Below are 50,988 nucleotides of genomic sequence, written 5' to 3' on the forward strand. Positions count from 1 at the left end.
TCTTCTTCGTTTTCGTCATCGTCGTCCTCGTCATCGTCGTTTTCGTCTTCTTCGTCCTCGTCTTCTTCGTTTTCGTCTTCGTCTTCTTCGTCCTCGTCTTCTTCGTTTTCGTCTTCGTCTTCTTCGTCCTCGTCTTCGTCGTCCGTAAAAGTAACTTCTGTTTCATCAAAATATTGAATTTCAACCTCTACACCATTATGCGTGCCTGATTGTATTACTTCAGCTAGAGCTTTTAGAACTTCTTGTAAATCATCGCCAGGATTAACACTAAAGCCATTCTCAACATCTAGTTTTATTTTTGCTCTTTTCACATCAGCCATTTACCTAACTCCTTTCATATAGATTTATATATACTATGTTGAAAGAGTATAAAAAGATTAATATATTTGCGGAAGTTTCATTAATCGTTCTCCCTAGCTTTATTTACCCATTTTGATACCCATGGACCTTTTAATGGATGATCCGGAGTAATAATAGTGACTTTTATTTTTGGCTTTTCTATTTGCGTTAAAACGACTTCATTTAATTCCTCACTTTGTTCTTCCAGCTCTATTACATCTTGAATCTCTTTATCTTGTATTTTATCAATCATTGTAGTTTTTGGTGGTGACTTCTCTTCTAAATCTAGCAATCCGATTTTCGGTAACTCCTCTAATTCCACTTCCTTAATAATCGCTAAGCTCTCTAGCACAGAGGACTCATTTAGTACAATATTTTTTTGCTGCTCATACTCTGCCAATTCCCATCCCATTGGCCCTGGTGGAGAAAACACAAATTTCTCTAAATCTAAAATAGGGATTACTATTTCTTCTTGTTCTGAACTCATTTTATTTCCCCCCACTATTGCACTTGATTTCGTGATAAATATCAGAGAAATTTTGTAAAAATTCTTCCTTAGAGTCTTCAAGTGCAATGATATTTTGCAGTGCCCAAATATACTTTTCGTCAGACCAAGAACGCTTTTGTCCTAAATAGTATTTATGTGCAATTGAACAGAATAAGTGAGGAAACGATAAATCAGTCCAAAGAACACGAAATTGTTTTTCTGAAAAAGAATTTTCTGAATTATATGCACTCAACATATGAATAGCTAAATTAGTATCCCAAACTGACATTTTTTTCATTACTTTATTTAAGATAATACGTAGGTCCCTCACTGGTAAATCACTTGTAATAGAATGTAACTCTTTCATAAACATAGCATCATCTATTTCTGTAAATCTCGCTAAGGTAAAATCTTGCTGACAAAAACTATTAGATGCAATAACTTCTTTTGTCCATTGGTCATAATATGGATCATTTAGTTCTTGTAATGCTCTCTTTCCACGTTCTAACATTTTATCAACATACTCTAAAAACATAGTTGAAAATACATCATTTGGAAAGGAAAGCGCAATTCTTTTGTTCCCTTCTAATTCTTGTAATTTCCATCTGTATAATTTATGCCACTTCCCTAATCGACTCCGAATTTTACTTTCTTCCATAGGAATATATCCTTCCGATGCTCGATGGAATTTACCTGCATATATTAGTACCTTCTCTAATTGTTCTTTATTATAATAAATGACTTCTTTCCCTTGATGCTTATCATATAGTACATACGCATACTCATTAGATCCAATACAAAAACCCCCTCTTTTTGTTTTATGAATTTTTGTAATTGGCAACCCATTTTGAAGAAGATGTAAATGTGCTCCAGCAATAAATAGCATCCTTTTTGGGTGCATTTGTGCTTGTTTTAATATTTTTAATCCTTCTTCTGTTTCAACTTCCCACATTGTTCTCCCACTTCTGCTTGATTGTAAATAAATATTACTTATTTCAAATGGATAAAAGCTAAGGACCTTTTTTAAATGTTCACTCTCTAATCGAGTTGTTTCTTCCACCTTTAATCGCCCCCTCCTTAAAATTTATAAAATTTCCCCATACACTTTCATTAAATCCTTAGCAACTCGGTTCCAATTAAATTCTTTTTCTACCTTAGTACGTCCATATTTCCCTAACTGTTTTCTTTTATTTTCGTTATTTAAAAGATTAATTATTTTTTCTGCATATGCATCAGGGTTTTCAAAATCATTGACAATATATCCATTTTTCCCTTCTTCAATTACTTCAGGATTGCCACCTCGATTACTCGTAATTATTGGTAAACCTGCTGCCATTGCTTCGTAATGTACCCTAGCAAGAGGCTCTTGCCACTGTGAAGAGCAAACAAAAATATCTGACATAGCATAAAGTGTTGAAATATCCTTTGGCTTAACAAATTTAATAAAGACTACATGTTCTGGAAACATCGCACCCAAGGTATATAAGTGTTTTACATAATTATTTACATTGTTATCCCCAAACCATTTTGAACCAATAAAAACCATTACAATGTCTGGATTCTCCTCAATTATTTTAGGAAGAGCTTGTAGCAAAATATGAGGACCTTTTACTTTACTTAAGCGTCCAACAAATAAAACTATTTTTTTATTTTGTAAATTCAACTGTTTTTGCACATGATTTTTAACTTTTGTACCGTTCACGGTCCACGAAGGATAATACTCGTTTACATCTACACCAGAATATACTGTTCTTGTCTTTGCCTTTGCAGCTTGAAATCGCGAGGTAATTGTTCTTCCTATATAATCACTAACTGTTACAATTTTTGAAACAGCTGCAATACATGCTTTTCCCTCTTTATCACTTATCTTTTCATATGCAAACATTTCATTATGCACACTTAACACGAATTTCGTCTGTGGTGCTGCCTTACGTAAAATGGTAATCCAATTTGGACGATTGCATAAATGAACCACATCATATTTTTCCTGTTTCAGATGTTTAATAACATAATCGAGATATTCCTCTTCTGGAAACCTTATATACCTTACACCTTTGTTTTTTTCTTCTGGTTTCAAATTTGGATCTGTTATAGAAATAACTGTCACATTTTTCCCATTTGAAGCAATAATGGAAGCAACAGAATCTATATAAATTTGAATAGCTCCACCTCGTACAGCTGGTACAGGTAGCTTTTCAGTCGAAATTATTGCTATTTTCATTAAAACGCCTCCCTGTTTCATAAAAATACAACTTCTTCATATGTTACGAAAAAAACTTTGTGTTTGTGATTTTTAAGCCATTTTTTCATCCTTTATTATGAAATTTAGTCAATAGTACTTTTTCTTCTTAAAGGCAAATGGCTAGAACAAAAATGGTCATGTACCATACAGTAATAAGAAAGCATAAAAGGATGGTGATATATGTGGAGAATAACAATGAAGAAGCGGTATATACATTATCGCCCGAAGAGGAACAAAAATTGGTTGAATTGGCAGGGACAATGATTCAACATTGGGATATTCAAGCGACTACAATCGAATTAATACAAGGTGGACAACTGGCCTTAGTATGGAAAATTCATACTGCAGATGGACCATTTTGTTTAAAGAGGATTCATCGCCCCGAAAAAAAAGCTCTATTTTCCATTCACGCGCAAGATTATCTAGCCAACAAAGGCATGCGTGTTCCGAGCATAATCCCAAGCAAAATGAATCAGTTGTATACAAAGCACGGTCCATTTTTATTTGTTGTTTATGATTGGATTGAGGGAAGACCATTTGAACTTACAATGCAAGAAGATCTTGAAATGATTATGAAAGGGTTAGCAGATTTCCATGTAGCCTCTATTGGCTATAAGCCTCCTCCAGGCATACCTATATTTACAAAACTAGGACGTTGGCCCAATCATTACATTAAAAGGTTTCAACAGATGGAGATTTGGAAAACTTTAGCCGCAACTATGCCAGATGACTCATTTTCACAGCTATACTTGGCTGAAAGTGATGCGTTTATTTTAGAAGCAAAACAAACGCACCAAAGACTATTGGAATCTGAATATACTAAATGGACTGAAGAATTACAAACATCCCCCAATTTATGTCATCAAGATTATGGAACAGGAAATTCCTTATTAGATCTAAGTAATCAAATTTGGGTAATTGATTTAGATACAGTTTCTTACGATCTACCTATTCGAGACTTGCGTAAAATGATTATTCCTCTATTAGATACAACTGGTGTTTGGAATGAAAACCAATTTCAAATTATGATTAACGCATATGAGTCAGTTTCTCCTTTAACACCTGAGCAGAAGAAAATTATGTTCATTGATATGTTATTTCCATACGAATTGTATGATGTAATTCGCGAAAGATATGTTAGAAAGTCGCCTTTACTTGCTGATGAACTTGCTGGAGCTATGGAATATGAAAGAATTAAGTCAAAAGCTTTAAATATATTAATAGAGGAATTTTAATACGCAATACTAAAATTCCTAGTTTAAAAATTACCATTATTATTAATAAATATAATAGTTTTATTTTTATAGTAACATAGAACTTATATAGATGATTCTGGTACAAAAAGAGAATAAAACGCATAGATTCTTAACGGAATTGTATCTTATACTGCAAGTCCAAATAATTAATGGATAAATTCTTTCTGATTTTGGACAGACTGATTCCATAATTCACCTGTTCTTTTTAACCATATGTATGGCTTCTACTCTATAAAGAATGAATATAGATGTGTCAAAATATTTTAACCCTAGCATAAAGTGCTAATCTTGTTCTACTATTTTAATCAAGTGCTTTTGTTGTCTAATTCGCATACCACTAGGTATGCTTTTTTCTTTTTTCAACCATTCAATTGCAATAGATCAAGATGGAATTGATGATCAGTTTAGTTATTAGTTATATGGCCATTGAATCAGAATCAACGAAAGAATTAAAAGAACTTCAGGAAGAAATTATTCATGCTCAAACATATATTCAAAAACGAAAATTTGAAGAAACACAGAGATAAAACCTTGTGTTTTTGCTTGATCGTCTATGTCGCCAATCTGTTATAAATTAAATTAGATTTAATTTGTTCATTTTTTAGCATAACCCACACAATGAACAAATGATCTGGCTTCACATCCTATAACCTTCCCCGTACATTACCTCTTACAATTTCAATAACCATATATTTACCAGTTGATGGTTGTAATATCTATAAGGGGACACGTCACACGTCCATCAAGCTAAGGTTTCGAAGTACACCTAAACGGAAATTTTCTTTCTCTACAGGTATTTACTTTGAAAAGTCACCTCTTTTTTTCGTTTTAGAGCGTTTATTTTTCTTAAGTTAATGGGCATGTGCGGTATCCCAAAGATAAAATTAAGAATAGCAATTAAATAGGTTGGTTATAGTATTGATTGTGGAGGTGAGAAAGATGAACAAAAAACAACAAGGTTATAATAAGGCAACTTCTGGGGCGAGCATCCAAAGCACAAATGCTAGCTATGATACAGAATTCGCAACTGAAACTAATGTACAAGCAGTAAAACAAGAGAATGCACAATCAGAGGCAAAGAAAGCACAAGCTTCAGGTGCACAAAGTGCAAATGCTAGTTATGGTACAGAATTTGCAACTGAAACGGACGTGCATGCAGTTAAAAAACAAAATGCACAATCAGCTGCAAAAAAATCACAATCTTTTAGTTCTAAACAATAATGAATGAAGGAAAACACTTCTCTATCTTAAGAGAAGTGTTTTCTAGGGCTGTGGAGAAAGTCTTCTCCACAGCCTATTTTTGTGTCTGAACAAATACATAATATATCACTAGCAACTTTAGATGATGAGTTTGCCACAGTTTTAAAAACTGAAGAATTCATTAAAAAATTGTAGTTAGTTGAAACAATACAATCTTAAGGTGTTTGTTTTAATTTTATATGATATACACAGTTAGAAATACTCTCTTACGCCCATCAAAATAAAACGAAAAAAAGCTATTTTTGTGGAATATACAGAAAAAATAGCTTTTTTCATTTTAGGGGAATTTTGTTTTTTAGCTTAATAGGATTCATGTTTTTTCAACTCTAAGGTCACCGTAGATGCTAAACGTTGCCTTCGAAATTCTTCACATATTCTAATAATGTTTGATATTGTTGATCAAGGGCATACTCATCTGTTCCAATTGGTGATTTAAAAAAGAGTGAAAGATGTTCCATTATTCCTACTTTCCTCTCTCTAAGTGCATGATCCATAAAACGGGACAAATCAATTATTAGAGGCGCAGCTAAAATCGAATCAATACCTAGCCAATTAATTTTCATTGTCATTCGTTCTCCTAACCAACCTTCAAAGTCAATCGTATCCCAGGCCTCTTTCCTATCTCCTCGGACAAGAAAGTAATCAATTCTTACTTTATGATCAAAATGACTGTACCCCAATATTTGTTCTAGCCCAATGGATTTCGAATCAATTTTTGTTGAAGAATGTGTTGGGTGTTCCAAAACTGCACCATCTTGATTTCCTAAGATGTTCGTACTATACCACCCGACAATATTCAATCCACGTTGTTTAAACATTTTTCCTAAAACATGTTTATATAAAGTCTGACCTGTTCTTCCATCTTTTCCTGCCGTCGGAACATCCTGCAGTTCTGCTAATTCCTGTAATGCTGGTATCTCAGTCGTCACACTCGGCGTAAAATTTACATATGCACATTTTGATTTCATTGCCGCATATGCATACAGCATACCTGGTCGAATATCAGGTGAATTTTCCCTTAACCCAGTCTCAAATGCTTTTAATGACTGGTATAAAGAATGACTTTTTGTCTTTTCTTCTGTTGAAGCCGTATTTACCACAACAATTCTCTCAAGATTATATTTTTTTCTAAATTCTTCAATGTCTTCCTGAATTTGATTCACTGCGCTCATTAAATTCTCAGGCTCTCCTGTCAGACTATAGACCCCTTTTACAAAATCATTTACATTAGCCAGTGGAGCTTGCCAAATAGGAACATCATTGAGTTGCATTTCAATTTTCTTTAAAATAGATACTTGAATGATACCATATTTTTGTATTACTTCTATCAATGAATCCTTTTGTATATCCCACCCACCAAAAGCAATCTGATCGAGTGGAGTTAGCTGTAGCGTCTCAAATTCCTTCTCTGAAGAAATAACGCCCCTTAGTGGAGCAAGATTTTGATTTACGGCAAAAAGTCCGGAAATCGTTGTTGTTGCAACTGCGCCTAGTACTCCAACAAATAACACACCCATCTGATATGTCATTTTTTCACCACTCCTCATTTCCCACAAGTTTTAGCAACAAGTCATGGACTTCGGTCGCTTCTAATGTATCTGGAAGTTCAAAATCTCTCCCTGTTACTACAAGTGACACATAATCTCCTTTGTCCTTTGCTGGTAAACCGTGAGATCCTTTGATTCGCTCCGGTTCTAGTGGTATTTGGAATGTTTTTGGGTTTACAAACAGCTCAACCGGATCATAGCCAGGCTTCCTATGAATATCTACATTGTATGCAAATTCTGGTGCCTGTTCATCGTTCAACCACCAGTAATAAACAAACCAACTGTCAGGTTCTGCAATTGCAATTAACTGCCCCGAAAGCTCGTGATTAATCTTATGAATCCGTTTCTCTTCTTCTCCCCATACCTCGGCTATACCTGGTGTTCTTTCGAGAATTTCTTTAACTACCCCAATATCACGTGAGTCCTGAATATACACATGAGCCAATTGATGATCTGCTAAAGCAAAGGCTTTCGACATCTCCAAATCGAGAAAATCCATATTTTCGACATGCTTGATAGCCACGTATCCCTCTTTATTCAACGTTTGATTGATAAATATAGGTCTATTAACTGTCTTAAAGTTGTATTCTGATAAAATAACTAGCCGTGTTTGCTCCTTCAAGTTGCGCTCTTCCAATTGCTCGACAAAGTTTCCAATTAAACTGTCAATTTCTTTAATGGATTTCTTCGCAGCTTCACTTTCAGGCCCAAACCTTTGTGCGTTATAATCTATATTGGGTAGATATACAAGTGATAATCTTGGTTTATATTCTTCTAAAACATCTATTGCTGCATCTAATATCCATTCACTGGATTTAACTGAAGAGAGCGGACCCCAGAAGCTCTTCAAATCGAACTCCCCATATTTCCCCCTCAATTTTTCATATAGCCTCCTCGGCTTTGAATCACACCACATGATTGTTTTTTTATCGAGATGAATTGGGGCAGGAGTAACTACATAGTCTGCCGTGCTCAACTTACTGAACTGCCAAAACAACACTGCTGTTTCAGCTGTCAAAATTACAGTAAATTGAAAAAATGTTAATTTTTTATCTAGATAAATACTTTCTCAATATTATCCAATAAAACAAGATTGAGAAGGGTAGTTCTTCAGAGAACTAATGATTTTCTACCTAAAATTTGTCTTAACGTAACATTCATTTTTTTTGATATGGTGATTCCATCGCAATTAGACTAAGGTTTTAAACTATCGCAAAAGAAAAACCAATGATTAAATTTTAAACCTAGTCATTACCTCATCCATTGCATCTTGATTTACACCTATATAACGTAACGTGACCTTCTCTGACAAGTGATTAAATATCTCCATGAGCAATGCTATGTTTTTCGTTTGCATGTACATGTGATACCCGTACGTTTTTCTCAACGTATGTGTTCCTATTTCATCTAATCCAAACTCCGCCGCTGCTCCGCTTAATATCTTATATGCCATACTACGACCAATTGGACGATTCCTACCTTGTCTACTTTGTAATAAATACTCATTATCTTCCCCTTCTTCGATAAACCATTTAAGCTCTCTTTTCAGTGCTGTAGTAATTTGTATTCGTTTCTGTTTCCCTGTTTTCTTTTCTCTCATAGATATATGACTACCTTTGACATCTCCTACTTTCAATTTCAAAATGTCCGAGATTCTCAGTCCTGTATTGATTCCCATAATGAAGAGAATGTAATTACGTAAGCTCTTTTCCTTAAAATAATCTTTTAGCTGCTGTATTTGATCTGGATCACGTATTGGCTGAACAAAATTCATTATTCATTACCTCCAGTTTCTTCAGTTTCATAAACTTCTAATCTAAGAGCAAAAGCAAGTTTATAAAATACTCTAGCCTTAACACGTCGATAAGTACGCTCGCTCATGCCGATTTCGTTATATACCATATAATCACATACATCTTCATCTTCTAAATAACGCTTAATGATGATGTCTCTTTGATCCCTTCCTACACGCCCATTACCCAAACAACTAAGAAACTGGTCAATACGAAATGATGTTTGCTTAATCCATTCTTCTCTTTTACTTTGTTGAATATTAGCCATCGCTACATCTTCTAATGGCTTTCCTACATCATTTGTAGGTCCGTGATATTTAATTTCATAAGAAGGAGTAACTTTCATTTCTTCACGCATCATTCCAAACTGTCTATATAAACGTACATTTTCGAGAACACCTTCTAATTTTTCTGCGTTGCTACTCTATCGATTTTTGGTAAGAAAGATAATTGTTTAGTCATGTAAGACCACTTCTTATTATTTTTAAATTACTTTTGTCTTAATGCTCCACGTCTTCGTTCATAACAAGGTCTATGTATCCCCATTAAATCCTCAATTTCACGAGTCCTTAATTTCTCTTTTTGTTTTGTCTTATTTTTCTTCTTTCCTTGATTTGATTGCTTTTTCCATTCACGTAGCTGATCCTTTAACACCTTCATTCCCCCATCTCCCTTTTCAAAATAAAAAGGACACCTATTCCTAAAACAGCTTTCATTGCTGCTTTAATGAATTGGTGTCCTCTAGTTTTCTAGCCGGACGATATTCAAATGTTATTTTAAATATCCCAATAGTCACTATTAACATCATTAGCATATTTGCTGATTCCTCCTTGAATAAATCCCTAAACCTTGTCCATACTATAAATACACTTGAGTTCTGAACTTCCTTCTTAATGCTTTTCTGGAGAGCAGTTAGCTTTTGCTAGCTGCTCTTTTTACGTTTTAAGTGAATAAAATTCTAAACATTGTCTAACACTGTAGACAAGACTTTAAAAAGTCGATTTCTCCCATTCTAGCTTTCTTGGTCGAGAGCCGAGCGGTTAGCAAAAGCTAACTGCTCTTTTTTTAATTAAAGGTTTTCTATAACATAATTTATCTGTTTTATGATTAAACTTTCATGATTCTATCTATACTAAACTTGGGCATTATAGCTCAAAAAATCTTTCATTCACTTGGCGGACAGTTTATTTAATAAATTGTCTGCCTAAGCCATTTAATAATTCTGCTTTATATTAAAATGAAAGTTTTATTAAGATCATTGTTATTTCCACATAATACTTTTAATTCTGCTTATACTATAGCTGTAACTTAAAGTTACATATCATTTACTTGTAGGGCCTAGTTTCTTTTGTACAACAGGTAGTTAGCTCATTAAGCTAGCTACTTTGTTGTGAAAAAGAAAGTTTTTATTTAGTTTACTTTCCTGCATAACATTTTCAAATCTGTTTATACTATAATTGTAACTTGTGGTTACAATTTGCGTATCCATGTGGAATAGTATTTACAGCAGGCAGTTAGCTACTTTAGCTAGCTGCTTTGTTGTGCCAAATAGCGTTTTTTTTTCAAATTAACGACCATATAATTGGACACATTTACCAGTATTTTTACCAAAAAATTCATGATATGGTTAATTAGTCGAATACGTCATTACTTGGCACTTACCCTTAGAAGCCCCGTCGACAATCGGGGTTTCTTTTATTAATATATATTTGTCAAAATAGTTAGTTGAGTGTTAAAATATGATGAATTCTCCTTAGGGAGTTTTCATGTAATTAAACAAGAGTTTACAAGTTCTCGAATCTTAGCCCCTTGGAGCGCCCTTCAAGGGGCTGAACTAATTAAAATAACGATTTTACAAAAAACGCACTTATATTAAAAACCTACATAAAATAATCATGACCTACTCAGAATTAGTCATTGAGCACCTTTTATGGTGTTCTTTCTTTGTTACTTAATAAGAATTTTATTAAATAACTGAATAAAATTAAACATTCCGTCAATAATAACCACAATACAATCTGCTTCTTACCCAGGTTGTATCAAATGGAGCAGTTAATGCAAATGACTGCTCTATTTTATTTTCATTACATAAACTTGATATTTTTGTCCATACTATACAAAACTCACGAAATATTTATGCTCCTTAAATTCGTGGATATAATGTTCTTATAGCAGTTAGCCTGTGCTAGCTGCTCTTTTGTATTTAGTTAAAAATAAGTTTTAGGTCTTATTCCTGTTCTACATCATATACTTTTAACCTAAACATCCAGCTCAAAGTGTTACCTCCTATCTTAAAGAGCACTTATGCATGGTGCTCTTTTTTATTTTCTTTCATTTCCGCATAACATTTTCAACCCTGTTCATACTATTTTTGTAACTTAAAGTTACAAACTATTTCTGTAAGCGCAACGTTTCTTTTGTACAACAAGCAGTTAGTTTTATTAACTAGCTGCTTTGTTGTGCAAAAGAAAGATCTGCACATGTATTAAGAACATGCATAAAATATCATGTGGTATTCTTTTTCAATTTTAGTTTTGGTCATGGAGCGCCTTAAAAAGCGCTCTTTATATTTGCAAATAACCATTTCGTTCAAACATACACACGATTTATATAAACTAAGCATATATTTACATAGACAAGACATAGCTTTTACTTTACATGCACAATTTTTGTGCATGTATTTTGTTTAATACAATAACTATACCAACCTAAACATGGTAAAATTCAAATAAGGTAGGTGAATATAATGAGTGGATTTGTAGTTTGCACACTTGTTGGTCTAATCATTGTAATAATAGGTTATCTGATTCATATTAAAAAACAATTATTTCTTATTGCTGGATACCAAGATGCTACTTTTATTGGTGATAAAAATAAACTAGCTAAATTATTCGGCATATTTGCTTACATAGTAGGAATTGCTACTTTTTTACTACCTTTCGGACTTGAATTTTTCGGTGACATAAGTGGCAAAATCTATGCAGCCTGTGTTGTTGCAGGTACAGTTTTTGTTTTGGTTAGAAAACAAATGATTAATAAACCTTTTTAAAAAGAGTCTTAATATGGCTCTTTTTTTATTGATAAAACTAATTCAAATAACTATTTTATTATGTTTCCTAACTCACAGTAATGACCTAAAAAAAACATTCATATATATTTATCAGATGCACTTTGAAATCCCAGAGTATCTAATACTTTTAAGAGTTAACTGAACAATAATATTCGACCTCTCTTTAAAAAATTATTAAAAATAACTTAGATACAAAAAAGCTACGTTTTATATAGGATAAAAAATCATCTTACGTAAAGGAGCTTGATTATTTGTGAATTACCAAAATGATAACAACTCCAAACCTTGCAATTGTCCATCCCCCACGTCTAACAGTTTAAATGTTGTTCAAACTACTCCAACAATAGTTTCTGTAAATTCTGCGATTCCACTAGATACCGTGGTAAATTCTAATGGAACGGCAATCTCATTCACACCACCAACAACTGTTTTACTTGAAGGTGGAAGAACCTATTTAGCAATCTATGAAGTGCAAGTTATTATTCAACCAGGGGGTAGTTCGGCAGGTATCACTATGTATCTGAATAATAATGCACTCATTGGCTCAGGTACTTCTCTAGGGTATACTGCAGGATTTACTTCTGTATCAGCACCCGCAATTTTCACTACCCCTCCAGGTTTACCAAGTACACTTACTGTTAATGTAGGACCGTATTCTAGTCCATTAAATACGTTGGGCTTAACTCTTGCTGTTGTAGCATTAACATAGTAAAATCTAATACTTTCCAAAATAAATTTCTTTGTCCTTTAACTGCCGTTTGGAGTTAACCTCTAAGAACTCACTATAACTACATATAGAAAAAGAATATTATCTCGATCGATAGTACTGGGTGACTCGGCTAACACAATTCCTGAGTCACCTATTTTTCTAAAATAATGCTTTTATGAAATTTCATTGTCAAATTCCTCACTTGTCCATTTCTCCGACCTCCTTTTTTAATAAAATAGCGTTTTTATTTAACATCAATGTATCTAATTTAATAATTGCACTTAAATCCTAATATATAAGCCGTTTCTAGTATTTAAATACGTCATAGAATACAATATAGGACAAGCTTTCTCCTAATCTAGTCCTAATAAAATTGAGAAGGAGGTGAATACCAATAGCTATCATACCTCCATTTATGGCTTCCAGAAGATTTACTTCTACACTAGGTGCGGGTAAGCTACAGGTGCCGCTTTTGCAATTGCTGCTACAGCTTGCTTAAATGATGCTGGTGTTGCTGCTACAGCATTCCCAAAATTTACGTATTATAATTTCTACCTAAACGGTGTACTTCAGCCAGGCGGAGAATCAAGTGTTACTACTGGCCCAACTGGAGCGATTACAATTCCAGGTGGCGATACATTTGATCCTGCAATCCCAGTTACTATTGAATTTATCGTAACTTAGTTATATTCAATTATTTCACAATTAATTACTGTAACCATATACTAGTATAGAATGATAGAAATTTATACTCACGCTTGAAAAGGACACTGTTTTATCCTTAGTTATCCTTGTTACCCACTTATTTATCGGTCAATATCAATGGTTAATTAAAGAGATGACTTCACTAATTATAAATTTTTAATAAACTAGTAAAAAAATAATAAAATATAACAAGAATATGTTAAATAGCTCTTAATCTACTTGTAATGGATTATTTTTAATTTTGCCCCTATTGTATTACCTTGTTGAATAAAAACTCTTATAAAGGAATCTGAAAGGTCGTTTTTAAGCTATAAAAATTAATTTTTGGATTACATGCAAATAAAAAGAAAAAAGTTCCATTTTATGGACCCTTTTTCCTTTTGTTTTTTAATCTTAGTGTATTCTGTATTGTCCTGTTAATTGCTCTTCAGCCATTCGAACTAAACGCTTTGTAATTTCTCCACCGACAGAGCCATTTGCACGTGATGATGTATCAGGTCCTAGTGTGACTCCTAATTCACGGGCAATTTCATACTTCATTTGCTCAATAGCACTTGCTGCAGCAGAAATAAGAATTTCATTTGTATTACTTTCTTGTCTTTGAATATTCATAATTGCACCTCCACTATATTTGTATATAACATGTGCTTAAATATTATATTTATACGTAAGTAGACTATTTTTTTCTAGTATTTTTAGGAGAATTCTTTTTCGTTCTCTCTTTCCCGTATTCAACTAACTGAATTGGAAAAACATCTGAATCCTGGATTCCTAACACATTCATTTCTTCTCTAAATGAACGCCAGGACTCTACCTTTATTGATTTTTCTTAGCCATTTCTTAATGTGTATGTGTAGATTATTATTATCCCTCCTGAAATGTTAAATAATCTACATTGCACTTCAGTATAACAATAAAACCGCCTGTAAAGACGGTTTCTCTTTGCGTTATTTTTTTATGGATCTACGTTTTCTTATTTTCTCTTTAATATATTTTATGTTACGTATGCCTAGACGGATTGAAGCGAAGAAAAGGTAAATCATTATAACGATGTAGATTACTAACCAACTCGTATAAATAAAGGTACCTTGAAATCCATTTTCGGTAAGCCAGTGAGTCACCCATATTCCACCAAAGTAAGCTGGGATTGTCAGCAAGCTTACATCTTTAGGATCCGCAAGATAAATCATTAAAAATAAAAAAGCAAGTGCCCCTATTGTACTAACATTTTCAAGAATCATTTTCAAAAACCACCTGCTCTATAATTTATATTATATCAATAATTCGCTATCTTACTCCCATATTGTCCTTGTATTATTGATTACTGCTTCTTCTTTCTGCTGTCATATAACGACTTCCCTACCAAGATGAGAAATATAATAAAAATAGTTATATAAGGATTATCAAAAACTAGGAAATATACGCTAACTGCAAATATAAATGCTAAAATTAAATATCCCAATTCCCCCACCTCTTCACCCAAAAATATACTCATACTTTTAATTCTTATTTAAGCTTTTAAAGCCTGTTTTCCTACTTTAAACAGGCTCTTTTATTTTCATAAACCTCCAAATTAAACAGTAAGACTCCCATCCCCAAAATAGGCAGGAGCAAAGAAATTAGGTGGGAGAACACCTAATTTTAAAAGTTCAATTTAATCATTGGGGGAGGAGCCCCTCTCACTGACAGAGCCAATTGCATGTGCTGATATATCTATTCCAAGTGTAACTCCTAATTTTCTTACTGTCACTAAATTTAACTACATAATTACTAAACCCTCTTCCTCATTATTTTTTATGTGAATCATAACCATATTAATTATATAAAAAATATATAATTAAATAGGATTTTTATATCGAAATTTCACACTAGCATATCCGCAAATGAAGTCCCCACATTATTCTTTCGTTTCATATGCTTCTCTAAATAGATTTTTGTTGTTTGGATATTTTCGTGACCTAGTGTTTGCATTAAATGATATAGATCCGCATTTCCTTGTTCAACCGCCATGATTGCAAATGCATGACGAAATGTATGTGCCGTTACAGGATTTTCACGATACTTTAGAAAATCTAAATTTGTCTTTTTTATCATATCTGTTACCTGATTTGATAACGTTTTTGGATTATAAAAATTTCCTCTTTGATTTACGAATAAAGGAAATTCATCTCCTTGATCCAATATAGTTTGGAATCCTCTTCTCCGTCTCATTTCGCTTATACATTGGAATAAATGCTCAGGAATGAAAAGTTCACGTGCTTTATCTCCTTTTCCTGTGACTTTTAACCAATACTTTCCGTCATAATGTAAGTCTTTTACTCTCGCGGTGCACAATTCTTGAATTCTTGCACCAGTACTTGCTAGAGCTAGTAAAATTGTATAGTTCACTAAATGCCCTTGTTCTTTATAAAACCCTAAAATTTTCATTACTTCATCATAGGATAGGTCCCGATTTGGTCGATCCTGTTCATTTACATTAGCGCGCTGTAGTTCCTCATGAAGAGGCTTCTCGATATATGAAAAAACATGAAGATGTTTTAGAAAAGAACGAATGAGCACTGTTTTCTTCGCAAGAGTTGCGACCGCGTACGTGTCCCCGTTCCTACCGTTCTCTACCTGCTTCAACCAAGCATTATATTTACGAATATGCCAAGGCTGTAATGTTTTTAATAAAGATTCATTTTGCTGTACCTCTTCCCCTTTCAATTCGAATGCTTCTGCATGCTGCACCATGCACTGACAAAACGATAAGATTTCAGAAACATAACTCTTTTTCGTATCCTCTTTTCTATTCTTCTTCTCATCCATATCTTTTTGTAAATGTATGAAATGATAAATGACTTCTAAATCACTTAAATACGTATATTTATTCTTTCCCTCTTTTTCTGCAACCTCCATCTTCTCTTCCATCTTATCTACATAACGACTATCATGCAGGAATGGAACCATATCTCTTATATTTTCTATATATGTATCTATATCTTCACTTTGATTCATTGTTATAGGTAAGTTCTCTTTTTCATTTTGTTTATCCATATTTCGAATCCACCTCTTCTATTGAAGATTATGAATGTAACTCTCTTTATAATCCTTACTTACCATTTTATTTTACTTCTATTCATTATACAAATGATAATTCATTTTCTTTCTGTAAGAATACTATATTCTTCTCTATTTACTTATACTTATATTTTTTTATAATTTATTAGAAAGTAGATATCTTTTAATCATTTGCTATTTAACAGTAAAATTATTTTTATAATAAAATAAAATATAAAAACCCATTAAAATATAAAAAGAATTATAAGTATTTTTAAATCATAAATATGTATAAGGACTTTAATGAATTCTAGTTCTTGTTTTAAATATATATCATATTCTGATATGATATATACATATCTAAAATACTAGCAAACGATAGTTAAGGAGGTGTCCTTTCATGACACAAGATTTATTGTTCATTACAAAACCTACTGTAACGACAAAAGAGGCAGCCGGCTTATTAGGAGTAACGGTACAAACAATTTTACAAAAAGAAAAAGATGGATTAATAGAATGTGTATATAAAGATAACTGGAAGCAATTCGGTAGTAAGATTTTTTATTTAGAGGATATTGAACGTTTAAAAAATATTGAAGAGGTTCAAGGATATAGTACAAGAGAAGCAGCTGAAATTCTCAATGTAGCACCATCTACAGTTTTTACCTATATCAAATCTGGTAAATTACCTGCTTCAAAGATTGAAAAACGTGGAAAAGAAGTATATATCATTGATAAAGATGATCTTGAAACTTTTCAACTTACTTATGAAAAAACTACATCAAAAGAGCGAAAAACATTCATTACTAAGATTCAAGAAGAAGAAATTTATCTTTATCAATTATTAACACACCAACATACCGGAAAAACAGCTAGGGTAATAGAGATCAATGGAGCAGACGGCAAGATTCTTACAGAAGACGAAGAAATATTCTCTCTATCCACTTATAAGGAACGTGATTACGCCTTTGAGCCTTTCCATAAACAAGCGGTAATTACGAAACGAGGGTATTTATCTTTTTCATTTAAAAAACCTCAGCTATTCCATTCCATAACCTATAATCTAATAAATTTATTTTATAAAGAACTAGGTGTCACAAATATGCGATTGAGTATTTCATCTGATACTATCAAATTAGAAATTAAACCTTTCGTATTACAAGTTGATCCATTGCAGTTTCAAGAGGAGATTAAATACTTACATTCTCATATGAAATCCGGCACGATCCTTCCACATGTAGAAGGTATTTACTTTAAAAGTAATGTAGAGTCATTAACTTTTCATGCAAATCATGAATTCAAGCAAAAAATAGTGCAAATGGCAGCGGACGCAAGTATGGGGCAGGAAGAATTCTTATTGCAAGCTGTAAAATCTTATATAAGAAATTTAGAACAACAGTAAATATTTATAAATAATAAGAAGGGTAGAAAATAAATCTTTCTACCTTTTTTAGATTTATAAATTTTAACTTAATATCAATGTGTTATGCTCCCCCTAGTAGAGATAGAATTTCAGCATTCAAGAGTTCGTTAAATCTAAGTTTAACGAAATGTTAAGTGGTGTGGTGTAAGTAAACTCCCCTCCTATTGTACAAGTGTACAAAGACATGAAAATGGATACTTTTTAGACAAGAAAGTGGATACTTTTTTATAAAGGAATTGCTTTAGTTATATATACGTACATTTTTACCATGATTTTCAATAGCAAATCTATTAATTAAAAGAGACCTTTATTTCTGTACAGCTGCGTATAACAATACTTTCTAAAATAAAAATACAACACCATTTAATAGTGATGTATTTTTATTAATGATAAGAGACTAGTGTTTTGTAATCTAATTTTACTAGTAAATATTGATTCAAAGCTTGCCCCTTTTAATTTTTAAAAAGCTGGTTAGTCTATTATCTATTTCTTTTATAAGATTCTCCATATAATTAAAACGATCATTTAGAATATAAAATTCAATATTGGCTCCTCCTTTTAATAAATGGATGATATTTATTTTTTCTATTGCTAAGTTATTCACATTACATTATCTTAATTAACCATTAAAATATGTAAGCCTCGTTAAAAAAGAGACCTTTATATACAAGGCTAGTTTCTTCATAAATTAATGTGCTTTGATAATTTATTTATATAAAATGAACGGAGTAAGAAAAAGAAAATCATTTCAACTATACCGAAAAAACAGAGTACAATGCCTAACTCTTTTAATAAAGGGAAATCTGATTGACTTTGCAAAAATTTAATAGCAAATATAGTATGGATTGCTGCAATAACGTAAGGCACAAAAAATAAAATAGCCAATTGAATCGTTGCAGAACGAAACATTTCTGAATCTGTTAATCCAATTTTTATAATTGTAATATATTTCATTTCCTCATGTGTTAAATCAGTATACATTCTGAAATACAAAACACTAGCTGCCCCTATAAAGAAAATAACTCCTAAAAATGTGCCGATAAAGAAAGCGGAAGTTTTATCTTGTTTACTTACATGCAATGCATCACTAGCTGTATATATACTAAATGGGATATTCTGATTTCCTTCCCTAGATTGTAAAAACTTCTCACTATCTTGATTAATTACTTTTAACATCTTTGTTGTAGGAATAAGGCTAGATTCCCAATTATCAACAAAATAATTATAAATCGTTGCTGTCTCTAGATGAGGAATCATCGTATCAAATATAATATCTTTCATGACCACAACTTCTTGGAATGGTTCTATTGCTTTTGGTAAAAAAGACTTTATAGAAAATCTTGTATTGTTGGAATCCAAGGTAATAAAATCTTGTTTTACAAAAGGATTTGTCAATACATTCGACAAAAATGACGACGTAATAATAACTTCTGTATTAGCTAGTTTGATCTCCTGTCTATGCAATAACTTAGACAAAGCATTGTAATTACTTTCTTTCATAATTGTGATTTCTCTATCAAAAATTTTATCCTTTAAAACCATAGACTTGTACTTTTTATATTGAAATTGGTGATGCTTTAGCTCTTTTTCAATAGTAGTAATATGTTTATTCTCTATGGGATTGTTTTCATAAGATATATACGTAAAAGGTATTGGATAATCTTTTATAATACCTGACTTTGTGTAATTATTCATTGCAAACAATGCCGTAATAATGGTAAATGCACATGCGGTTAACATGGTAACAATAAAAAGCATATTAATATTACCTCTTGTTCGAGTTGCTAAGTCAGAAATCCACAACATATTGCTTCGTTTCATATAAAATTTACGACTCTTTTTTAGTAATCGAATACACCAAAAAGCAACTTGCGAAAATAGTAGGTAAGTTCCAATTGCTACAAGAGGAATTATTGAAATAATAATATAAACCGTATACGTATTTGCGATACTATCTTGTTTCATGTACCAATCCGTGTTTCCAGCAATATAATAACTGCCCCCTAAACATGCTAAACAACAAAACAATAAAAGAACGGAAGGTTTTTTCTCTTCTTTTTTTAGGTGATTTCCTTCCATAAGACGTTTTGTCTTACGATTGCGAATAAATATAGGTGTCAGCGTAGAAACGATGATAAATAAAATGATAAATATTACTGTCGTTACTAGGCATGCTTTTATTGGCCAATATAAATAAAGATCTTTCGCACCTGTTAATTTTGAGGTTATTAATAGAAAAAAATAAAAAAAGACCAATCCTACTTGAATGCCTGTGAAAATAGATAATATACCAATAAACATATTCTCAATAAACAAAAGCTGCTTTAATTGCTTATTTGAAATACCAAGTATAGATAATATACCAAACTGTTTTTTACGAACTTTAAAAAACGTATTGATGGAATACAGTAAAAATAAAAAGGAAAAAACGATAATAATAATTTGAGCACTTTTACTCATATTTATAAGAGCCTGATGTTCTTCTAATTCTTTTACCTTTTGCAGTTGTGGATGGAATACATATACAGCAAATGAAAAAAAGACTGCAATGGAAAATGTGCTACTCAAAAAATAAGCAAAATAAGCGTGAGAATTACGTACAACATTTTTTAAAGCAAATTGCCAAAATTTCATCATTCTTCCCTCCTTCTTTCGTTAGCTTTGTATATTTAGTCATATCTATTCATTCCAACTTACTTTCAAACGATAGCCTAATCCATTTATTGCTTCAATTGCATTTTGAATACCAATTGCACTAAATTTCTTACGAAGACGTGTAATATTTACATTGAGCGTATTTTCTTCAATAAAGCTTTTTTCATCCCAAATTGCTGATAATAATTCTTCACGTCTAGTTGTTCTGGGATACTTAGATAATAGTATCTCTGCCAAAATCGCTTCTTTCTTTGTCAAATGAACCTGTTCTTGTTCAAAATGAAGTTCTGGTCTTTCGGTATAAACCTTTAAACCATAGACTTCTACAACCCGCTCTGTAACATTTGACGCATATTCTCCATAATTACGACGTAATTGCCCTTTTAGTTTTGCCATTACCACATCATAATGAAATGGTTTTGTCATATAATCATCCGCACCGCTTTCAAACGCCATAATTTGTTCCATTTCACCTGCGCGAGCAGAAATAAAAATAACGGGACATGTAGACTCATGACGAATTTGACGACACCAGTGGAATCCATCGAATTTAGGTAAATTTACATCCAATAAAACAATGTGTGGTCTCACTTCATAAAATGACTCCATTACATTATCTAAATCATCTACTACCACTACTTCATAACCGTATTTTTGAATATGAGATTGCAATAAAGATGCGATATTTGAATCATCTTCTATAATTAAAACTTTATACATGTAAAGCATCCTCCATTTTTCTTTCTGTTTTAGAATTATTAGACAAAATAAGAGAACATAAAATAATATTATGTTCCCTGATTTCTTATTCATAACGTAAACATTCAATAGGTTCTAGCTTTGCTGCTTTATTCGCTGGAAGTAAACCAAATATAATTCCTATTAACATAGAAAAACCTACCGTAGTAAGACCTAAGCTTACTGAAATAATAAGTGGCCACTCTGCAAAAATTGCAATCAGCCATGCAAAGAAAACACCAAGTATAAACCCAATAAATCCACCTAAAGATGTTAAGATACAAGACTCAATTAAAAATTGAATTAATATTTTCCCTCTTGTTGCACCAAGTGCTTTACGAATACCAATTTCACGCGTACGTTCTGTTACGGATACGAGCATAATATTCATCACACCGATACCGCCTACTATTAAGGAGATTCCAGCAACACCAGCGAGAACCATAATTATCATATTTGTTCCATCATCTACATCTTCCATATAGTCATCCTTACCACCGGTTGTAAATCCGTGTTCAAATTTAGGTGATTTAATTTCATTTAAACGTGATACTGCTTGTTTCCCCACAGTTTCTCGCTCATCTGCAGAAGTTAATTTTACTTTTACTCGATCATATTCGCTTACTCCTGTAATAAAAGAAATATTTTCAAGGGATGTATATCCTGCAGGATCTGAAGGTACATATTTATCCTCACCTTTATAAACCCCAACAACTTTATATGGTTTTCCTTTTAAATCAACGTATAAACCCTCTTCCCAGTCATCAAATATTTTTGTAAAAGCTTTTTCATTTAAGATAACAGAAGGAGTTGCTTGACTTAGTTCATGAGTATTTAACTGACGACCATAAAGGATTGTGAGTTTATTATCTTCCATAAAATTACCTGTTCCACCATTTAAATTAAGAGAAGTATCTTTTTTTCCAGAATAGGCCTTTATTTCTGTACTTGCCTGTGGATACACATCTTTTACTCCTTGTATGGATTGTAATTGCTTAATCATCTCAGGTGAGATCTTTGCGTTATCTGTACCAAAATCAGGATTTTCATAAAAAATTGTGATTTCATCCTCTTTTGCTTTTTCTAACTGAGATTTAAACTTAACAGTTGATCCATCTCCCATTGAAATAATTGTGATAATAGCACTAATTCCAATAATAATTCCGAGCATAGTTAAAATGGAGCGCATTTTATGCGCAAAAATAGAAGATATGGCCATACGTATATTTTCCCTCGTATTCAAAATCAACCTCTCCAATCTTGGACGATATTTCCATCACGAATCACTATCTGGCGCGCTGCTGCTTCTCCAATTTCACGATCATGAGTAATCACAATTATTGTTGCGCCTTGTTTATTTAATTCGTAAAAGAGATCCATAATTTGTTTACTTGTTTTTGTATCAAGTGCACCAGTTGGCTCATCCGCCAAAATAAATTTCGGATTATTTACAATTGCTCGAGCGACAGCGACACGTTGCTTTTGTCCACCTGATAGTTCATTTGGAAGGTGGTTTGAACGTTCAGCAAGACCTACTTTCGTAAGTGCTGCTAATGCACGTTCACGTCGGTCCCTCTTATCTATTCCAGCATAAATAAGCGGTAATTCTACATTTTGTAATGCTGTTAAACGAGGAAGTAGCATGAAATTTTGGAAGACGAATCCAATTTCTTTATTCCGAATATATGCAAGTTTCGTATCAGACATGCTTGAAATATTTTGACCAGCTAATGAATAGGTGCCCGTTGTTGGTTTATCTAAACAGCCAATAATATTCATGAGTGTTGATTTACCAGAACCAGACGGTCCCATAATCGAAGTAAATTCACCTTGATTTAGTGTTACATCAATACCATGTAAGATTTGAACCGTTTCTTCACCATTTTGAAAGGATTTCGTGATGCCTTTTAAATCGATCATTGAGCGGAAACCTCCATACCATCTGTAACGTCTTTCTCAGGCTTAGAAATAATTTGGTCATCTTTTTTTATACCAGAAACCTTCGCCTCATTATCTGTTTCAAACTCAATATTTACAGGTTGTTCCTTTGCTTTCCCATCTTTCACGATAAATACAACGTTTTTATCACCTTTCTTGACGATGCTACTTTTCGGAACAACTGTACCATTTGCCTCACCTGTTTTACTTATGACATATACATGAAAACCTGTTTGTAATTCTTCAGAGTTATTTAATGTAACAACGAACGGATAGTTAGAGATTGTTTTGTTTTCATCCATAGTCTTTACTGGTGTTGTTCCAATTTCTGTTACTGTTCCTGTCCATATTTTCCCTTGTACTGTTTTGGACGTAATAGAAATTTCTTGTCCAACTTTCATTTGAGAAAGTTCGTATTCTGATAACTGACCTTTTACTTTTAATGGACCAGCTGTGCGAATCGTAATACCACTCATCCCTGTTTTCTCGTCTGTTCCCTTACTAATTTCTTCAATCACACCATCAACAGGGCTTGTGACAGTTAGTGCATTAACTTTTTCCTTATTTGCTTGTATTAATTGGTTTGCTTTTTCGATTTCAAACTTCTTCATTTCAAGTTGTGTTTCATGTCCTTGAATTTCTTGTTCAGCTGCTTGTAGCATCGTTTTTTCTACACCAGCATTTTTATCTTTTTGCAGCTTTTGTTTTGCTGTATCAATTTGCTTTTGTAACAATGCAACTTCTTTTTCAGCTAACTTCTTTTGCATGTCTGCTTCACTTTTTTCTAGTTTTATAGACGGATCATCATATTTAAATAGTAATTTTCCTTTTTTGACTTCCTCACCTTTTTTAACAGAAAGCTCATAATTGCCTTTTGAAGGATCAAACGCAATCGTTTCAATCCCATTTGGAATGACTTCACCGCCAAATTTCTGCGCATTCTCAATTTTTTTCTCAGTTATTTTATAAGTATCATACGCCATAGCTACTTCAGAACTATCACTAGTAAAAGTAAAATATGATCCTACCCCAATACCTATTGTCACTACACTGATAAGCAATAATTTCTTTTTCATCTCGTTCTCACCTTTTCTTGATATTTTACATTTGTTGTTCTTCATTTTTTAAACTAACCAATTCTTATAAAAGAAGACGATTTTTAGTATATCTGCAGTTTCTTAATAAATACTCAGAGGATTTCTTAAGTTTTTCTTAATAAAGTTTGAACTAAAAAAACTAGTAAAACAGTTTAGGCATGCGAAAAGATCCAAACCTTTATTTAGTTTGGATCTTTTCAAAATGTATGGAATTATTAATCAAGTTCGCACTCGATTTTTTCTATCTTTCTCTAATTTGAAAGCGGAGTATACATAAATAGGTGCTTTATGTATACTCCGCTTTTTTTTAATAAAGTGAAATTTTATTTAGTTGAACCAATCAAGAGTTTTATTGCCCGTTAAAGCGGGGTAAAATATTTCTTTTATATAGATTATGTTATATTTTGTAGTGTTATATAAATATCATTATTTAAAGAGCCTAGGTTAAGGTTATTTTGTATATTAGAAAGTAATATAACGTAAATGGTCCCATTTCTACTAAAGCTATTTAAAAGATTCCATCCCGGCATAACGCCATGAGCAGAATAACTATTCTCAGCATACCAACCATAACCATAGTCTTTTTTAACGGGCGTAAACATTTCAGTAAAACTTTCTTTGGAAATTATTTTGTTTGTATATAGGGCTTGATCGAATAAATATAAATCATGTGCAGTAGTATAAATATCTCCAGACCCGAAAAGCTGGGACATATGGGGTAATGATGGAGTTTTTATTGTACCTTCTGTTATTTTATATCCAGTGGAAGGATATTTTTCATGGATGAATTTTTCTCCAAACCCTGAATGTTTCATACCAGCAGCATTGAATATGTTTTCTTGGATATATATTTCTGAATTTTGTCCACTTACTTTCTCTAAGATATATGCAAGAATAGCATAATTTGAATCTGAATATTCCCATTTAGAACCAGGGGTAAAGAGTAACTTTTGTTTGCCTATCTTTTTTATAAGTTCATCATGTGAAATTTTCTCTTCTCCCTCATCATGTTCTGGAATTCCGGAAGTATGCGTAAGTAGATGCTTTAATGTAATTTCTCCTCCTCTTGGAAAATCTGGGATAAACTTATTTATTTTATCTTCAACTTGCAGTTTTTGTTGGTCTTTCAATTGCATAATAGCGGTTGCTACTACTCCTTTTGTTAGGGAACCAAGATAATAAGATGTTTCGGAATTAGTATGTATTTGTTGTTCTTGGTTTGCTAATCCATACCCTTTATTTATAAGGATATTCCCATTTTTCACTACTACTGCCGTCCCGTTAAAGTGTTTATTTTTTAATAACTCATCTAGCTCATTGTTATTAGTAACCTCTTGTGGTGGTACCTCAAAAGTTTCTATATCTTTTGTAGTGGGTTTTTCTAATGAATTTCTCATTTCTTGTTTACCTAACTTTTCTTCCATAGCACCTTGATCTTTTAAGAAAAATTTTGTATAGAAAAAGATAACGAGAAAAATCAACAGAATTATAATGCATATAGTTAAAATTATTTTGCCCGTGTATTTCATAACAGTATCTCCAATAACTAAATAATAATTTATTTCACATCTGATCTTTTATATTCATCTGAAGAATTTCAAACAAAAATATCATTTAGACATATTTTTATAATTAAATGTCTAAATGATATTTTTCTTTTTATTTAAGTTATTCCACATATATAAAAGTCTGTGTAGTAATTAAACTAAATTTAAAATATGTACAAGATTGTGTGGGAAAGGAAGTACATATAATTTACTATCATTATTTTTAACCCATTAATTAGTTGGTAGTAATCTTCTATAAAAACAGATAGGAATTTTAATAATGTATATTGACATTAAACTTAGTTTTTTTACTACACACACTTATATACACATGGAAAAATCCTTTTATTTTGTAATTTAACAACTCCTATAACCATATTAATTTTTCAGCTGAATAGATGGATAGACAATCTTTTGTAACCTATTAAAAATATTAAGGATAGATGTGTTTTATAAGATAGTACTAAGTATAAAAAAGGATTCTTAATAAAAACACATAGTTTTTCTTAAAATTTTCTTAAGTAATTACATTTATATACGATGTGATTTTAACCTAAAAAAACGATTGCTTAGTAACATATATAAATTCTAAATATTTCAAGAAAGCCCCATTGGAATGTAAAGTGTTCAAAAGGGATTTTTTAAAATATTTTTATGTGTATTCGTTATAAAAACGATTGATTACATATAACGTCAACCTATAACTTTTATAGTGTATCTGCTATTGAATAACCCTGATCTAAATGTAAAAAAAGCGCTATTCTTTTCTTTTAAAGAACAACGCTTTAGGTCAAATTTGAGTTGATTACATTAAGGATAAATAATATTTTTGCATGCTATATCTTTAGTCTTTCTTTTGCCTTTTCTGGAATTTCTTTTTTCGATATTTTTTTATAAGAAAAGACATACCTTCCTTGAACATCAATTCTTAAGTATGTTTTCGTAATGAAATCATTAGGTGTATTTACCCCCACCTTATATTCCATTTCTTTTCCTGATTCATCTACGCCCTTTAGTTCATAGATATATCTTCCTTTATAATAATGGTCAGGTAATCCATACCCTTTAGCAACAGCATATACATATTTGTGTTCAAAGAATGGATTAAATCTGTCCAGTTCTCCACGTAATATGTAAGGTAATATATATACTATAAAACCTAAACCTAAGATTAAAATTAGAATCTTTTTCATTTATATTGCTCCTATTCTACATTTGTATTTTCAAAGATGGAATTATAATTCTGAACATTCTAAAGCGAAAAGAGATCTTTATTAAATATAGAATGAAATTACTAAGATACTCTTAATAAGCTCAGAAATAATAATGTTTATGCATAGTGAATGGTCTTGAAAATTTCATATAAACCCTAGGGAATTAATTATTTTAATATAACAATAACCTTGTTCTATTCTAAAAAAAGCAATTGTTTATTCCTACCCAAGATACCAAATAATGCTCAGTTCAACTTGTAGTTTCCTCTTTGATATACTTAAAATAAAAATAGGCTACAAGCTAAGAAGCACCATCCTAGCTTGTAGCCTTTAATATATTCATTTTTGCAACTGTAATATATGCATCTTTACTAACACAAGATGGTGACAGAAAGTCACATCCTCATTAGATTATTTTTCCTTTGGGAGGACAATTCCTTTATACAATTGAACTGTAATAAGGTAATACATCACATAAATAACTATAAAAATAACAATTGGTATCCATATACGGAAATAAGGATCAATTAGAATAAATCCGAAAATATTCATACCCATTAAAACATGTGCAATACCAACTATCGCAGGAAATAAGAACACCAAGAATAGCTCTTTATAAATAGACTTTGAAAGTAATTCACGACGAACACCAATTTTACGAAGCATTTCATAGCGAATAATATCTTTTGATGCACCAGTAAGAATTTTGAACATTAAACAACTTGCCATCATCGTAAGAAAAGCAATTCCCAAGAAGAATCCCATAAATACTGTTCCGCTAGCATTAATATAGTAATTCGTATACGCCATATATTTACTATAAAAATCGTTATCCTTTAGTTTATATTTATCAATTAGTAACTCGTCAATTTTTTTCCATTCTTTTGTATATGCTGTAAAATTATCTGTTTTACCTATGAAAACAATATTTTCTTTCTCTTTTATCTCATCATACATCATTTGATCAACAATTTTAAATGTTTTATGCATATTGTCTAAAGAAGTTGATTGAAGTAAGATTAAAGCTCTATTCCATGTTTCTGGAATAACCTTTTTATTCTCCTTATCTATTGAAATTGCACCTAACGGAAGTTCTTCAGATACACGCTTTATTGTTTTTTTATTATTTGTTTTATTATAAACAAAAACTAATGGACGCTTTTTTTCTAAATCTTCTTTTAGATAGTACACAAATGTATCATCAACTTTAAAACGGTATTCATTTTTCTCATTAAATGGAATATCCTTAATAATTTCCTTCTCCTCAACTGTTGGGTTAGGAATCACTGTATCATATATTTGGTGGTTTTCAGCAAAATTTTTAACATCATTTTTAAAAGCCATTCCACCTGTGATAGCACCCGCACCGAGTGCAACAAGCATGGCTACTGTTGCTAATACTTTCGTTAAACTATTTACTCGAAAATTCAACTGTGAAAATGTAAAAGCATTAAGCCCTTTTTCATTCAATTTTTTATTTCTTTTTAATTTTTTTACAATAAATGGAAGTAAAGAAGCGAATAGCATATATGTTCCCGTTGTAGTCGTGAACATCGCAATTATAATACCCCCTTCTCTTAGTTTCTCCATATAAACCATTGAAGTGTAACCACTTCCTAATAAAATAATGGACAAAATTGAAAGTATACCAGTCCATTTTCCTTTAATTATTGTACGCTCTGCCGAAGCATCCGCATGTACTAACTGTAAAACCGAAATGCTTGATAGTTTAATACTATTCATAATTGCTGATAATACAAATAATATAAAAAAGAATGCGCATGTAATTGTTATGGATGGAACATAAAACACTTCATATCCATTTGCTGTAAAATCAAGTTGTTTCATTAAAAGTTTGCCAATTACTTGTGCAAGCCCTATTCCCAATGTAATCCCAATCACTAAGGATACTATCCCAATCACGATTGTTTCAATAAACATTAGCATTGCAATCTTAGACTTTTTTGCTCCTAACGTCATGTACATGCCAAACTCTTTTTGACGAAGTGATAGTAAGAATGAGTTTGCATATAAAATATAGAAGAATGTAATGCTTGCTAATAAAACTGATCCTGTTTGAAAAACGTATCCAATTGAATTAATCATTGAATTGGATTGAATAAATGATTTGTTTAATGCTAATGTTTGGAACATGTAAAAAATTGAAATTGACATTACAAGACCAATAAGTAAAACAATATAATCTTTCGATTTACTCTTTAAACCTGACATAGATAGCTTAAATAACATGCTGAACTCCCTCTCCTACACTTTTGCTGTACCTAAATCTGCTAGCACATCTAAAATTTCTTTATAGAATAATTCACGTGTACTAACGCGATGAATCTCTTTATATAGCTCACCATCCTGAATGAATAGAATACGTTGACAGTAACTTGCGCTATATGGATCGTGAGTAACCATCATGATAGATACACCTTGTTCTTCATTTAAGTTTGTCATTGCATTGAGTAAACTCGTTGCATTTTTTGAATCAAGCGATCCTGTAGGCTCGTCTCCTAAAATAATAGCTGGTTCATGCACAAGAGCACGTGCTGCTGCTGAACGTTGTTTTTGTCCACCAGATACTTCAGATGGATATTTTTGAAGGATTTCTGAAATTCCTAACATGTCTGCTACCTTTTTTACTTTTGGTCCAATATTACGTGATGGAACACCTTGTAGAGAAAGTGGCAGTGCAATATTTTCATAAACAGATAGGTTTTCTAACAAATTGAAGTCTTGGAATATGAATCCTAACTTTTGTGAACGGAAATCAGAAAGTTCACCTTGTTTCATTTGTGTAATATCTGTACCTGCAATTTGGACTATGCCTTCTGTTGCTTTATCCAATGTTGAAATTACATTTAATAATGTCGTTTTTCCAGAACCAGATGGTCCCATAATTCCAACAAATTCTCCCTCTTGGATTGAGAATGATACACCTTTTAATGCGTATGATTGATTTTCACCTTTTTTACCGTATACTTTTTGCACATCTTTAACATCTACAACTGAGTTGCTCATAATATTCTCCTACCTTTGTTTTTCAATTGATACAATCGTTATCTATTTTTTTAGTTTTTCCTTTACTTTCTCGGGAATGTCTTTTTCCTGCACTTTCTCAAATTCATAAACATAATTTCCTTTTACATGAACCTTTAAATAAGAATCTACATACTCATCCTTACCAGAGACCCCTACTTTAATAGTATTTTCATTACCCAATTCATCAACTCCATTTAACATGTAAAAGTATCTTTTACCCTTGTGTTCAGGGTCGGGTGCTGCTGCGCCTTTTGTAAGAGTGTACACTTCTTTTTCTTTCACTAACGGATTAAATCTATCTACTATGTCTCCTCCGATGTAAGTTAATAATCCACCTCCTACAACGATTAATCCTGACACTGCAATCAATGCTTTTTTCATCTATCTATTCCACCTTTCTTTTCCTATCTAGTTAAATGTCAACACATTCACTTTTAAAAATTTTTATAAGAATGAATTACTCTTTAACACATTTCTAAGTATAAAGAGCATTTCTTAATAAAAAGTGAGCGAGCTTCTTAAGATTTTCTTAACAAATCGTTTATATATGTAAAAAAAGAACTCTTATGATAAGAGTTCTTTTTCACGTATTGATACCCAACTTATTTCACTATGGCCACTATAGAATTAATCCTCACTTAAGGGGAGTATAATAATAAATTTTACAATACCATTTTCATATTCAGCTCGAATATCTCCATTTTGGAGATTAATGATACTTTTAGCAATTGCAAGTCCCAATCCAGATCCCTCTGAGACTCTACTTCTCGACTGATCCTTTTTATAAAAACGTTCAAATAAGTTTTCTAGCTCGTGTTGGGTAAATTCTTCACTTGGATTTTCTACAGAAATTTTAATGTTATCTCGTTCTTTTTGAAGAGAAACTTTAATTTCCCCTTCATCTAAACTATATTTAATTGCATTCATTAGTAAGTTTTCAAATACACGAACAAGTTTTTCTGAATCAACTAAAGCTTGTATACGTTCATCTGGAAACTCTTTTGAAAATGAAAGACCATGTTCCTCTGCCAATGGTACTAGTTCTTCAATTAATTGATCCAACATTTCATTGATGCTTACCTTTTGTTTTTCTAACACAATGTTCTCATTCGTTAATTTGGTATACTCAAATAGATCTTCTATTAAATTTTTGAGTTGTTCTGATTTTGAAAATGCAATTTTTATATATTCATCGTACTGTTCACGGTTCTCATATTTAGCATCACTTAATAAACGAAGATACCCCATAATAGAAGTGAGTGGTGTGCGTAAATCATGCGAGACATTTGTGATTAATTCATTTTTTTGTCTTTCAATTTCTCTCTCTTTTTCAATATTCACTTTCAGTTCTTCAGCCATTTGGTTAATGTTTTTTGTTAACAAAGCCATCTCATCTTGCCCTTTCTCCTCAATTCTATATGCCAAGTTCCCCTTTGCAATTTCATTTACTCCTTGCGCCATTTCCTCAATTTGTTTCATCTTTTTCTTTGAAATATAAAAGAAAGAGAAGATAAATACGATAATTCCAATACATGTTGGGAGAACTCCTTCTTCTATATGATATTGTATGGAACCATCTGGAATTCCACTTACGAACATATATAAATTTTCACCTTCAACTGTGATTGGATAAAACGTAATAAATTCCTTACGTGTTTCATCTATACCTGGTTCTTGATGAATCATTTTAGATTGGTTCACGCCAAAATTCATCACATTACTAATTATATTATGCAAATTAATTTCTGTTTCTTGTGCTTGTTGTGTTTTATATAAAACCTTACCTGTTTCGTCTGTGATTATTACCTTTAGAGAATCTCTGTTTTCTTCAGCCATTTCATTAATTATTTCTTGCAGATTCGATGTTCTATTGTTACCTATAGCTTTTTCTGCAATCCTTTTTGCTTGAAAATTAATATTCTCCATACTCGTACTATAATCCACGTATGCTGTTGTATTTACACCCTCAGCAATTGGAGCTACAGCCCTTGATACAGTGAATCCGAGTAATGCACAAAGGAAAAAACTTGTAATGAGTTGCAGCCTGATACTCTTTAATATATAGTTACTATTTCTTTTTAATATATTCTTCAATTGATTATTTACATAATAAATGGGTTTAAAAATCTTTTTCAATTTTATAACCTACCCCCCAAATGGTTTTTATATAACGAGGTTTTCTTGGGTTCTCCTCAATTTTTTCACGTATTTTTCGAATGTGTACCATCACCGTATTATCAGATTGGAAGGACCTTTCTTTCCATACCCTTTCATAAATTTGTTCAGCGTTTAGCACTATTCCTTGATTCCTAACAAGTAATTCTAAAATCGCAAATTCTCTTGGTGTTAATTTTATTCTAATCTCTGATACAGTGACTTCGTGTGTTGCTACATTTACCCTCATGTCTCCAATTTCAAATTCATTTTCGTTCATTTTTTGTTCACTTACTCCACCATTCATTTTCATATATCTACGGAGTTGTGACTTAATACGAGCCACCAGTTCTAGTGGATTAAACGGCTTAGTGACATAATCGTCTGCCCCTGTTGTTAATCCCAAGATTTTATCCATATCTTGTGTTTTTGCAGATAACATAATGATAGGCATTTCTGCCATTTCTCTTACCTTCATACACATGTGAATCCCATCGATTTTCGGCATCATTATATCAAGAACAATTAAGTGTGCTTCGTTTTCTTTTAGAAGTTCTAATCCTTCTTCACCATTTTCAGCTTGTAAGACTTCATACCCCTCATTTTTTAAATATATTGCAATCAGTTTTCGAATCTCCTTTTCATCGTCAACAATTAGTATGGTTTCTTTACTCACAAAATCTCCTCCAATGCTGTTTCTATGATCTGTAATATGACAACTATAATGATTTTTAACTATATGTAAATGCAAATAATAACTATGATGGTAAAATATATACCACCTTCTTCATAGATATTATTCGCATCTATTATTCATTTATTAACGTGAATTTTCTAAATAGATATAGGTGAAATCAATAGTGGAATTAAGTATAAAACTAATTTCTTAACAAATATTGCGATGTTTTCTTAAGTTTTTCTTAAAAACTAAGGGATGCGTCGGATAGAGTTTGTATACAAATTGAAAAATATTTTAGTATGAGGATATTTTTATATTTTTCTACATTTGAACCATAACTTTTCCTAAAAAGGAAAGGATATGGTTTTTTGTTTATAACAAATTTATGATTTTATCTTTTCTATCTACGTATTCTATTTTAGTTATGCGTAAATCTCGTATTAAGAATTTCTTAAGAAAAACAAAAAAAAATGATAAGAAGATTATTTTATTATAGAAAAAAAATAATGAAATGAGGATTTATTTTGCAAAAAGGAAGAATTAAGTTAATTGATACTTTAAGAGGTTTTAGCTTATTAGGGATTTTATTTGCTAATACTGTGATTTATGGTTATGGTCTTTTGGATAAAGGTACTGAAGCTGATGCTAAAATAGAAAAAATTATTAAGATATTAACTGAAGGTAGTTTTATGCCAATATTTACATTCCTATTTGGATATTCTCTTATAAAATTAGTAGAATCTTTAAAACGAAAGAATAAACAGGTGAGATTACATTTAGTTAGAAGATTTGGGATGCTTATTTTATTCGGGGTTCTTCATTCTACTTTGTGGCACGGTGATGTTCTTCTTACTTACGGTATCATTGGATTGTTACTACTATTTCTAGTCGAAAAAACACCAAAAACCTTAATAATTATCGGAATATCTTTATTCCTTCTATCAGTAATTACTAATGCACAGACAATGCCATTATTTCTATTTGGAATGGCTGCTGCAAAAAAAGATGTATTTGTTTGTTTAGAGAAAGAATATATTTGGTATAAGCGTGGAATTCTATTAATTCCATTTGCCTTCGGTATGAAATACATTGGTATTATGAATTTTGAAAACACATGGTCTGAATGGTTATTAAATATTGGATCACCACTTTTAGCAATAGGTTATATCAATGCCTTTTCTTATATATTTATTCAATTTTCGAATAAGGATATTTTCAAATGGCTTGGAAATATCGGAAGAACTTCATTAACAAATTATATTATGCAGACTGTTATTTTTGTATGCGGTTATCATATTGGTTTGTTTAAAGGCTTAAGTGCGATGATTTTAATTTTTGTTGTAATAATTATCTTTTCTATACAGTGTTTTGTTAGTTCTTTATATTTAAAAAAATTTAAATATGGTCCTTTAGAGATCCTACTTCGAAAATGGACTTATTTTTCCTGGAAAAATATATCCTAAGTTTGAAATTCATTCAACGTATACTGTTGATAAACCTTTTTATTATATTTAAAAAAGTTAGAGTTTCATGTCTATTTTCTGTAACATGAAAGTAGATTTTTCATAAATATATATTGTTATTGATAGAAAATTAAATTTCAACTTCACAGTTAATTAGGTTTTACTGAGAATTTAAAAAGAGAGCATAGCTCTCTTTTTTATACTATTTACTAGTTAATTTTGTTTCAAATTCAGTTAAATTAGTTGAAGCATTACTAAACTTTTGTTCAGAAAGTTGTCTTGATTTTTGGGCTTCCTTCATTCTGTCTTCCATTGGAGCTACACCACGGGCCCCTTGCAATATAGCATTTGCTGCATTTTCTCTATAATTTGCCGCAAGACCAAACTCTTCTCTAAATTTATTTATTTTTTCTTTTAGAACAGGGTCATTTATTTTATCAGCAGCATTAAAGTTGATATTCTCTTTTGACAATTCCCTGTATTTAGTTGATACAAGCTCCATTTGTTTTTGTAAAGTATTTTGGTCTACAGTTGCTGGAGTCTCCTCCTCTTTGTTGAAAACCGATTTTACTTCTTGATTCCATATATCTTTATACTCTTTTATCATGGTATCGATTTTAGGTTTAATTTCATTTTTGTATGTAACAGCATCCTTATTTGAAGAAGATTGAGGTTGTTCTTGTTTATTGGTAATCCCTGTATATTGCTGATCTATATTAAATCTAATTTTATATTTTCTAGTTTTTGCAATTGTCATTTCTGGGCTTTGTCTATGGATTTCAAAAGTAAAATCAACCCAGTTTATTGATTCTAAATCTTGGGTGCCGTAGTTTTTAAATACAACTTTATTATCCATTGTATCGTCAATTTTTAAAGTAGGGTGTAAACGAGCTGGTTTGGCAGCATTAAATGTATTAGTTAGTTCGCCCTGATCAGTAGTACCCTGTACGTCATTAAAGTTAAGAGTAAAAGTAGAACTTGAGGTATTCTCAATTGTAAAGGCTATACGAATAGAACCAATATCATTTCCGTCCAAAACTTTTTCTTTATTTGTTAAAGATAGTTGGTTTATAGATACTTTAAGTCCATCAAAATCATCTTCGAATTTTGCATTATCATAATTAGGAAATGCTCATTATTTAAACCATTAGGACTATATTTATAGGGCCCAGCATTAATAGTTGTATTTACTTCTTTTACCGATACCTCTTCTTTTGTAGCTTTTTTCTGTGTATTGCTTGATTTTTTTGAGCTCTCTTGCTTTGATTTTTCCGCTGTGCTAGCAGTATTATTAGATTCACACGCTGTCATCCCCATAAATAAAGCACTACATGTTAGAGCTGCTAATAATTTCTTGTTCAAAATTCAACTCATCCAAATATTCAAATGTAATATTTATCAATTATAACAAATTTAGTTGCCTGTTTTGCTATTTTTAAAAAGTTCCCACTTTGGTGTCTTAGTTTAAAGAAGTACCCCTTTTCTTGTCTTGATATGCGGACATGAAAATGGATACTAAATAAACTTTTGCCCTAGGTAATTCAGCATTTTATACAATAAAAATAGTTCCTCCTTTCACGTCTTTTTACAACAAGGATATACAAAGACATGAGAATGGATACTTTTTAGACAAGAAAATCTAATCTTTGGAACTTAATTGGACAATAAAATCCAAACTGAAATTATATAGATTTACAAAACTAAATACATGTAATCTTGTGTGAGCGTATAGCTTTACATACTACATTAATGTTATTTATAAAAAAAAGACATCCTAAGATGCTTTTCTACTCTGTAACAAATTTAAATACATAGTACATAAAAAATAGACAAGATAGATATGCTAGTCTCCCACCAATCGATTCTCTCATAAATCTCATAAGTATAACTTTGACAAGCCATGCTAAAAATAAAGGTAAGCATCCTATATTAACTAAAAATCTATTTTTTAGTATAGCTACTACAGTTCTTATAGTGGTCCAGCTAATGTAGCATCTGCAATGTGATAATAGAAATACTCTAATCATTAAAGAAATCAGATATACGGTTATTTATATACTCGGGGTTCTCCATAGACATCAAATGGCCTACATCCCTCACCAATTCTACAGTTAGATTGGGTGATGAATTTTCAGCACATTTGAAAGCTTCTAGTGGGTTATACATTACTTCATTCTCTCCTAACATTAACAGCATAGGCGTTTTAATTTCGGATAACTCTTGATTTGTAAAAATATATGGGAATCCCCGTTCTATTTGTGTTTCACTTTTTACTGAATTATTCCACATCATTCCTGCTATCAATTGTTCTTGAATAAAAGGATGAATAGTGTATCGATTACCAAAAATCCAATCTAAAAATTTCTCAACTCCTTCCCTACTATTCATCATTCCTGAAGCATAGGAAAAAAATAAGGGATGAAAAGGAATATATGTTGCTGCAGGGCTCATTATTACAGCCTTATTTACCTTCTCTGGAAAAAATGTCAAGAAGTTAACAGTATGCAAAGCACCATATGACAACCCTACAATGTTTATGTTATTAATTTCTAATGTATGTAGTACTTCTTTTAACCATAGTGCGTAACTTAAGCGATCTATAAAGCCTTTTTTGAGAACACTTTTATTTTTATCCCCTAAAATATCAATACATATTATTCTAAAATGGTTACTCCAGTGTAAAATATTTGGATACCACATTGTCGAACTCATCTTTGCTCCATGGAGTAATACGAGAGGTTGTGCTAATTTATTACCACTTTCAATAATATGGGTCTTTCCTTGAGATGTTTCTACAAAATAAGATAAAAAACTAGTTGGCCATAATTTTAGACTTTTTTCATAGGATTGTAGATAATTAGTTTCTTGATATTTTTGTTCTAAATTCTTCATTTTAGCACCCTCCACATAGCCCATTTTCATAGTTCATTTTTAAAGTCACAGTAGTTTTGCTTTAATTAATACCCATTTTAAATTTAAAGGTTTCAATTTCATCGACCGCTTTCTTGTATCCCCCAGCATTTTTTAAAGATTTCCCAATTCTATGGCTGTTTTTTGTATAAATATCATTTGATAACATATGCATTGTTGTATTCCGTAATATTTCTGGAGTAAGCAAATTACGATTCAACTGAACTCCAGCTTCTAATTCTTCTATTCTTTGAGCAACTATAGGTTGATCTCCCATAACTGGAATAACTAGCATAGGAACACCAAAATATAAGCTTTCACTGGAACTATTCATTCCTCCATGTGTAATAAATAGATCAGTATGCTATAAAATGTCTAATTGAGGAACGTAATTATATAGCTTAAAATTAGAAGGAATATTTTCTAGTTGATTAATATCATTTTGTTCCCCTACAGCTAATATGACAGTAACCTGGCTATCCCGAAATGCTTCAAAACATGTGTGATAAAAGTCTGGTTGCTGGTTAAATACCGTTCCCATAGAAATAAAAATTAATTTGTTTCCCTTTTCCTGTTCTAAGGAAACAGAATTTACATCTATACGCTGTTCAATAGAAGTACCGACAAATATATAAGAGTCATCAAATCCCTCTACATTTGGTTGATACAATTTTGATGTATATACAATAGTAATATCTCCTGGGCATGTCATCACATTTTGTTTTTCATTAAGCTTAATGCCATAAATATCTTCCCATTTTTTTAAAATACCCATGACTTCCTGATATAAAGGAGATTTTTTATTTTCTTCTCCATGATTTTTCATAAGTGTAGAAGCTATCTTTTTAGTAATGGCAAATGTTGTACATGAAGAAATTTTAGGTAATTGTAATATGTCTGCTATGATCCATCCAACAGCGAAATTATTATCATATATAATATAATCGTATTTTTCCCCTTTTATTTCTTCTAAAATTATCTCTATTATTTTATCCATAGATTTTACTATGTGTAATAATATTTCTTGAGGATTAATTTGTCCACTCATCCTTTTTACCATGTCTATTTGTAATATGAAATTTTCATAAGGTCGAAACAAAGCTCCTGTATTTTCTATTTTACTTCTATACTCTTCTACGCAATAGTAAATAACTTCCTCGCCTCTTTTTATTAGTTCTTCGACAAGTGCAATTGTTGGATTAATATGTCCTTCTCCTGGAAAATTAAATATTAGAACTTTTGCCATAGTATTGTTCCTCCCTTAGAATTAAATAACTATTCCTGTATTGCTAATATCAATCATGTACTGATATTTGAATTAAAGATAAAGATTTTCTCTTTAAATATTTTTCTACTAAATATCCTTTCTATTCAAGGGTTTTTCTCCTCTTATTTTAATAAAATCACTTGTGTTATTAAATGGAATAAACAATTAAGAAACAAAGTTGATATAAGAAATTACGTAATTCCTTCTCTCTATTTCTCTCATGTATAATAAAAAATCACTAAGAGTAGCAGGTGCTGAATTATGCGCAGATATCAATATGTTTAATCTACCCATCATCAATATAATGAAGGTAAAAGTATTGATATGAAGTTGGTTGCAGAAAAACGTTGCAACCGTAAAAGCTTCAACGTTCTATCGCCCCTCACTTGCCGAAGTTGCGAAAACCAAGCTAAAGTAGGTAGTGTGTTAAGTCGTTCAATAGAATTGTCCCCTTGGTTTAACAAATGATTTTTTGTAAATAATATGTTTATTAAACAATTAATTAAGGGGTGCTTATATGCCACAGGATCGAAAAGCAGAGGTTCAAAACGATGCATACGAAGGAAAAGAGATCATGCCAGATAATCAACTGTCTCTACCGCATCACATGCAAAAAGAGCTGCCTCATGAATTTTCTGTAAATCCTCTGTTTGCCCGCGAAGGAGAATCCGTCGTTCCGCGCTTTCATATGTCTGATGAAGGCATGTTACCAGAAACAGCGTATCAGATTGTCCATGATGAGATTACTCTTGATGGCAACGCCCGCCTGAATCTTGCAACATTCGTTAGCACATGGATGGAGCCTGCTGCAGAGCAATTATATACAAAATCATTCGACAAGAACATGATTGACAAGGACGAATATCCACAGACAGCTGAAATTGAGGAGCGGTGTATCCGCATCTTAGCCAACTTCTGGCATTCGCCCAGCCCTCTTACAACTATGGGTGTTTCAACAACTGGATCTTCAGAAGCATGTATGCTCGGTGGGCTTGCTTTAAAGCGCCGCTGGCAAAATGCACGTAAAAACGAAGGGAAGCCTGTGGATCGTCCCAATATTGTGTTTAGTTCTGCTGTTCAGGTCGTTTGGGAAAAATTCGCGAATTATTGGGAGGTTGAACCACGCTATGTGAAGGTTAGCCCTGAACATCCTCAATTGGATCCTCAGGGGGTTCTCGCAGCCGTGGATGAAAATACGATTGGTGTGGTACCGATTCTCGGTGAGACTTATACCGGTCTTTACGAACCGGTTGCCTCCATTGCGAAAGCATTGGATGATTTACAGGCGAAGACTGGTCTTGACATTCCCATGCATGTGGATGCAGCTTCGGGAGGATTTATAGCACCGTTTCTTCAACCAGATTTAGTCTGGGATTTTCAATTACCAAGGGTGAAGTCCATCAATGTATCCGGACATAAATATGGATTAGTCTATCCTGGATTGGGTTGGATAATTTGGCGGGAAGCTGAAGATCTCCCTGAGGATCTAATCTTTCGCGTTTCCTATTTGGGCGGGAATATGCCGACCTTTGCCCTGAATTTCTCTCGTCCCGGTGCACAAGTGCTCCTGCAATATTACAATTACTTGCGTTTAGGGAAAAGTGGGTACTATGATGTCCAAAAGGCTTCTCAGAAAGTCGCTCTTTTTCTAAGCAAGGCCATTCAGAAGATGGAACCGTTTGAACTTTTGTCCGATGGGTCGGATATTCCGGTTTTCGCTTGGCGACTGAAAGATGGCTATACATCAAACTGGAACCTTTATGATTTATCTCGACAATTGCGTGTGTTCGGTTGGCAAGTACCCGCCTATCCATTGCCTCCAGATATGGAAGCGGTGACAATTATGCGAGTTGTGGTTCGAAATGGATTTTCCATGGATCTTGCGCATTTATTTTTGAGAAACCTCAAACAGACTGTTGCCTTTCTGGATTCCCTGGATGGGCCTATGCCACATGATACAAAATGTGACAATGGGTTTCATCACTAAATAAAAAAGCCTAATTTCTTCACATTAAATTGAGAAGTTAGGCTTTTTTATATTGGAATTTCCTTAACGTTGTAAATCTACATTTTTCTGAAGCTACCCCATATATAAGAAATAGACTTTATTATCTTTCGTCTAAATGTCTGGATATCTACCTTTCTTAAATCACTTATAAGACTGTTTTTTTCCATTTTCGTATTTTAGTTCTGAAATTTGTAAATGGAGCAACTGTATTGATATGCACCCATTTCCAAATAGGCCACTTTGCTTTTGTTGTGACCCATTTTCTTTGTTCTGGTTGGAATAATTCTACTTCAGAAAGATCATTTATCCAATCGACTAACATTTGAACTAACTTTGTTAATTCTTCCTCCTGCTGTTTTAAGGTTAACCTACCATATTGCTCATAAAAAGATTGATAAAGCCCACCTAAGTTATTCCATTTGTAGTCAGGTGTGATATGAACTATAAACTTGCCGTTCCGGCAAACTTATAGTTCTTTTTGTTTGCGGCAAAGATATGCTTCCAGTAATTTTGAGGTTTTGAAATTAATGTTCAAAAGTCATTCTTTAAAGGCAAATGTAAAATGATAATAAAATTGTCTAATTTTGTTATGAAAATATAAGAGCCTTGCTACAATCTAGTGTGTTGTAAGGCTCCTAAAAGTTATTTAATTTCTATACATTTAAAGGTATTTGTACTCAAAAATCATTAATAAAGTTGTTTAATTCTTATTGAACTAAGCACCTGTTAGCCTAGGTGTGATTGTTCACATTCTTTAAGATACTTCTTTACAAATCATTAATAAATTGCCATCTAGATCTTTGAACACAAAATAAAAATTATCCTGAATCTCTGTAACAAGTTCAACATTATTTTCTTTCATAAATTGATAAGCAACTTGAATATCATCCGTTAAAAACTGAATTGATGGAACTTGGTAAGTGGAAATATCACCATCTTCTTTTCTCCACTTTGGCATGGCATCTAAAACTAAGCCAGCTGTACCTTCCATGGGTGCCACGAATATATGCCCAAAATATTCTTCTCCTCCTTTCAAACCAAGTATTTTTATGTACCATTCTTTGGCTTTCTCTAGGTTACGAACTGGAATAAACACACCACCGATTCTGTTTTTAACGGGTGTTTTGTAGTCAGGTTTAGTCACAAAAACAGCCTCCTTTAATAAATCATTTAATATACTTTAAAATTCTATATTTTCTAACATTTGCCTCTCTTATGTTTAAAAATAATTCGACAAATAACCAATTCTTGTTCAACTAGCCTGCCCTGTTAGTAGTAGAAGAATTTTTTAAATAACTATATTATTTTTTAATGACTATATTGTAAATTAAACAACTTTATTATCTCTGCACAGCAAATAGGTTTCCAGAAAGATAAAATTATAAGTTTAATGATTACCTACTTTATGAACAAAGGAAATAACTCTACTTTATGAACAAAGGAAATAACTAGAAAACGTTATTGTTTTTTAGTTATTTCCTTTGTTCATAAACATAATTTTCTGTACCCTTATTTTTTAACATATAGAAAAACTGATAGATTGAGCGATTGTTTATTAAAATTTATAGTTCGATTATATAAACTATGTACTTAATATGATATTTCTTATAAGATTGTAGAGCTGGATTAGTGCCATGCAATAAAAATAAATGGGATTTTAATATAGGAGTATAGAAAATAAATATGAAGACTGAAATTAATATCAACAGGATTGATATATTAGATTATTTACGAGGATTTGGCTTGATAGGAATTTTGTTGGTGAATGCGCCATTTTTATTAAAGATGGATCCCCCGCCACTAGGTCCTATAGATACGTCATATCAACAATTTTTATATTTATTTATAGAGGGACGTTTTTATACAATTTTCACCTTTTTGTTTGGTATAGGTTTTTATATATTTATTACTCGTGCAAAAGCAAAAGGGTCTAATGGATACCTCTTATTCATTAGGAGGCTTATCCTACTATCTATTATGGGGCATATTCTTAGTATATTTTTTTCAGGAGAAATCCTGGGATTATATGCGAGATGGGGAATCTTTTTATTACCTTTTTATAAAGTAAGACGACATTTCAATTTAGCATTTGCATTATTGGGGATCTTCTGTTTAAGTTTTTTAGGTTCGAAAGATCTATTAGTATTTCCATTGTTTTTATTAGGTCTAGCGGTAGGACAATATGGTATATTTGAAAAAATATCAGAGAACTTAAGAGAATTTAAGACTTTTACTATAATTATGGCAGGATTGAGCATAATTGGATTAGTAATTCATTATATATCTTTTAATCATGGAACACGAGTATCTGGTACATCTTATCGTATAGGTCTTATGACTGGTCCAATTATTTCAGCCTGTTACGTAGGAGTGCTAGTTTTATCATTACAACCTGTTTGGATTCAAAAACTTTTATTCCCTTTAAAATATTACGGACGTATGGCTTTGACAAACTATGTTTATCAAGTAGTTCTAGTGCTAACAGCTGACTATTACTTTCAATTAACAGGGAATATTACTTATTCCCAAAGTTTTTTTCTTTGTATAAGTATTTATGTACTTCAGCTATTATCTAGTATAGCATGGCTTCAATTCTTTAGAATGGGGCCCTTAGAATGGCTATGGAGAACATTTACTTATTGGAAACTAGTTTCTAACAAAAAATAAAACGCAACTTTCATGAAAACATAATCCTTTTTGATTATGTTTTTTGTTATAAGAGGATTAGTTGATTTATATCTAAAGGGCGTTTAAACGTACAATTCTCTCGAAATCATGGGGTGTCCCTCTAATATAATTCACGGCAAGCTTATGAGTTATTAATTAACTGACGGTAAAGTTATGCTTCCTTTTTCCTCGAATAATCAACTAAGTCTCTTCAAAAACATTTGATTTCCGGCAAAGTTATGCTTCCTTTAGCGGCAACTTTATGGGTAAAGTCACATCAGGAGTAGGTGTTTGTACGTCAAGTCCACATTGTTCGTCTTTTTCCCATGATAATAACAAGTTAATCCACCCCAATTGATAAGAAAGAATTTCAGAAGGAGTTTTGTCCACTTCAGAGGTATGTTTACCTCTCAAATTTTCAGGAATCACTTTAAATTCTTCAATAAATTTCTTATAAGCTTTATCGATTGATTTAATTAATTCTTCAGCATTAGCGTACTGTTTCATAATTCTTTCACACCTTTATTTTTGATACCTTCAGCATATGGTTAATGGTCTATATTCAGCCAAACTAAAAGAATCCTAAATAAATAAGATTCTTTTAGTTTGGCTGAATTTTATTTATCTTAGTTTACTAGTTCACTTGACGATGATTTGTTTGTTATTCTCCGCCTTTATCTTTCTTGGTTATCATAATATGTTTTATCTGCGTATTTTTTATCATTTCCTCTTAGATAGGCTAAGATTATTTTTGGATTTTTAAGTAAAGCCCAATCACCATATGTATCAAATCTTCTGCATGAAGTTATCATTCCATTTTTAATGGTACCGAATTTCTTATTATTTTGTTTTCCCCATTTTTTTAACCGTTTAGCAAAATCTGCATCTTCTGCCATAAGCATATTTTCATTAAATCCATTGATTGCCATAAAGTCTTTTCTATAGCACCAAAAAATCCCTACAGATACAGCTCCATACTTAAAAAGTAAGGGGATTATTATTAACATTGCGGAAACGAATATTCCTAAAGATATTCTTTCAAACTTCCCAGTTACCCCACCGCCAATGTATTTACCTGAAGCTAAATATTTATCTACATTAGACAACATAGATTCTGTCATTAGGGTATCAGCGTCTATAGTAATGATTATTTCTCCACTGGCTATTTCTGCTCCTGCATTTCGAATTTTGGATAAGTTTTTATCGTTGTTGTTTAATATAATACAGTTATAAGACTTTGCTATTTCTTCTGTTTTATCTGTGCAACGATTTAAAACAACTATAACTTCAGTTTGATCTTTATATGCTTCTGATGCTTTTGCAATCGAATCTAAACATTTTTTAATATACTTTTCCTCATTGTGTGCAGGGATTATAATAGAAAATTTCACAGCTTCTTTTAAATAGATTCCTGAAGATTTGTTTGTTTCAGTCATAATATTCCCCCTTTTTCATAAAGCGAATATATACCATATATAATATATATTAACATTTATAGGGTTATATTATAGGGGGTAGCACGCAAATTTTAACATTTGTATACCTTAAGGGATTCTCAAACACCACCTCAATATACTACTGCTGCAGTACATCCATCTATATGTAGCCATGTTTACTCTGGACTAGATTTCCAAGAGGGACTATTATCAATACAAATAGAGCTCTTGGTATACCTAATAGTACTGCAAAGAATACATTTGCAGTACTAGACATGGGAGATGTAAATTGTAAAAGGAACGTAACAAATAATTGGTTTGATATTTATTTTGGAGAATCTAATAGTAGGGGGACACTATACATGCCCATCAACTTAAGAATTTTCACTACCCCTAAGTACAAAAAACGTTATTCTTTCTAAACACTCTAAGAAAAAACACCTATAAATAAAATTTAATTAATTGGTATATACTTCTTGAAACCCTTACTTATGGTTCCGTTGTATCCATTTTTAGTGAAGAATTTATGTGCTTTTATTCGAGTTGCACTACTTAATAAGATAATTCTTGTGGATCCCCTTGCAATTGATATCTCTTCTACATGTTTCAATAACTTTTCCCCTATCCCATTACCTCGAAAATCTTCATTTACAATCACATACTCTAAAACAGTATACGGCCTAAATTGATATCCAGGATCGAGGCAAAATGTCATAAATATACTTCCTTTGACGTTACCATTATCCTCATAGACAAACAAAAAATTATTAGAATCATCCCTTATCTGCTCAATTCTTTCTGGTAAAACCTTAATATTTTTGCTATGTGGTGCTAATTTTTTATATAGATTTTCAATTATATTACTGTCCTTTGGTTCAGCTTCACGAATCATATAATTACCTACCTTTTGCATCTAATATATCGATGGCTTGAATTCTTTTAACATTCTGATTAAATTATATATTAAAACAAGACTTTTTTGGTATAATTTAGGTGAGAAGAGGATAAAAACGAAAATAATTGGAATAATTCCACAGCCTGGCAACCTGAACTGAATTATTTACACAAAGATAAACATTTCTATCATTATGATCTATCCTTCCTCTGATTTCCCTCGGTTTTCTCATCCAAAATACGTTTAAGTTCGTTAATGTCTTCTGAAGACAGTTTTTCTTCTTTCAGGAAATTTACAATCAAAGGTTTAAATGCTTCATCATAGAAACATTTAAGTAAAGATTTTGTTCCTACTTGTAAATAACTATCTTGCGAGACCAAAGTATGATATGCGTACATACACCCATTATCTGGATGGTAAACAATTGCTTCTTTGTGAACTAATCGATAAATTAGTGTTCAAATCGATTTCTGTTTTCCATCCATTTTCATCTCCGAATAATTCAGTTTACTATAATTAAAATATGTTTACTTGAAGATTTATACACTTACCCTTAAATCGTATTAGAAACAGTGATTGTTTTTTGAATTTTATAATATTTATTTATCAAGTTTTACTGATTTTAATCATCTGTGGTATATGTTACCATTTTATTAACCTATTAGATATTTTATTCTAATAAGCTAATAAAATGATAAGGGGGGCATTATTTATGTCAAAGTCAAAAATTAAAAAGATAGTTGGGGCGCTAAGTTTAACATCTACATTACTTATTTCTGCAATGCCGGCAAGTGCTGGTTCAGGATTAATATGGGTTAGAGACAAATACCCTAATGCATATGAATTTGATTATAATGGTGCTAAGGGGACAGTTAAAATTTTTTATAGAGATAAAAAAGGTAATACTAAAACAAAGATAGAAAAATGCCATATGGATAACAACACATGTTATGTACCAGATAAATGATAATAAAAGCACTCAATTCGAGTGCTTTTATTATCATCTATTGTTGTAGATCATTATATAATTTTCTTTAAAGATATTAATTACACAAAAAATCTCCTTTTTAATGAAGTATTTTTCCCGTTTTAGTTTACTATAATATAAATATGTATATTTTTCTGGCTCATTTTATAGCGATATGCCTAGTTCAATTTGCCATCAACTTATAATGCTAGTATCATTTCCTGTTAATTATTTAATTGTATTAATATTTCCGACTTTAATTATATTTTTCATTTCTTTATTTATGCTTTTTTCACCTTGAATAAAACAGTCTCAAAATTTTTATCACTCCCCCCTTGTTTTCCACAAATAGTATATATGTTACTTTTTTGTATTTTAAGAGAATTTTTTCGAAACATACTCAAAAAATGGCTCTCAAGTTCGTTTATAAAGAACATTTGTTTTATCGGTAATGCAATAAGATTCGAGAGTTAAAAACCTCCTTAAAAACAAAAATAGACCCCTTATAACGTTTTTCGTTTTTCAGGGATCTATTCTCTCTGGGATTTCTATTCTTCTATGTCTTCTTTTACTTCTGCAGATAAAATGTCTTCTGCAAACTTCCTGTAGCCATTATACCCTTTCTTTACAGCCTTTTTCTTTATTGCTTCTACTACCTTTTCATCAAGATAGAGACTTAAATGCTGCTTTTTTTCTTTCGATTCCTCTTTTGATTTGTTTTCAATTTTTTCTTTGAAAACTTCCAAATCCTTTTTTAAGTACAATCGTTCAGTAGATTTCCCTTTAGCAATTTCTTTAAAGGGCAACATCCCATCTTTAGCTGCATTATGAACGTAAGTCTTAGACTTATTTAGAAATTCAGCTGCTTCTTTTAATGTTAAAGAGTCTTTGTATAATTCCTCTAACTTTTTTACATCTTCTTGCTCAAAACGATATCCACCATCTGCTTTCCAGGTGGCCATATTGATAGGTTCGATGTGTTTATACTTAATTAAATAGCCTAATTGATTTTTTGTTAAACCTACCCTATCGCATACCTCTTCTAAAGATAAATAGTCCATTTCTCACCTCATCTGAAACTTTCATTCTAGCTGTTGTTTAAATTTTCTCAGTTGATACTTTGTTAAATCTGTTTCTTTTACTACATCCGTGATTGAGTACTCCTTATACTGAAGATACTTAAATGGATTTTCCATATAACGTTCTCGTACCTTATTAAAGGTACTCTTTTTCGATAAAGAATTCAATTGCTCTCCTTTCTCTCGGATGGAATCGAAAATGGGACAACCTTTACAATGTTTGTAGTTTCTCTGTTTTGCCTGTTCTTGCTCATCTGTACAATTCACTGATAGGTTGTTCAGAGGGCAAATTGAACAATGGGTATCTTCTAAATTATGGATTTCTTGTAAAATTTTCAGACGAAGACTAGTCAAAAAAATCTCCTCCTACCGCGTTTGGATTGAAATGTACAAAAAAATCAATTAAAAATTTCCATTATACATTATCTAAACAGAAACGTTAAATAAAAAGGTAAAAATATATATTTAAACATTTCATTCTATACCAAAATAAATAATGCGTTTATTGTGGCATAATTAGAATCATAAAAATTCATATAAAAATATATGTGTGTCTTTTCATTCTATTAAATTGTGCATAAATTTGAATATTATAAATTACAAACATAATATTCAACTTGTAAAATCCAAATCAGATTTTTTGATAGCAGTCATTTCGAAAAAATTATGGGTATGGGTATTCGAAATATTGATTATTCCCAATTAAGCGAAGAATCATTAGTTTATTTATTTTTACACGATGCGCCTTCTTTAACGAAAAAAAGAAGTGAGCAAACAAAAACACTTTATCTGCACAATCTTTCTCATTTTCTTCAATATATAAAAGAAACAATTGGAACCATTAAGGAGTTATCCCATAATAAGATGGAAATCTATTTCTATCAACTAAGTAAGAAGTATGCGGCCACCACATTACGTCGAAAGAAAACAGTGGTTCAGCAGTTTTTAACGAATTTCCCGAAAGAATTCTCCTTCCTCAAGCGTGTGAAGGGGTAGCCCAACGGTAGCTGGGAGATGAATTTCGGTTTGGCGTAGCCAAAAGGTTTTCCTTTTTATTTTGCCTCTGATATAGTCAGTCTTATAAATTATAAAGGCTGGTATATAAATGAAATTAGATAGTGATAACCATTCAGTATTCTTGTTGTATTATCATCTTGTGTTGGTCGTGAAATACAGAAGAAATGTGTTTGATGATGATATGTCAGACTATGCAAAAGATATGTTTGTTCGACTATCTGAAAACTATAACATCACATTAGTTGAATAGGATCATGTTGGTTTAAGTCAAAGAAAAAGACATCTATATAGATGTCTTTTTCTTTATAATGTAATAAGAAGAATGTTATTATTTAACTAATTGTTGCTGGATTTCTTTAATTAAAAATTCAGCCCCTTCAGGACTAAGAACAATTTGTCCATTAGCTAATGAAATGTTTTTTTCTGAAATATCACCAGTTATTGCACAAGCATCATATGACTTGTATTTTTGTAATATTATTTTTTCACCTTCTACAAATATTTCTAAAGGTTCTTTTTCTGCAATTCCTAACGTTGTTCTTAACTCTTTCGGAAGAACGATTCGTCCTAATTCATCTACTTTTCTTGTAACACCTGTTGATTTCATATTTATACCACCTTTTATTTTTTCTAGCTAATAATCACATATGAGCAAGCGGATTTAATGCTGTTTTTCCACTATCATCTGCATATAATACTACAATTATATCTCTAAATTCTTTACCGCGTTTTCTCTTTCTTTAGCTTCTAACATAAATTGAGCGTAAGTCATTATCTTTTCTAGTTCATTTTTGGAAGCATTATAATCTTTAATATAACGTTCTTTTCTTCCTGGACTCATATATTTATTTTTTTTCATTTCGTTTATTGTTTCTATATTCATGACTTTTCGTTTTCCCTTTTTCTCATATAAGAGTTTTAGATGTATAGCTAGGCATATACTCCAAAGAGTAAAACCGATAATGAAAGATAGTAATAGATGTGCTGAAAGAGAATGATTAATAATAATGAAATAGAAAAAATAAATAATCGAGATTGCAAACAAAAATGAATTATAGTATTTTTATATATTTTTGTATTTATGTATTTTTAGTTCGTGTTGTTTTTTCTCATTTCAAGGGTCTCTAACATATATAATTTATCTCCTTTTAAATTAGACCAGTTGGTGTTTTTTACTATCCCTTTTTAACGAATTTCCCGAAAAAATTCTCCTTCCTCAAGCGGGTGAAGGGCGTAGCCCAACGGTAGCTGGGAGATGAATTTCGGTTTGGCGTAGCCAAAAGGTTTTTCTTTTTATTTTGCCTCTGATATAATCAGTCTTATAAATGATAAAGGCAGGTATATAAATGAAATTAGATAGTAATAACCATTCAGTATTCTTGTTGTATTATCACCTTGTGTTGGTCGTGAAATACAGAAGAAATGTGTTTGATGATGATATGTCAGACTATGCAAAAGATATGTTTGTTCGACTATCTGAAAACTATAACATCACATTAGTTGAATGGAATCATGATGTAGACCATGTTCATATTTTGTTCAAGGCACACCCTAATACAGAAATGACAAAATTCATCAATGCTTATAAAAGTGCAAGTTCTCGACTTATTAAAAGAGACTTTCCACAAGTGAAAAAGAAACTTTGGAAAGAGATGTTTTGGTCAAGAAGTTTTTGCTTGCTAACTACTGGTGGTTCGCCAATAGACGTAGTAAAAACATATATTGAAAATCAAAGTGAAAAGTGAGGTGAAATGATATGACAAAGCAGAATAAAGCATATAAATTCCGTTTGTATCCAACAGAAGACCAAGCACATCTTATGCGTAAAACCTTCGGTTGTGTACGTTTCGTGTATAACAGAATGTTAGCTGAACGGAAAGAAGCGTATAAAAAACATAAAGATGATAAGGATCAACTAAAGAAACAAAAGCTTCCCACTCCAGCAAAATACAAAGCAGAATTTGAGTGGTTAAAAGAAGTGGATTCATTAGCTTTGGCAAATGCTCAACTAAACTTGCAAACTGCCTATAAAAATTTCTTTCGTGGTCAAAATGACTTTCCAACATTCAAAAGCAAAAAAGACAGAAAGTCTTATACAACGAATGTAGTGAACGGAAATATTATGTTGCTTAACGGTCATATCAAATTGCCAAAACTGAAAATGGTACGTATTAAACAGCATAGAGAAATACCACAAGGCCATATAATCAAGTCATGTACGATTTCTATGACACCTACTGGTAAATACTATGTGTCCATTTTGACTGAATACGAAAAAGAGATCGTACACAAAGAAGTAGAAATAGTTGTTGGATTTGTCTTTGCGATGGATCATTTAT

Annotated in this window: 42 protein-coding genes and 11 pseudogenes; 15 read left to right on the forward strand and 38 right to left on the reverse strand. The window is 31.7% G+C overall.

The genetic code is table 11. The features are described from left to right. From DN404_RS30815 to DN404_RS00540, 4 genes and pseudogenes are all read right to left on the reverse strand, one after another. Positions 1-320 (reverse strand): annotated as a pseudogene (locus DN404_RS30815) (hypothetical protein); the annotation flags it as partial. Positions 321-400: 80 nt separating this feature from the next. Further along, positions 401-826 carry a hypothetical protein gene (locus DN404_RS00530; protein ID WP_149214557.1) on the reverse strand — a complete coding sequence of 142 codons (426 nt, stop codon included), beginning with the start codon at positions 824-826 and terminating at the stop codon, positions 401-403. A 1-nt stretch (position 827) separates the two neighbouring features. Further along, positions 828-1,886, reverse strand: a complete 1,059-nt coding sequence (gene cotS / locus DN404_RS00535; RefSeq protein ID WP_065705582.1) for a spore coat putative kinase CotS — start codon at positions 1,884-1,886, stop codon at positions 828-830. 24 nt (positions 1,887-1,910) lie between these two features. Beyond that, a complete protein-coding gene (locus tag DN404_RS00540) occupies positions 1,911-3,047 on the reverse strand; it encodes a glycosyltransferase family 4 protein (RefSeq protein WP_149214558.1) in 1,137 nt (378 codons plus the stop codon). 152 nt (positions 3,048-3,199) lie between these two features. Between DN404_RS00540 and DN404_RS00545 the strand changes: the two genes are divergently transcribed. Then, positions 3,200-4,303 carry a CotS family spore coat protein gene (locus DN404_RS00545; protein ID WP_149214660.1) on the forward strand — a complete coding sequence of 368 codons (1,104 nt, stop codon included), beginning with the start codon at positions 3,200-3,202 and terminating at the stop codon, positions 4,301-4,303. Positions 4,304-4,470: 167 nt separating this feature from the next. On the opposite strand, the pseudogene DN404_RS30820 reads toward DN404_RS00545, so the two are convergent. Further along, positions 4,471-4,702 (reverse strand): annotated as a pseudogene (locus DN404_RS30820) (IS6 family transposase); the annotation flags it as partial. A 17-nt stretch (positions 4,703-4,719) separates the two neighbouring features. On the opposite strand from DN404_RS30820, the gene DN404_RS30825 reads away from it, so the two are divergent. Next, a complete protein-coding gene (locus DN404_RS30825) occupies positions 4,720-4,851 on the forward strand; it encodes a hypothetical protein (RefSeq protein WP_255444842.1) in 132 nt (43 codons plus the stop codon). A 412-nt stretch (positions 4,852-5,263) separates the two neighbouring features. Beyond that, on the forward strand, positions 5,264-5,545 hold the full coding sequence (locus DN404_RS00555; protein ID WP_149214559.1) for a gamma-type small acid-soluble spore protein: 282 nt from the start codon (positions 5,264-5,266) through the stop codon (positions 5,543-5,545). A gap of 383 nt (positions 5,546-5,928) precedes the next feature. On the opposite strand, the gene DN404_RS00560 is transcribed toward DN404_RS00555, so the two are convergent. The 5 genes and pseudogenes from DN404_RS00560 to DN404_RS30375 all read right to left on the reverse strand — a co-directional run bounded on the left by DN404_RS00560 (position 5,929) and on the right by DN404_RS30375 (position 9,584). Further along, positions 5,929-7,113, reverse strand: coding sequence for an inositol-3-phosphate synthase (locus tag DN404_RS00560; RefSeq protein ID WP_149214560.1), 1,185 nt, complete (start codon positions 7,111-7,113; stop codon positions 5,929-5,931). Between the two features lie 4 nt (positions 7,114-7,117). After that, on the reverse strand, positions 7,118-8,131 hold the full coding sequence (locus DN404_RS00565; RefSeq protein WP_255444843.1) for an alkaline phosphatase family protein: 1,014 nt from the start codon (positions 8,129-8,131) through the stop codon (positions 7,118-7,120). Between the two features lie 231 nt (positions 8,132-8,362). After that, on the reverse strand, positions 8,363-8,905 hold the full coding sequence (locus tag DN404_RS00570; protein ID WP_149214561.1) for a site-specific integrase: 543 nt from the start codon (positions 8,903-8,905) through the stop codon (positions 8,363-8,365). Then, a pseudogene (locus DN404_RS00575) lies at positions 8,905-9,386 on the reverse strand (ArpU family phage packaging/lysis transcriptional regulator). The gene DN404_RS00570 and the pseudogene DN404_RS00575 overlap by 1 nt, the downstream one beginning before the upstream one ends. Positions 9,387-9,413: 27 nt before the next feature. Beyond that, positions 9,414-9,584, reverse strand: a complete 171-nt coding sequence (locus tag DN404_RS30375; protein ID WP_179951842.1) for a hypothetical protein — start codon at positions 9,582-9,584, stop codon at positions 9,414-9,416. 2,086 nt (positions 9,585-11,670) lie between these two features. Between DN404_RS30375 and DN404_RS00580 the strand changes: the two genes are divergently transcribed. The 3 genes and pseudogenes from DN404_RS00580 to DN404_RS00590 all read left to right on the forward strand — a co-directional run bounded on the left by DN404_RS00580 (position 11,671) and on the right by DN404_RS00590 (position 13,387). Next, the gene (locus DN404_RS00580) at positions 11,671-11,973 is read left to right on the forward strand and encodes a DUF3784 domain-containing protein (protein ID WP_149214562.1); all 303 of its coding nucleotides are present in this window, start codon (positions 11,671-11,673) and stop codon (positions 11,971-11,973) included. A gap of 274 nt (positions 11,974-12,247) precedes the next feature. Then, positions 12,248-12,703, forward strand: coding sequence for a hypothetical protein (locus DN404_RS00585; RefSeq protein WP_149214563.1), 456 nt, complete (start codon positions 12,248-12,250; stop codon positions 12,701-12,703). Positions 12,704-13,097: 394 nt separating this feature from the next. Further along, positions 13,098-13,387 (forward strand): annotated as a pseudogene (locus DN404_RS00590) (DUF4183 domain-containing protein). 414 nt (positions 13,388-13,801) lie between these two features. Here the strand turns inward: DN404_RS00590 and DN404_RS00600 are convergent. The 3 genes from DN404_RS00600 to DN404_RS00610 form a co-directional block, all read right to left on the reverse strand. Then, positions 13,802-14,020 carry an alpha/beta-type small acid-soluble spore protein gene (locus DN404_RS00600; RefSeq protein ID WP_086388992.1) on the reverse strand — a complete coding sequence of 73 codons (219 nt, stop codon included), beginning with the start codon at positions 14,018-14,020 and terminating at the stop codon, positions 13,802-13,804. 335 nt (positions 14,021-14,355) lie between these two features. Next, the gene (locus DN404_RS00605) at positions 14,356-14,649 is read right to left on the reverse strand and encodes a hypothetical protein (RefSeq protein ID WP_149214564.1); all 294 of its coding nucleotides are present in this window, start codon (positions 14,647-14,649) and stop codon (positions 14,356-14,358) included. Between the two features lie 622 nt (positions 14,650-15,271). Beyond that, positions 15,272-16,444 (reverse strand): tyrosine-type recombinase/integrase, encoded by a 1,173-nt coding sequence (locus tag DN404_RS00610; RefSeq protein WP_149214565.1) that lies wholly within the window; start codon positions 16,442-16,444, stop codon positions 15,272-15,274. A 403-nt stretch (positions 16,445-16,847) separates the two neighbouring features. On the opposite strand from DN404_RS00610, the gene DN404_RS00615 reads away from it, so the two are divergent. Then, positions 16,848-17,849, forward strand: a complete 1,002-nt coding sequence (locus DN404_RS00615) for a helix-turn-helix domain-containing protein (protein WP_149214566.1) — start codon at positions 16,848-16,850, stop codon at positions 17,847-17,849. 702 nt (positions 17,850-18,551) lie between these two features. Here DN404_RS00615 and DN404_RS00620 read toward each other — a convergent pair. The 12 genes from DN404_RS00620 to DN404_RS00675 form a co-directional block, all read right to left on the reverse strand. Next, positions 18,552-20,504, reverse strand: a complete 1,953-nt coding sequence (locus DN404_RS00620) for an FtsX-like permease family protein (RefSeq protein ID WP_149214567.1) — start codon at positions 20,502-20,504, stop codon at positions 18,552-18,554. A gap of 45 nt (positions 20,505-20,549) precedes the next feature. Next, positions 20,550-21,245, reverse strand: a complete 696-nt coding sequence (locus DN404_RS00625; RefSeq protein WP_149214568.1) for a response regulator transcription factor — start codon at positions 21,243-21,245, stop codon at positions 20,550-20,552. A gap of 85 nt (positions 21,246-21,330) precedes the next feature. Beyond that, a complete protein-coding gene (locus DN404_RS00630; RefSeq protein ID WP_149214569.1) occupies positions 21,331-22,506 on the reverse strand; it encodes an ABC transporter permease in 1,176 nt (391 codons plus the stop codon). Positions 22,507-22,508: 2 nt separating this feature from the next. Continuing rightward, on the reverse strand, positions 22,509-23,183 hold the full coding sequence (locus tag DN404_RS00635; protein WP_149214570.1) for an ABC transporter ATP-binding protein: 675 nt from the start codon (positions 23,181-23,183) through the stop codon (positions 22,509-22,511). Further along, positions 23,180-24,277 carry an efflux RND transporter periplasmic adaptor subunit gene (locus DN404_RS00640; protein WP_255444847.1) on the reverse strand — a complete coding sequence of 366 codons (1,098 nt, stop codon included), beginning with the start codon at positions 24,275-24,277 and terminating at the stop codon, positions 23,180-23,182. The genes DN404_RS00635 and DN404_RS00640 overlap by 4 nt, the downstream gene beginning before the upstream one ends. Before the next feature lie 413 nt (positions 24,278-24,690). Further along, positions 24,691-25,827, reverse strand: coding sequence for a serine hydrolase domain-containing protein (locus tag DN404_RS00645; protein ID WP_149214572.1), 1,137 nt, complete (start codon positions 25,825-25,827; stop codon positions 24,691-24,693). An 854-nt stretch (positions 25,828-26,681) separates the two neighbouring features. After that, complete coding sequence (locus DN404_RS00650) at positions 26,682-27,038, reverse strand: YxeA family protein (protein ID WP_149214573.1); 357 nt, start codon at positions 27,036-27,038, stop codon at positions 26,682-26,684. Positions 27,039-27,470: 432 nt separating this feature from the next. Continuing rightward, positions 27,471-29,309, reverse strand: a complete 1,839-nt coding sequence (locus tag DN404_RS00655) for an ABC transporter permease (RefSeq protein WP_149214574.1) — start codon at positions 29,307-29,309, stop codon at positions 27,471-27,473. Positions 29,310-29,324: 15 nt separating this feature from the next. Next, positions 29,325-30,086 (reverse strand): ABC transporter ATP-binding protein, encoded by a 762-nt coding sequence (locus DN404_RS00660; protein WP_149214575.1) that lies wholly within the window; start codon positions 30,084-30,086, stop codon positions 29,325-29,327. A 42-nt stretch (positions 30,087-30,128) separates the two neighbouring features. Further along, a complete protein-coding gene (locus DN404_RS00665) occupies positions 30,129-30,488 on the reverse strand; it encodes a YxeA family protein (protein ID WP_149214576.1) in 360 nt (119 codons plus the stop codon). Positions 30,489-30,734: 246 nt separating this feature from the next. Then, on the reverse strand, positions 30,735-32,243 hold the full coding sequence (locus DN404_RS00670; protein ID WP_149214577.1) for a sensor histidine kinase: 1,509 nt from the start codon (positions 32,241-32,243) through the stop codon (positions 30,735-30,737). After that, entirely contained in the window at positions 32,227-32,937 is a 711-nt protein-coding gene (locus DN404_RS00675) for a response regulator transcription factor (RefSeq protein ID WP_149214578.1), read from the reverse strand. The genes DN404_RS00670 and DN404_RS00675 overlap by 17 nt, the downstream gene beginning before the upstream one ends. A 527-nt stretch (positions 32,938-33,464) precedes the next feature. On the opposite strand from DN404_RS00675, the gene DN404_RS00680 reads away from it, so the two are divergent. After that, positions 33,465-34,403 carry a DUF418 domain-containing protein gene (locus DN404_RS00680; protein WP_149214579.1) on the forward strand — a complete coding sequence of 313 codons (939 nt, stop codon included), beginning with the start codon at positions 33,465-33,467 and terminating at the stop codon, positions 34,401-34,403. 202 nt (positions 34,404-34,605) lie between these two features. Here the strand turns inward: DN404_RS00680 and DN404_RS00685 are convergent. The 3 genes and pseudogenes from DN404_RS00685 to DN404_RS00695 form a co-directional block, all read right to left on the reverse strand. Beyond that, positions 34,606-35,765, reverse strand: a pseudogene (locus tag DN404_RS00685) (ribonuclease). Positions 35,766-36,422: 657 nt separating this feature from the next. Then, positions 36,423-37,295 carry an alpha/beta fold hydrolase gene (locus DN404_RS00690; protein ID WP_149214580.1) on the reverse strand — a complete coding sequence of 291 codons (873 nt, stop codon included), beginning with the start codon at positions 37,293-37,295 and terminating at the stop codon, positions 36,423-36,425. A 61-nt stretch (positions 37,296-37,356) separates the two neighbouring features. After that, positions 37,357-38,559, reverse strand: a pseudogene (locus DN404_RS00695) (macrolide family glycosyltransferase). A 538-nt stretch (positions 38,560-39,097) separates the two neighbouring features. Between DN404_RS00695 and DN404_RS00700 the strand changes: the two are divergent. After that, on the forward strand, positions 39,098-40,567 hold the full coding sequence (locus DN404_RS00700) for a glutamate decarboxylase (RefSeq protein WP_149214581.1): 1,470 nt from the start codon (positions 39,098-39,100) through the stop codon (positions 40,565-40,567). 166 nt (positions 40,568-40,733) lie between these two features. Here the strand turns inward: DN404_RS00700 and DN404_RS00705 are convergent. Then, positions 40,734-41,021: pseudogene (locus tag DN404_RS00705) on the reverse strand (ClbS/DfsB family four-helix bundle protein); the annotation flags it as partial. Positions 41,022-41,342: 321 nt separating this feature from the next. Continuing rightward, entirely contained in the window at positions 41,343-41,732 is a 390-nt protein-coding gene (locus DN404_RS00710) for a VOC family protein (protein ID WP_149214582.1), read from the reverse strand. A 539-nt stretch (positions 41,733-42,271) separates the two neighbouring features. On the opposite strand from DN404_RS00710, the gene DN404_RS00715 reads away from it, so the two are divergent. Next, positions 42,272-43,255 carry a DUF418 domain-containing protein gene (locus DN404_RS00715; protein WP_149214583.1) on the forward strand — a complete coding sequence of 328 codons (984 nt, stop codon included), beginning with the start codon at positions 42,272-42,274 and terminating at the stop codon, positions 43,253-43,255. A gap of 276 nt (positions 43,256-43,531) precedes the next feature. Here the strand turns inward: DN404_RS00715 and DN404_RS00720 are convergent. The 4 genes and pseudogenes from DN404_RS00720 to DN404_RS00735 all read right to left on the reverse strand — a co-directional run. Beyond that, positions 43,532-43,762 (reverse strand): annotated as a pseudogene (locus DN404_RS00720) (ClbS/DfsB family four-helix bundle protein); the annotation flags it as partial. A 167-nt stretch (positions 43,763-43,929) separates the two neighbouring features. Further along, positions 43,930-44,691: a glycosyltransferase gene (locus DN404_RS00725; protein ID WP_149214584.1), complete on the reverse strand. Its 762-nt coding sequence runs from the start codon at positions 44,689-44,691 to the stop codon at positions 43,930-43,932. Positions 44,692-45,145: 454 nt separating this feature from the next. Continuing rightward, positions 45,146-45,583, reverse strand: coding sequence for a GNAT family N-acetyltransferase (locus DN404_RS00730; RefSeq protein WP_149214585.1), 438 nt, complete (start codon positions 45,581-45,583; stop codon positions 45,146-45,148). A 194-nt stretch (positions 45,584-45,777) separates the two neighbouring features. Further along, positions 45,778-46,080: pseudogene (locus DN404_RS00735) on the reverse strand (BlaI/MecI/CopY family transcriptional regulator); the annotation flags it as partial. A gap of 218 nt (positions 46,081-46,298) precedes the next feature. Between DN404_RS00735 and DN404_RS00740 the strand changes: the two are divergent. After that, complete coding sequence (locus tag DN404_RS00740; protein ID WP_149214586.1) at positions 46,299-46,553, forward strand: LacI family transcriptional regulator; 255 nt, start codon at positions 46,299-46,301, stop codon at positions 46,551-46,553. Between the two features lie 548 nt (positions 46,554-47,101). On the opposite strand, the gene DN404_RS00745 is transcribed toward DN404_RS00740, so the two are convergent. Both DN404_RS00745 and DN404_RS00750 read right to left on the reverse strand, forming a co-directional pair. Next, the gene (locus DN404_RS00745; RefSeq protein ID WP_149214587.1) at positions 47,102-47,614 is read right to left on the reverse strand and encodes a helix-turn-helix domain-containing protein; all 513 of its coding nucleotides are present in this window, start codon (positions 47,612-47,614) and stop codon (positions 47,102-47,104) included. A 21-nt stretch (positions 47,615-47,635) separates the two neighbouring features. Then, positions 47,636-47,986, reverse strand: coding sequence for a zinc-finger domain-containing protein (locus tag DN404_RS00750; RefSeq protein WP_149214588.1), 351 nt, complete (start codon positions 47,984-47,986; stop codon positions 47,636-47,638). Between the two features lie 229 nt (positions 47,987-48,215). Here DN404_RS00750 and DN404_RS00755 point away from each other — a divergent pair. Together DN404_RS00755 and DN404_RS00760 are read left to right on the forward strand one after the other, a co-directional pair. Next, positions 48,216-48,580, forward strand: a pseudogene (locus DN404_RS00755) (site-specific integrase); the annotation flags it as partial. Positions 48,581-48,737: 157 nt separating this feature from the next. Continuing rightward, positions 48,738-48,896, forward strand: a pseudogene (locus tag DN404_RS00760) (transposase); the annotation flags it as partial. Between the two features lie 81 nt (positions 48,897-48,977). On the opposite strand, the gene DN404_RS00765 reads toward DN404_RS00760, so the two are convergent. Then, on the reverse strand, positions 48,978-49,256 hold the full coding sequence (locus DN404_RS00765) for an AbrB/MazE/SpoVT family DNA-binding domain-containing protein (RefSeq protein ID WP_149214589.1): 279 nt from the start codon (positions 49,254-49,256) through the stop codon (positions 48,978-48,980). 96 nt (positions 49,257-49,352) lie between these two features. Continuing rightward, positions 49,353-49,532, reverse strand: a complete 180-nt coding sequence (locus DN404_RS30830; RefSeq protein ID WP_255444850.1) for an ArsR family transcriptional regulator — start codon at positions 49,530-49,532, stop codon at positions 49,353-49,355. 463 nt (positions 49,533-49,995) lie between these two features. Here DN404_RS30830 and tnpA point away from each other — a divergent pair, with 463 nt between their 5' ends. After that, positions 49,996-50,394: an IS200/IS605-like element ISBth16 family transposase gene (gene tnpA, locus DN404_RS00775; RefSeq protein WP_000762752.1), complete on the forward strand. Its 399-nt coding sequence runs from the start codon at positions 49,996-49,998 to the stop codon at positions 50,392-50,394. 11 nt (positions 50,395-50,405) lie between these two features. After that, positions 50,406-50,988: RNA-guided endonuclease TnpB family protein (locus DN404_RS30835; protein ID WP_255444851.1), on the forward strand; the 583-nt coding region annotated here is incomplete at its 3' end.

The organism is Bacillus sp. TE8-1 (assembly GCF_008368855.1).
In the GTDB taxonomy this organism is placed as follows: domain Bacteria; phylum Bacillota; class Bacilli; order Bacillales; family Bacillaceae_G; genus Bacillus_A; species Bacillus_A cereus.

Coding starts and splice junctions, on each gene's coding strand:
- DN404_RS00625 (WP_149214568.1), bottom strand. CDS start 21,245: ATGTATAAAGTTTTAATTATAGAAGATGATTCAAATATCGCATCTTTA.
- DN404_RS00690 (WP_149214580.1), bottom strand. CDS start 37,295: ATGAAGAATTTAGAACAAAAATATCAAGAAACTAATTATCTACAATCC.
- DN404_RS00605 (WP_149214564.1), bottom strand. CDS start 14,649: ATGATTCTTGAAAATGTTAGTACAATAGGGGCACTTGCTTTTTTATTT.
- DN404_RS00540 (WP_149214558.1), bottom strand. CDS start 3,047: ATGAAAATAGCAATAATTTCGACTGAAAAGCTACCTGTACCAGCTGTA.
- DN404_RS00560 (WP_149214560.1), bottom strand. CDS start 7,113: ATGACATATCAGATGGGTGTGTTATTTGTTGGAGTACTAGGCGCAGTT.
- DN404_RS00635 (WP_149214570.1), bottom strand. CDS start 23,183: ATGATCGATTTAAAAGGCATCACGAAATCCTTTCAAAATGGTGAAGAA.
- DN404_RS00765 (WP_149214589.1), bottom strand. CDS start 49,256: ATGAAATCAACAGGTGTTACAAGAAAAGTAGATGAATTAGGACGAATC.
- DN404_RS00725 (WP_149214584.1), bottom strand. CDS start 44,691: ATGACTGAAACAAACAAATCTTCAGGAATCTATTTAAAAGAAGCTGTG.
- DN404_RS00640 (WP_255444847.1), bottom strand. CDS start 24,277: ATGAAAAAGAAATTATTGCTTATCAGTGTAGTGACAATAGGTATTGGG.
- DN404_RS00615 (WP_149214566.1), top strand. CDS start 16,848: ATGACACAAGATTTATTGTTCATTACAAAACCTACTGTAACGACAAAA.
- DN404_RS00655 (WP_149214574.1), bottom strand. CDS start 29,309: ATGTTATTTAAGCTATCTATGTCAGGTTTAAAGAGTAAATCGAAAGAT.
- tnpA (WP_000762752.1), top strand. CDS start 49,996: ATGAAATTAGATAGTAATAACCATTCAGTATTCTTGTTGTATTATCAC.
- DN404_RS00740 (WP_149214586.1), top strand. CDS start 46,299: ATGTCAAAGTCAAAAATTAAAAAGATAGTTGGGGCGCTAAGTTTAACA.
- DN404_RS00570 (WP_149214561.1), bottom strand. CDS start 8,905: ATGAATTTTGTTCAGCCAATACGTGATCCAGATCAAATACAGCAGCTA.
- DN404_RS00660 (WP_149214575.1), bottom strand. CDS start 30,086: ATGAGCAACTCAGTTGTAGATGTTAAAGATGTGCAAAAAGTATACGGT.
- DN404_RS00530 (WP_149214557.1), bottom strand. CDS start 826: ATGAGTTCAGAACAAGAAGAAATAGTAATCCCTATTTTAGATTTAGAG.
- DN404_RS00610 (WP_149214565.1), bottom strand. CDS start 16,444: ATGGATAAACAAAATGAAAAAGAGAACTTACCTATAACAATGAATCAA.
- DN404_RS00600 (WP_086388992.1), bottom strand. CDS start 14,020: ATGAATATTCAAAGACAAGAAAGTAATACAAATGAAATTCTTATTTCT.
- DN404_RS00730 (WP_149214585.1), bottom strand. CDS start 45,583: ATGATTCGTGAAGCTGAACCAAAGGACAGTAATATAATTGAAAATCTA.
- DN404_RS30830 (WP_255444850.1), bottom strand. CDS start 49,532: ATGAATATAGAAACAATAAACGAAATGAAAAAAAATAAATATATGAGT.
- DN404_RS00745 (WP_149214587.1), bottom strand. CDS start 47,614: ATGGACTATTTATCTTTAGAAGAGGTATGCGATAGGGTAGGTTTAACA.
- DN404_RS00665 (WP_149214576.1), bottom strand. CDS start 30,488: ATGAAAAAAGCATTGATTGCAGTGTCAGGATTAATCGTTGTAGGAGGT.
- DN404_RS00715 (WP_149214583.1), top strand. CDS start 42,272: ATGAAGACTGAAATTAATATCAACAGGATTGATATATTAGATTATTTA.
- DN404_RS00545 (WP_149214660.1), top strand. CDS start 3,200: ATGGTCATGTACCATACAGTAATAAGAAAGCATAAAAGGATGGTGATA.
- DN404_RS30825 (WP_255444842.1), top strand. CDS start 4,720: ATGATCAGTTTAGTTATTAGTTATATGGCCATTGAATCAGAATCAACG.
- DN404_RS30375 (WP_179951842.1), bottom strand. CDS start 9,584: ATGAAGGTGTTAAAGGATCAGCTACGTGAATGGAAAAAGCAATCAAAT.
- DN404_RS00580 (WP_149214562.1), top strand. CDS start 11,671: ATGAGTGGATTTGTAGTTTGCACACTTGTTGGTCTAATCATTGTAATA.
- DN404_RS00700 (WP_149214581.1), top strand. CDS start 39,098: ATGCCACAGGATCGAAAAGCAGAGGTTCAAAACGATGCATACGAAGGA.
- DN404_RS00650 (WP_149214573.1), bottom strand. CDS start 27,038: ATGAAAAAGATTCTAATTTTAATCTTAGGTTTAGGTTTTATAGTATAT.
- DN404_RS00645 (WP_149214572.1), bottom strand. CDS start 25,827: ATGAAATACACGGGCAAAATAATTTTAACTATATGCATTATAATTCTG.
- DN404_RS00555 (WP_149214559.1), top strand. CDS start 5,264: ATGAACAAAAAACAACAAGGTTATAATAAGGCAACTTCTGGGGCGAGC.
- DN404_RS00620 (WP_149214567.1), bottom strand. CDS start 20,504: ATGAAATTTTGGCAATTTGCTTTAAAAAATGTTGTACGTAATTCTCAC.